This window comes from Melioribacteraceae bacterium (genome assembly GCA_019638015.1).
Classification (GTDB): Bacteria; Bacteroidota; Ignavibacteria; order Ignavibacteriales; family Melioribacteraceae; genus JAHBUP01.
Genome location: JAHBUP010000001.1, coordinates 2,479,874 through 2,537,544, shown reverse-complemented (window position 1 = coordinate 2,537,544; position 57,671 = coordinate 2,479,874). Strand labels below are relative to the sequence as shown.

48 protein-coding genes, 5 tRNA genes and 1 pseudogene (2 of these 54 running past the window's edge) are annotated in these 57,671 nt (G+C 34.9%); 28 read left to right on the top strand and 26 right to left on the bottom strand.

Features of this window, described 5'->3' with window-relative positions; genetic code table 11:
- Positions 1-587, bottom strand: the 5' portion of a protein-coding gene (locus tag KF816_10840) for a hypothetical protein (protein ID MBX3008507.1). Its footprint begins 316 nt before the window's first position; only the first 587 of its 903 coding nucleotides appear in the window; the start codon lies at positions 585-587; the stop codon falls past the left edge of the window.
- 7 nt (positions 588-594) lie between these two features.
- On the bottom strand, positions 595-1,038 hold the full coding sequence (locus KF816_10835) for a PspC domain-containing protein (GenBank protein MBX3008506.1): 444 nt from the start codon (positions 1,036-1,038) through the stop codon (positions 595-597).
- Positions 1,039-1,191: 153 nt separating this feature from the next.
- Between KF816_10835 and KF816_10830 the strand changes: the two genes are divergently transcribed.
- From KF816_10830 to KF816_10805, 6 genes are all read left to right on the top strand, one after another.
- Positions 1,192-2,832 carry an NAD+ synthase gene (locus tag KF816_10830; protein ID MBX3008505.1) on the top strand — a complete coding sequence of 547 codons (1,641 nt, stop codon included), beginning with the start codon at positions 1,192-1,194 and terminating at the stop codon, positions 2,830-2,832.
- 126 nt (positions 2,833-2,958) lie between these two features.
- Complete coding sequence (gene dsbD / locus KF816_10825; protein ID MBX3008504.1) at positions 2,959-4,713, top strand: protein-disulfide reductase DsbD; 1,755 nt, start codon at positions 2,959-2,961, stop codon at positions 4,711-4,713.
- 78 nt (positions 4,714-4,791) lie between these two features.
- Positions 4,792-6,633, top strand: coding sequence for a 2-oxoacid:acceptor oxidoreductase subunit alpha (locus tag KF816_10820; protein ID MBX3008503.1), 1,842 nt, complete (start codon positions 4,792-4,794; stop codon positions 6,631-6,633).
- On the top strand, positions 6,623-7,663 hold the full coding sequence (locus KF816_10815) for a 2-oxoacid:ferredoxin oxidoreductase subunit beta (protein ID MBX3008502.1): 1,041 nt from the start codon (positions 6,623-6,625) through the stop codon (positions 7,661-7,663). Before KF816_10820 ends, KF816_10815 begins: the two co-directional genes overlap by 11 nt.
- A 73-nt stretch (positions 7,664-7,736) precedes the next feature.
- Positions 7,737-8,726 carry a bifunctional oligoribonuclease/PAP phosphatase NrnA gene (locus KF816_10810; protein ID MBX3008501.1) on the top strand — a complete coding sequence of 330 codons (990 nt, stop codon included), beginning with the start codon at positions 7,737-7,739 and terminating at the stop codon, positions 8,724-8,726.
- A gap of 9 nt (positions 8,727-8,735) precedes the next feature.
- Entirely contained in the window at positions 8,736-10,229 is a 1,494-nt protein-coding gene (locus tag KF816_10805) for a leucyl aminopeptidase (GenBank protein ID MBX3008500.1), read from the top strand.
- 60 nt (positions 10,230-10,289) lie between these two features.
- On the opposite strand, the gene KF816_10800 is transcribed toward KF816_10805, so the two are convergent.
- The 5 genes from KF816_10800 to KF816_10780 all read right to left on the bottom strand — a co-directional run bounded on the left by KF816_10800 (position 10,290) and on the right by KF816_10780 (position 14,479).
- Entirely contained in the window at positions 10,290-10,649 is a 360-nt protein-coding gene (locus KF816_10800; protein MBX3008499.1) for a GIY-YIG nuclease family protein, read from the bottom strand.
- A 4-nt stretch (positions 10,650-10,653) separates the two neighbouring features.
- Positions 10,654-11,211 carry a metalloregulator ArsR/SmtB family transcription factor gene (locus tag KF816_10795; GenBank protein MBX3008498.1) on the bottom strand — a complete coding sequence of 186 codons (558 nt, stop codon included), beginning with the start codon at positions 11,209-11,211 and terminating at the stop codon, positions 10,654-10,656.
- 137 nt (positions 11,212-11,348) lie between these two features.
- Positions 11,349-12,044 carry an ABC transporter ATP-binding protein gene (locus KF816_10790; GenBank protein MBX3008497.1) on the bottom strand — a complete coding sequence of 232 codons (696 nt, stop codon included), beginning with the start codon at positions 12,042-12,044 and terminating at the stop codon, positions 11,349-11,351.
- Positions 12,037-13,260, bottom strand: a complete 1,224-nt coding sequence (locus tag KF816_10785) for an ABC transporter permease (GenBank protein ID MBX3008496.1) — start codon at positions 13,258-13,260, stop codon at positions 12,037-12,039. Before KF816_10785 ends, KF816_10790 begins: the two co-directional genes overlap by 8 nt.
- Position 13,261: 1 nt before the next feature.
- The gene (locus KF816_10780) at positions 13,262-14,479 is read right to left on the bottom strand and encodes an ABC transporter permease (protein MBX3008495.1); all 1,218 of its coding nucleotides are present in this window, start codon (positions 14,477-14,479) and stop codon (positions 13,262-13,264) included.
- Positions 14,480-14,634: 155 nt separating this feature from the next.
- Between KF816_10780 and KF816_10775 the strand changes: the two genes are divergently transcribed.
- The 5 genes from KF816_10775 (at position 14,635) to KF816_10755 (ending at position 15,228) form a co-directional block, all read left to right on the top strand.
- Positions 14,635-14,709, top strand: a tRNA-Pro gene (locus KF816_10775).
- A gap of 34 nt (positions 14,710-14,743) precedes the next feature.
- Positions 14,744-14,820 (top strand) — tRNA-Arg (locus KF816_10770).
- A gap of 120 nt (positions 14,821-14,940) precedes the next feature.
- A tRNA-His gene (locus KF816_10765) sits at positions 14,941-15,015 on the top strand.
- Between the two features lie 45 nt (positions 15,016-15,060).
- Positions 15,061-15,132, top strand: a tRNA-Glu gene (locus tag KF816_10760).
- Positions 15,133-15,156: 24 nt separating this feature from the next.
- Positions 15,157-15,228: transfer RNA gene (locus tag KF816_10755), tRNA-Glu, on the top strand.
- Between the two features lie 155 nt (positions 15,229-15,383).
- Here KF816_10755 and KF816_10750 read toward each other — a convergent pair.
- Both KF816_10750 and KF816_10745 read right to left on the bottom strand, forming a co-directional pair.
- Complete coding sequence (locus tag KF816_10750; GenBank protein ID MBX3008494.1) at positions 15,384-16,208, bottom strand: substrate-binding domain-containing protein; 825 nt, start codon at positions 16,206-16,208, stop codon at positions 15,384-15,386.
- Positions 16,205-17,848, bottom strand: coding sequence for a M28 family peptidase (locus KF816_10745; GenBank protein ID MBX3008493.1), 1,644 nt, complete (start codon positions 17,846-17,848; stop codon positions 16,205-16,207). Before KF816_10745 ends, KF816_10750 begins: the two co-directional genes overlap by 4 nt.
- A gap of 136 nt (positions 17,849-17,984) precedes the next feature.
- Between KF816_10745 and KF816_10740 the strand changes: the two genes are divergently transcribed.
- The 3 genes from KF816_10740 (at position 17,985) to KF816_10730 (ending at position 23,330) form a co-directional block, all read left to right on the top strand.
- Positions 17,985-18,794: a 1-acyl-sn-glycerol-3-phosphate acyltransferase gene (locus tag KF816_10740; protein ID MBX3008492.1), complete on the top strand. Its 810-nt coding sequence runs from the start codon at positions 17,985-17,987 to the stop codon at positions 18,792-18,794.
- Positions 18,795-18,916: 122 nt separating this feature from the next.
- Positions 18,917-21,715 carry a TonB-dependent receptor gene (locus KF816_10735; GenBank protein MBX3008491.1) on the top strand — a complete coding sequence of 933 codons (2,799 nt, stop codon included), beginning with the start codon at positions 18,917-18,919 and terminating at the stop codon, positions 21,713-21,715.
- 19 nt (positions 21,716-21,734) lie between these two features.
- Positions 21,735-23,330: a T9SS type A sorting domain-containing protein gene (locus KF816_10730; protein MBX3008490.1), complete on the top strand. Its 1,596-nt coding sequence runs from the start codon at positions 21,735-21,737 to the stop codon at positions 23,328-23,330.
- 106 nt (positions 23,331-23,436) lie between these two features.
- Here the strand turns inward: KF816_10730 and KF816_10725 are convergent.
- Positions 23,437-24,608 (bottom strand): annotated as a pseudogene (locus tag KF816_10725) (hypothetical protein).
- Between the two features lie 8 nt (positions 24,609-24,616).
- Positions 24,617-25,954, bottom strand: coding sequence for a hypothetical protein (locus tag KF816_10720; protein MBX3008489.1), 1,338 nt, complete (start codon positions 25,952-25,954; stop codon positions 24,617-24,619).
- A 197-nt stretch (positions 25,955-26,151) separates the two neighbouring features.
- Here KF816_10720 and KF816_10715 point away from each other — a divergent pair, with 197 nt between their 5' ends.
- On the top strand, positions 26,152-27,261 hold the full coding sequence (locus KF816_10715; protein MBX3008488.1) for a TonB family protein: 1,110 nt from the start codon (positions 26,152-26,154) through the stop codon (positions 27,259-27,261).
- Here KF816_10715 and KF816_10710 read toward each other — a convergent pair.
- Positions 27,253-27,855, bottom strand: coding sequence for a thioredoxin family protein (locus tag KF816_10710; protein MBX3008487.1), 603 nt, complete (start codon positions 27,853-27,855; stop codon positions 27,253-27,255). The genes KF816_10715 and KF816_10710 overlap by 9 nt on opposite strands.
- A gap of 181 nt (positions 27,856-28,036) precedes the next feature.
- On the opposite strand from KF816_10710, the gene KF816_10705 reads away from it, so the two are divergent.
- Entirely contained in the window at positions 28,037-29,317 is a 1,281-nt protein-coding gene (locus KF816_10705; protein MBX3008486.1) for a hypothetical protein, read from the top strand.
- Positions 29,318-29,391: 74 nt separating this feature from the next.
- On the opposite strand, the gene KF816_10700 is transcribed toward KF816_10705, so the two are convergent.
- The gene (locus KF816_10700) at positions 29,392-29,817 is read right to left on the bottom strand and encodes a hypothetical protein (GenBank protein ID MBX3008485.1); all 426 of its coding nucleotides are present in this window, start codon (positions 29,815-29,817) and stop codon (positions 29,392-29,394) included.
- Positions 29,818-29,895: 78 nt separating this feature from the next.
- Here KF816_10700 and KF816_10695 point away from each other — a divergent pair, with 78 nt between their 5' ends.
- A complete protein-coding gene (locus KF816_10695; protein ID MBX3008484.1) occupies positions 29,896-31,455 on the top strand; it encodes an aldehyde dehydrogenase family protein in 1,560 nt (519 codons plus the stop codon).
- A gap of 112 nt (positions 31,456-31,567) precedes the next feature.
- Here the strand turns inward: KF816_10695 and KF816_10690 are convergent, their stop codons facing one another.
- Positions 31,568-31,777 (bottom strand): PGPGW domain-containing protein, encoded by a 210-nt coding sequence (locus tag KF816_10690; GenBank protein MBX3008483.1) that lies wholly within the window; start codon positions 31,775-31,777, stop codon positions 31,568-31,570.
- 164 nt (positions 31,778-31,941) lie between these two features.
- Positions 31,942-34,056, bottom strand: coding sequence for a S9 family peptidase (locus KF816_10685; GenBank protein MBX3008482.1), 2,115 nt, complete (start codon positions 34,054-34,056; stop codon positions 31,942-31,944).
- A gap of 405 nt (positions 34,057-34,461) precedes the next feature.
- Here KF816_10685 and KF816_10680 point away from each other — a divergent pair, with 405 nt between their 5' ends.
- From KF816_10680 to KF816_10635, 10 genes are all read left to right on the top strand, one after another.
- Positions 34,462-35,748 carry a Glu/Leu/Phe/Val dehydrogenase gene (locus tag KF816_10680; protein ID MBX3008481.1) on the top strand — a complete coding sequence of 429 codons (1,287 nt, stop codon included), beginning with the start codon at positions 34,462-34,464 and terminating at the stop codon, positions 35,746-35,748.
- Positions 35,749-36,032: 284 nt separating this feature from the next.
- Positions 36,033-39,218, top strand: a complete 3,186-nt coding sequence (locus KF816_10675; protein MBX3008480.1) for a nucleotidyltransferase domain-containing protein — start codon at positions 36,033-36,035, stop codon at positions 39,216-39,218.
- Between the two features lie 200 nt (positions 39,219-39,418).
- Entirely contained in the window at positions 39,419-40,288 is an 870-nt protein-coding gene (locus tag KF816_10670; GenBank protein MBX3008479.1) for an ATP phosphoribosyltransferase, read from the top strand.
- Positions 40,285-41,565, top strand: a complete 1,281-nt coding sequence (gene hisD, locus KF816_10665; protein MBX3008478.1) for a histidinol dehydrogenase — start codon at positions 40,285-40,287, stop codon at positions 41,563-41,565. The genes KF816_10670 and hisD overlap by 4 nt, the downstream gene beginning before the upstream one ends.
- Positions 41,565-42,617 carry a histidinol-phosphate transaminase gene (gene hisC, locus KF816_10660; protein MBX3008477.1) on the top strand — a complete coding sequence of 351 codons (1,053 nt, stop codon included), beginning with the start codon at positions 41,565-41,567 and terminating at the stop codon, positions 42,615-42,617. Before hisD ends, hisC begins: the two co-directional genes overlap by 1 nt.
- 140 nt (positions 42,618-42,757) lie before the next feature.
- A complete protein-coding gene (hisB, locus tag KF816_10655; GenBank protein MBX3008476.1) occupies positions 42,758-43,498 on the top strand; it encodes an imidazoleglycerol-phosphate dehydratase HisB in 741 nt (246 codons plus the stop codon).
- Positions 43,495-44,082 carry an imidazole glycerol phosphate synthase subunit HisH gene (gene hisH, locus KF816_10650; protein MBX3008475.1) on the top strand — a complete coding sequence of 196 codons (588 nt, stop codon included), beginning with the start codon at positions 43,495-43,497 and terminating at the stop codon, positions 44,080-44,082. The genes hisB and hisH overlap by 4 nt, the downstream gene beginning before the upstream one ends.
- Positions 44,076-44,795, top strand: a complete 720-nt coding sequence (gene hisA, locus KF816_10645; GenBank protein ID MBX3008474.1) for a 1-(5-phosphoribosyl)-5-[(5-phosphoribosylamino)methylideneamino]imidazole-4-carboxamide isomerase — start codon at positions 44,076-44,078, stop codon at positions 44,793-44,795. The genes hisH and hisA overlap by 7 nt, the downstream gene beginning before the upstream one ends.
- A complete protein-coding gene (gene hisF, locus KF816_10640) occupies positions 44,785-45,540 on the top strand; it encodes an imidazole glycerol phosphate synthase subunit HisF (protein ID MBX3008473.1) in 756 nt (251 codons plus the stop codon). The genes hisA and hisF overlap by 11 nt, the downstream gene beginning before the upstream one ends.
- The gene (locus KF816_10635; GenBank protein MBX3008472.1) at positions 45,537-46,157 is read left to right on the top strand and encodes a bifunctional phosphoribosyl-AMP cyclohydrolase/phosphoribosyl-ATP diphosphatase HisIE; all 621 of its coding nucleotides are present in this window, start codon (positions 45,537-45,539) and stop codon (positions 46,155-46,157) included. Before hisF ends, KF816_10635 begins: the two co-directional genes overlap by 4 nt.
- Here KF816_10635 and trpA read toward each other — a convergent pair.
- The 11 genes from trpA to KF816_10580 form a co-directional block, all read right to left on the bottom strand.
- Complete coding sequence (trpA, locus tag KF816_10630; protein MBX3008471.1) at positions 46,154-46,939, bottom strand: tryptophan synthase subunit alpha; 786 nt, start codon at positions 46,937-46,939, stop codon at positions 46,154-46,156. The genes KF816_10635 and trpA overlap by 4 nt on opposite strands.
- Positions 46,936-48,144, bottom strand: coding sequence for a tryptophan synthase subunit beta (gene trpB / locus KF816_10625; GenBank protein ID MBX3008470.1), 1,209 nt, complete (start codon positions 48,142-48,144; stop codon positions 46,936-46,938). The genes trpA and trpB overlap by 4 nt, the downstream gene beginning before the upstream one ends.
- Positions 48,141-49,157, bottom strand: coding sequence for a 3-deoxy-7-phosphoheptulonate synthase (gene aroF / locus KF816_10620; protein MBX3008469.1), 1,017 nt, complete (start codon positions 49,155-49,157; stop codon positions 48,141-48,143). The genes trpB and aroF overlap by 4 nt, the downstream gene beginning before the upstream one ends.
- Positions 49,135-49,770 carry a phosphoribosylanthranilate isomerase gene (locus tag KF816_10615; protein MBX3008468.1) on the bottom strand — a complete coding sequence of 212 codons (636 nt, stop codon included), beginning with the start codon at positions 49,768-49,770 and terminating at the stop codon, positions 49,135-49,137. The genes aroF and KF816_10615 overlap by 23 nt, the downstream gene beginning before the upstream one ends.
- A complete protein-coding gene (gene trpC, locus KF816_10610; protein ID MBX3008467.1) occupies positions 49,760-50,554 on the bottom strand; it encodes an indole-3-glycerol phosphate synthase TrpC in 795 nt (264 codons plus the stop codon). Before trpC ends, KF816_10615 begins: the two co-directional genes overlap by 11 nt.
- Complete coding sequence (gene trpD / locus KF816_10605) at positions 50,551-51,573, bottom strand: anthranilate phosphoribosyltransferase (GenBank protein ID MBX3008466.1); 1,023 nt, start codon at positions 51,571-51,573, stop codon at positions 50,551-50,553. Before trpD ends, trpC begins: the two co-directional genes overlap by 4 nt.
- Positions 51,570-52,136 carry an aminodeoxychorismate/anthranilate synthase component II gene (locus KF816_10600; GenBank protein MBX3008465.1) on the bottom strand — a complete coding sequence of 189 codons (567 nt, stop codon included), beginning with the start codon at positions 52,134-52,136 and terminating at the stop codon, positions 51,570-51,572. The genes trpD and KF816_10600 overlap by 4 nt, the downstream gene beginning before the upstream one ends.
- Positions 52,114-53,586: an anthranilate synthase component I gene (trpE, locus tag KF816_10595; GenBank protein ID MBX3008464.1), complete on the bottom strand. Its 1,473-nt coding sequence runs from the start codon at positions 53,584-53,586 to the stop codon at positions 52,114-52,116. The genes KF816_10600 and trpE overlap by 23 nt, the downstream gene beginning before the upstream one ends.
- 207 nt (positions 53,587-53,793) lie before the next feature.
- Positions 53,794-55,260, bottom strand: coding sequence for an aminotransferase class V-fold PLP-dependent enzyme (locus KF816_10590; GenBank protein MBX3008463.1), 1,467 nt, complete (start codon positions 55,258-55,260; stop codon positions 53,794-53,796).
- A gap of 85 nt (positions 55,261-55,345) precedes the next feature.
- Positions 55,346-56,206, bottom strand: coding sequence for a sigma-70 family RNA polymerase sigma factor (locus KF816_10585; GenBank protein MBX3008462.1), 861 nt, complete (start codon positions 56,204-56,206; stop codon positions 55,346-55,348).
- A gap of 300 nt (positions 56,207-56,506) precedes the next feature.
- Positions 56,507-57,148, bottom strand: coding sequence for a sigma-70 family RNA polymerase sigma factor (locus KF816_10580; GenBank protein ID MBX3008461.1), 642 nt, complete (start codon positions 57,146-57,148; stop codon positions 56,507-56,509).
- Between the two features lie 141 nt (positions 57,149-57,289).
- On the opposite strand from KF816_10580, the gene KF816_10575 reads away from it, so the two are divergent.
- On the top strand, positions 57,290-57,671 hold the 5' portion of the coding sequence (locus tag KF816_10575; GenBank protein MBX3008460.1) for a tetratricopeptide repeat protein. Its footprint extends 233 nt past the window's final position; 382 of the gene's 615 nt are visible here — the first part of the coding sequence; its start codon is at positions 57,290-57,292; the stop codon falls past the right edge of the window.

Genomic DNA, 57,671 nt, shown 5'->3' with positions numbered 1-57,671 from the left:
TTTGATCTAGCCGCACCTAAATTCAATTCTATATCCCAAACCGGATTTTCATTCAAATTTAACATCAAATTATTTCTCAATTTCCTGCCAAACCATTTCCCTTGCTCTTCAAGAGAAAAATATACATCGGCAATACTATCGAATTTTTCAACTTTAAAATCGTAGTTAGCTAAACTTCCTTTTCCATAACCTTCAATCAATTTATCGGTACTGTTATTAATCACAAAAGAGCCAACTCCAGAGTTTATAGTTAATGTCGCTTTTTTGATACTTGGATCCCAATCTTCCAAATAATTTTCATTTAATGCTAAATCCTTATCGAAATCAAAGTCGCTGTTAATATTCCAAAATGTATTATAAGGAATTCCAAACACCATTAACCCTATGAAAATACCGAGAATAGAACTCAATATTGGTTTGCCCCAAGTGTCCTTAACAATTACCGCAACGCCCCAAAAAACAAAAATTAAGGGCCACATATCCCATACAAAATCAAAATTGATTTCGAGAGAAGTGTACTTCGTCACCAAAAATAGAGTGCCGAGTGTTAATAAAAAGAATCCCCAAAATAATCTTCCACTTTTCATATCAATCTCACTTTTTCAACGAATTAATTAATAATGAAGCACCAATTATAATTAATACTATCGGAAAAATATCAGAAAAATCGAAGATGAAGAAATACCGTTCTACCATAAACAGCAATCCTATAGCAATCAGCACAATCCCAAATATGAGTCGACCCGAACTACTTCTCTTCTCAACTTGGTATAAATCATTCAAATTATTGGTTGAATTATTAGGTTGATCCGGATTGTTCGGGGGATCAGGATTAAATGGGTAAGCTAATTCGAACGGTTCTTCCGGTACTACAATCCACAGAATGATATATAACAATAAACCAATTCCATGAGTAATTGCCAAAACCACAAAAATAACTCGCACTAATATTGGATCGATATTAAAATAACTCGCCAATCCGCCGCACACGCCCCCAAATACTTTTACTCTTCTCGAACGCATCAATTTCTTTTCCATATCCTTACCCTTTAGTTGTTCTGGTCTTAAGACGATCAATGTTAGGAAAGGTTCTCACTATTTTGATCCCTCCTCGGTTTCAAACTTATTGGCCACCATAATTTGAAATGAAGCATCTTCTTGCTAATTTTCATTAAAAGAAAAAATTCATTAATGAAAATAGCTGTCTGCCAATTTAATCCAATCATCGGCGATATTAAGGGTAACTCCGAGAAAATACTTGCTTTATACGATAGGGCAATTAAAGAAAAAGCTGATATTGCCGTACTACCTGAACTTTCTATTTGTGGTTATCCTCCACTAGATCTGGTAGAAAAAAGTGAATTCAGAAATGCTGTTCATAATGCCACAGGCGAGTTAGCCTCTAAAACAGGAGAGACCGCTCTTCTTTTTGGAACAATTACTGAAGATTTTGAAGATGAAATTGGAACAGGTGTCTATAATTCTGCCGCCCTATGTTATGATGGAAAAATTCAATTTATTCAGTGTAAAACCCTTCTGCCAAACTACGATGTTTTCGATGAAGTAAGATACTTTGAATCGGCAAAAGATGTTTGCATCCATGAGTTTAAGGGGGAAAAGTTAGGTATCTCTATTTGTGAAGATATTTGGAATGATGCCGATTATTGGAAGCACCGCAGATATACAAAAGATCCAATTAAAAAATTGATAAAGCAAAAAGCCTCATTATTAATAAATATTTCCGCTAGCCCTTATGCGTTTGGTAAAAGAATTCAGCGGTATGAAATGCTTTCAACTCTAACCAGAACCGAAGGAATACCCCTTGCTTATGTATGCTGTGTTGGTGCTCAAACCGAATTAATTTTTGATGGCGCGAGTATGTGCCTTGATAATAATGGCAAATTAGTTAAACTTGGCAACTGTTTTGACGAAGACTTTTTTATTTTTGATACAAATAAGAAATATGAACCGATTGGAAATATTGAAGATGAATTTGAACCTGAAGTTCTAAAAGCCTTAATTACCGGACTTAAAGATTATGGAGTGAAAACTGGTTTTAACAAAGCTTTGGTTGGTTTAAGTGGTGGAATCGATTCGGCGATTGTAACATATATTGCGGTTGAAGCTTTTGGTAAAGAAAATGTTCACGTTGTAATGATGCCCTCAAAATATTCAAGCGAGGGGAGTGTAATCGATTCAGAGAACCTAATTAAGAATCTGGGCATCTCATCGAATAAAATTTCAATTCAACCTATGGTTGATACAGCATTAGAAATGCTCACTCCGGCATTCTTAAATAAAAAAGAAGATGTGACAGAGGAGAATCTGCAGTCCCGCGTGCGCGGATTATATTTGATGGCACTGGCAAATAAACATGGATATCTTCTCTGTACAACTGGCAATAAATCTGAAATTGCAACCGGCTACGCAACATTATATGGCGATATGTGTGGTGCATTAGCTGTAATTGGTGATGTTTATAAAACCCAGGTTTATCGTATTGCCGAGTATATAAATAAAAATAATGAAATAATTCCACGAGAGATAATTGATAAAGCTCCTTCTGCGGAATTGCGCCACGATCAAAAAGATCAGGATACTTTACCTCCTTATGAGTTATTGGATGAAATATTGAGGATGTATCTTGAAGAGCAAAAAGAATCTTATGAAATTTCTTCCGCAGTTGGCGATGAGGATACAGTAAATAAAGTATTAAAAATGATTGACAAAAATGAATTTAAAAGAAGGCAAGCCGCTCCGGTTCTTAGAGTCTCAACCAAAGCTTTTGGTTATGGGAGGAGATTCCCCATAGTTCAGAACTGGAGAAAATAGATTCGAATATGATCAAAGAATAATTCTGATAATTTTGCAATTGCGCAAATCATAAAGAATACAGCTAACTTAATTTTATAAAGAAAATTAAATCAATAAAATAAATACAAGTTTTAAGAGGAACAGATGAAAAAACGGCTTATTATTATTTACCTATTGATGGTTAATATAATATTGTTTGGGCAGTTTGGTGGAAATGCAAATAAAGTTTCAGTTCAATTAATTCCCGTGCAAGATATTGCAGTTCAAGGATCGCAATTTAATGTAATAATAAAAGCAAATATTGAAGATACTTGGCATATAAACTCACATACACCAAATGATGATTTTTTAATTGCTAGTACTATAGTTTCAGATGATCCTCGCTTTCCTTTTGCCAAGGTAATATTTCCAACTCCAAAGGATTTAGATTTTGAATTTTCCGATAATCCAGTCTCGGTATTCGAAGGAACAATCAGAATCGGTATTTCAATAAATATAGATGAAAATATGCCGGTTGGTAATTATAAAATTCCGATTACACTTCGCTACCAGGCTTGCAACGATCAAACTTGTTTACCGCCGACTAATATTACCGATACTCTTAATTTAAATATCAATGAAAAATCGGCATCAGCAAAAAGTATTAATGAGGAAGAAGCCGAAGGAATCGATTTCTCCTCTATTTCAGTTGATAAAACTGAAGATGGTGTCGCTTCAATGCTTGAATCAAGCGGGTTGCTTCTTGGATTAATCTTCGTATTTCTTGGTGGATTGGCTTTAAATCTTACTCCCTGCGTTTACCCTTTAATACCAATTACAATTGGTTATTTTGGAGGACAGAGCGAGGGGAGAACAAGCCGTTTATTTGTTTTGGGGATTCTTTATGTACTTGGAATGGCGTTAACCTATTCTATAATTGGTGTTATTACCGCATTAAGCGGAGCAATTTTTGGAGCGCTTCTTCAAAATCCATTTGTAATCGTCGGTATTGCCTTACTATTTATAATTTTAGCCTTAAGCCAATTTGGAGTTTACGAATTCAAATTACCTGATTCGTGGGTGATGAAGGCCGGTGGTGCTAAAAGTGGAATCTTTGGCGCATTCTTTATGGGTCTTACAATGGGCGTGGTTGCGGCCCCATGTATTGGTCCTTTTGTATTAGGACTTGTAACATACGTTGCCGCAAAAGGGGATCCACTATTCGGTTTTCTTATGTTCTTCACAATGGCTTTAGGGCTTGGGTTACCATATTTAATATTGGCGCTGTTCTCAGGGAAAATTAAAAATCTCCCGAGAGCCGGATTGTGGATGGAAGGGGTAAAACATATCTTCGGATTTTTGCTAATAGGAATGGCTATATATTTTATTGCTCCAATTATGCCAAAAGTATTCGCGGAATACTCTCTTCCAGTATTCGGGATTATTGCCGCCTTAATTCTTTTATTTTATGATAAAAAAGGAAATAATATTACCAGCTTTAAAATTTTCAAGATAATCTTTTCGGTGATTGTGATTATTATTTCAATTTGGTCTATCATTCCTCAAGAAAAAGTTTCTCCCGATTGGAAGGAATTTAGTTACGAGAAATATCAATCATCAATTAATGCTAATGAAAGAATGATAATTGACTTTTATGCAGATTGGTGCATTCCTTGTAAAGAACTTGACGCATTGACATTTTCTGATTTATCGGTCGTTGAAGAATCCAAAAGATTCACAGCATATAAAGTTGATATGACACAGACATTATCTGACGAAACTGAGGAATTGAGGAATAAATTCAACATTATTGGGATGCCTACAGTTTTAATAATTGATTCTGAGGGGAATGAAATTCACAGATTAACGGGTTTTGTGAATGCGGAGGAATTTTTAAAGTTATTAAAAGAAATAAAATAGGATAAGATTTCTTTTAATTTACTAATCTATTTCATTATTTTTTCAAACAATAAAGAATGTTATTAGTGAGAGAGTAAAATGGCAAAATCAATTCAAACTATCGAAGATGTAACCGTAAGATTTGCAGGGGATTCCGGTGACGGAATGCAATTAACCGGATCGCAATTCACAGATACAGCAGCAGCTTTAGGTAATGATTTAAGCACGCTTCCCGATTTCCCGGCTGAAATTAGAGCCCCCGCCGGTTCAATTTCTGGTGTGAGCGGATTTCAACTTCATTTCGGAAGCAGTGATATACAAACTCCCGGCGATTCTCCCGATGTTCTTGTAGCTATGAATCCAGCGGCGTTAAAAGTAAATGTAGGCGATCTCAAACAGAACGCGACCATAATTGTTAACTCTAATAGTTTTGATACAAAAAACTTAAAATTAGCCGATTATAAAACTAATCCGCTGGAAGATGGTTCTCTTGCCGCATTTAATGTAATTACAGTTCCGCTTACTCAATTAACAATGAGTGCTACAGAAGAATTAAATCTTTCCTTAAAAGAGAGAGAAAAGTGCAAAAACTTTTTTGCGCTTGGTTTAATGTATTGGATCTATAACAGACCGTTTGAGGGGACACTCGATTGGTTAACAAAAAAATTCGCCAAGAAACCGGATATCCTTGAAGCTAACCAGCGCGCATTAAAAGCAGGGTATTATTATGGTGAAACTACCGAAACATTCACCACAAGATTTGATGTAAAACCCGCAAAACTTCCTAAAGGAATATATCGAAACATTGCAGGTAACGAAGCGGTTGCTCTCGGATTTGTAACCGCAGCTCTTAAAAGCGGATTAAAATTATTTTTGGGCTCTTACCCAATTACACCTGCCTCAGAAATTTTGCAAGAATTAAGTAAGTACAAAGAATTTGGTGTAATTACATTTCAGGCTGAAGATGAGATTGCGGGTATTGCTTCTGCAATAGGAGCCTCCTTCGCGGGTAATCTTGGAATTACGACTACTTCAGGTCCAGGATTCTCACTCAAAATTGAAGCGATGGGTTTAGCAGTAATTACAGAACTTCCACTTGTGATAGTTAATGTTCAACGTGGTGGTCCGAGTACCGGTCTCCCAACCAAAACGGAACAAGCCGATTTACTGCAAGCATTATATGGTCGTCATGGTGAAGCTCCTCTAGTTGTTATTGCTGCACAAAGCCCGGTAGATTGTTTCTTCTCTGCTATCGAAGCATCAAAAATAGCATTAGAGCATATGACTCCGGTTGTATTGTTAACTGATGGATATCTTGCATTTGGTTCTGAACCGTTGAATATTCCAAAGTTTGAAGATATAATTCCAATTAATGTTAAACAGAGAACAGATGCTGAGGGATTTTACCCATACCAACGTGATGAAAATTTCGTGCGTCCATGGGCAGTACCTGGAACCCCCGGTCTTGAACATAGAATTGGCGGTCTGGAAAAGAAAGATGTTTATGGTAGTATTAGTTATGAACCAATGAATCATGAAATAATGATTAAAAACCGTGCAAAAAAGATTGAGAACATCGCAAACTTTATACCTGACGCAGAAGTGGACGGAGACAGCTCCGGCGAATTATTAGTAGTTAGCTGGGGAAGTACATATGGATCAATTAAAGAAGGAATAAGGAATTTGCGTGCTGATGGGAAAAAGATTTCACATCTTCACCTTCGCCATTTAAATCCATTCCCGAAAAATTTGGGTGCAATACTTAATAATTTTGAAAAAATTGTGGTGCCGGAACTTAACTGCGGACAATTGTCAACAGTACTCAAAAGTACATTTCTGAAGGATGTAATTTCCTATAATAAAGTTCAGGGAAGACCATTTAAGGTGGCCGAGATTGAGAATAAATTATTAGAGGTGTTAGGAGGCAATAATGGAAAATAATATAAATAGCACTACTGTTGAAAAAAAATATACCGCAAAAGATTTCTCATCAGGCATCGATGTTAAATGGTGCCCGGGTTGCGGCGATTATTCAATCCTTGCTCAAGTTCAGAGAACCGCGCCCGATTTTGGGGAGAATCTTGAGAACATTGTTTGGGTTTCAGGTATTGGATGCTCAAGCCGTTTCCCATATTATATGAGTACTTATGGCTTTCACAGCATTCATGGTAGAGCCGCGGCAGTTGCTACCGGTGTTAAATTAGCTAACCCGAAATTACAAGTCTGGGTTGCCACCGGTGATGGTGATATGCTTAGTATTGGTGGTAATCACTTCATTCATGCTTGCAGAAGAAATATTGATCTTAAAGTTCTCATGTTTAACAATAGAATTTACGGTTTAACTAAGGGACAATTTTCTCCAACTTCTGAAAAAGGAAAAGTTACAAAATCGTCCCCCTACGGAACTGTAGATTTTCCCTTTAATTCATTGAGACTTGCGGCAGGCTCCGGTGCAACATTTATTGCAAGATCGTTGGATCGCGATACCAAACATCTTCAAGAGATGATTAGCAGAGCATCAAAACATAAAGGATTTGCGTTTATTGAGATTTATCAGAACTGCCCAATTTTTAATGATGGCGCGTATTTCCCGCTTACCGAAAAAGAAACTAAGCAGGACAATGTCATTTTCCTTGAGCATGATAAACCAATGGTTTTTGGCGCCAATAGAGATAAAGGGATAAAGCTTGATGGATTAAATGCCGTAATTGTTGATCTGAATGATGGTAAGCATTCTATAAATGATTTGTTGGTTCATGATGAATTTGATCCGAATCCAACTAGAGAATTTATTTTAGCCAGATTCTCCGATATGCCCGATTTTCCAGTCCCGATTGGAGTATTCCGTCAATTTACTAAACCTACTTTTAACCAGGAATATGAAAATCAAATTAAGAATGTGATCGCCAAAAAGAAACCTGGTACTTATGAATCTTTGATGTTTACCGAAAACACCTGGGAAGTTAGTTAATTCTAAAAATAAAAATCTAGTAATGAAAGGCGAGGGTTCTTCGCCTTTCGTTCATTTAAACCAAAAATATTTTATGTACTCAAAAAATTTTACTCTGCTCAAAGATTTATTAGTTAGTCACAATTCTTTCTTAATTACCTCACACATTAATCCTGATGCCGATGCATTGGGTTCAGAGATAGCTTTATATTTTATTCTGAAAAAATTAGGTAAGCAGGCATTTGTAGTTAATCATAGTGAAACCCCTTATAATCTTCAATTTCTCGACGAAGAAAATATTATTCAAAGATATGATGAACAAGAAGCCGATAAATATTTTAATTCGGAAGTTTTAATAGTATTGGATTTGAATCATCCAAACCGTACGAAAAGTATGGAAAAAAGGATAAATGATTTTAAGGGAATAAAAATTTGTATAGATCATCATCAAAATCCCGCTGAATTTTTCAACTATATTTTTGGTGGAACAGAGTATAGTTCTACCGGGGAAATTATTTATGAATTAATTGAAAAAACTTCTCTCGTTGAAGTGGATCAAAAAATTGCGTTTCAGATTTATGCCGCAATTATGACCGATACCGGATCATTCCGATTTGAAAGAACTAGTTCACGAATTCATAACATAATTGCTGAATTATTAGACAAGGGGGTAAATCCCACTCAAGTTTATGATCAGATATTTAATCGATTCAAATTTGGGCGTATTAAACTATTGGGGAAAGCTTTAACCTCAGTCACAATTGATGAGACCGGAAAAATTGCTTGGATGGTGATTAATCAAAATGATTTAATAGAGACACAAACCGAAGAAGCTGATGTTGAAGGATTCGTAAATTTTTGTTTGACGATTGATGGCGTGCAGATCGCGATTCTACTTTATGAATTAAATGATGGGGTAAAAATAAGCTTTCGCTCAAAAGGGAGTATCCCGGTAAATAAATTGGCAGAAAGTTTTAACGGCGGAGGGCATTTCAATGCTTCGGGCGCTCGTTTGTTCGATGTTGAGATTCATAAGCTAATTGAAAAAGTAATTAAAGAAGCAAAAAAATATTTAATAAGTTAAGAGGCTATAATGTTTTTTAAGATAAAGTTGCTCCCCAAAAATGATCACTTAAAAATTAAAGATGGATCGGCAATTGTAAAATTCTTATTTGATGATGAGAATTTGGAGAAAAACTTCGATTCATTTTTCTCCCTCTTTAACGAAAATTTGACAAAGAAACAAAAGTCTATCTTCCTCAAAAAAGATGAAACTGAATTATTAAAGTATTCGAGTAGTAATCACGAATATCTATACTTCGTCAAAAAAATAAAATTTGGTGAAGAATTCTCGATCGACTTTTTCCGAAATTATTTTGCCGGATTGACCCAATCATTAAATAATAAAGATATTGAAGATGTCCACATTATTGTACCCGCATTCAATAAATTTGAAAAATATTTCAGAGATGAAGAATATTTTATTCAAAGTATGGGGGAGGGGATTCTTTTAGGCAATTACAATTTTGATGAATATAAAAGTGATAAAAAGAAAACTAATTTGTTAAATGTTCACTTTCATTACAATAATCAAAAAGTATTAAAAGTAGGAATTAATAGAGCAGAGAAAATTGTTGATGCAGTTTTCTTCAGCAGAGATTTAACAAATGAGCCAGCGGTGACATTAACCCCAGATGAATTTGCTAAACGCGCAAAAGGAGAGTTAACGAAGCATGGAGTAAAAGTTACAATATGGGATAAAAAGGAACTCCAAAAAAGAAAGATGAAGGCTATTCTATCAGTCGGTTCAGCCAGCAATAATGAGCCGAAGATGATTATCCTTAATTATAAATCAAAAAGAAAAGTCGTAAAAAAAATAGCTCTGGTAGGGAAAGGAGTATGTTATGATTCGGGAGGTTTATCAATTAAACCTACAGCCGGAATGCTGGAAATGAAAGCTGATATGGCGGGAGGAGCACTTGTTGTTGGCGTGGTTAAAGCGGCGGCTTTGCTTAATTTACCAATTGAAATTGTTGGAGTAATTCCCGCGGTAGAAAATATGATTAGTGGCAATAGTTACAAACCGGGTGATGTAATTGGATCTGCTTCCGGTAAAACGATTGAAGTTAAAGATACTGACGCAGAAGGTAGAATTATACTTGCAGATGCTCTCCATTACGCATCACAACAGAAACCTGATGAGATAATTGATTTTGCTACATTAACCGGAGCAATTGCTGTAGCGCTTGGATTATTTACAGCCGGACTTTTTTCAAAGAATGATCAGATCGCTGAAAAATTAATTTCATCTTCAAAAATTACACACGAAAAAATATGGCGCATGCCATTCGATGATGAATTTAAAACACAGCTTAAAAGTGATATTGCTGATGTGAGTAATTTAGGTGCAAGGTGGGGCGGTGCTATTACTGCCGGGAAGTTCCTTGAATACTTTGTCGATCCAAAAATACCTTGGGCTCATCTTGATATTGCGGGCCCCGCATTGAAACATGAATTCACAAATTATACTAAAAATTGGGATACCGGTTTTGGCGTAAGACTGATTGTTAATTATTTAATGCAATAATAATTATATGATTGAGATCAGTCCCAACTTTTAATAATTAAAAGTGAACCCGGGTACATTTCAACTCAACTTTTTTGTGTGATATCCTTTATCATCAAATGGCTGAATTTTTTCAATCCATAATTCTAATAATGTTTCCAGATCTTTGGTGTAATCATAACCCAAATCTTCGACCGGTTTGAGGTGATCTAAAATCTCAAACGCGAATGATTCTTCTCCAAAATTATTATAGTCAGACTGCAGAAGAGAGTTCATGAACGTTCCTTGCTTCAACTGGAACCTGTAACTATTAAATTTTGCCTTGAGGTTTTTACTGCTTCCAAGAAAGACTTTACCGTTCACCAAATTTCGAATTTGGTAAATCCCCATCGGTTGGATTGTCTCTTTGTATTGTCTTTTAATTTCTTTTTTGTCAATCATAATATTAAACCTTATCTATTATCCAATATTTATTCCCATCTCTTCTCATATACTTTTCTTCGATTAGTAGACGACGTATTAAACAATGATCATCATAAATTGTATGAATTATCTCATCAACTTCTTTCTCAACATATTGTTTATTCTTTTTGAAAAGTTTTAAGAATTCCTCGAGAATAATTAATTTTTTTTTATGCTGTACCGGTAACTTTGTTAATCTGCCTTTCTTCATAAAAACTTTTATCACTTTATCACGATATTTCTTTACTCTCTCTTCCTCACTAAATAATTCAATATTCTCGAACGAAGTTAATTCCCGCAATGATTTATTAAACAGTCCCTCATTTAGAGAGTAAATAACATAGTACTGCTCCTTTTGTTTATTAATCAGTCCTGCTTTTTCGAGTTTTTTTAGGTGGAAGGAGACAGTTGAAACGGCCAAATTCATTCTGTTTGCTAATTCCTCTACATATTGAGGTTTTATCATTAAAGAATTTAAGACTCGAAGCCGGGAAGTATCGGCTAATGATTTTATTATTTCTATACTTTTTTCAATTTCCATTTCACGCTGCATATAATTCGATAAATATCGAAACAAAAATATAAAAAGTGAAAATGTTTGTCAATGTGATTCTATGATTATCGAAATAAAAATGGTAGGAAATTATATCACTTGGCTAACTGGGAAAGATGAATCGGTTAGTTCCGGGTAGAGATTAACCCGTCTTTCATTTCATAAACTATGTCTCCAATCTCAATTAGACTTGGATTGTGGCTGACCATTAAAAATGTAATTCCTAGTTTATCCCGCAAATCCAAGAATAAATTATGAATTGCCTCTCCATTAATAGAATCGAGATTGCCGGTAGGTTCATCTGCAAAAATTATTTTAGGACTCATTGCTAAAGCTCTAGCAATGGCAACCCGCTGCTGTTCACCACCCGAAAGCTCGGAAGGTTTATGTGTCAACCTTTCCCCCAATCCTACTAAATGCAATAATTCAACTGCTCTTGTTTTAGCCTGGTTGAAATCCATACCCGAAATAAAAAGTGGCATCGCGCTATTTTCTACAGCGTTAAATTCTGGAAGTAGATGATGGAATTGAAATACAAACCCAATTGTTGAATTTCTGAATTTAGACAATTTATCATCATTTAATTTTGTTATTTCATTATTAAATATGGTTACAGAACCGCTGTCTGGTTTATCCAACCCGCTGAGTATATGAAGCAATGTACTTTTACCGGCACCGGAAGCACCAACTATTACACTTAATTTACCTTCTTCAATTTCGAGGGTTATATTTTTTAATACTTCCAAACGCTGATCATCAATTCGCTTAAAGGATTTGTAAATATTATTTGCCTGTAAGATTATTTTTTTTTCATTACTCATATTTTATCGACTCCAGAATTTGTGTTTTGGCAGCGCGTTTAGCTGGATAAATAGCCGCAGTGAAGGATAAAACTAAACTGACTGATGCTATAGCAATAATATCTACAAATCTAAGTTCAACAGGCAGCGCGGATATAATATATTTTGATGGATCTAGGGGATAAAAATTATAGTAAATCTGAAGTAAGCATACCCCGATTCCGATAATTAATCCAAAAGTAGTCCCAAGTACTCCTGTTAATATACCTTCTAAGGTAAAAATTTTCACAATTGATTTATTATTCATTCCTAAAGTTTTCAAGATACCAATATCTCTCTTTTTCTCCATCACGGTCATTGTAAGCGATGCGAAAATATTAAATGCGGCAACGGCAATAATTAAACTCAATAGCAGATAGGCAATCCATCTTTCGAGAAGCATAATATCATACAAATCTTTATGTAAATCGTACCATGAGAGTACAGAAACTTCTTGATTAAAAAGCTGATTACTTATTTGCGTTTTAACTTGCTCAGCTTGGTCAAAATTACTTAATCTAACCTCATAACCATCAAGATTATTTCCAAATAATTTTTTACCTGAATTTAATGAGGTAAAAATGTAGGATAAATCATAGTCTCTATTATTAGATTCAAATATCCCGGTAATAATAAAGCGAACTGATCGGGGGATAGACATTCTTGTAATTGCAGATTCAATGTGCTTGGCTGAAGTAATTGTGAGCGTATCTCCGATTCTTACAGAAAGTCTAAGCGCAAGAGGTAATCCTAATACTATCTTATTATTTATTGAATCGCTGTAGATATCAAAACTGCCACTTATAATTTTGGTTGCAACCCCCCAATCATTAATTCCTTTACCAGCGCCAATTCCCTTAAGGTTTGCAATCTCATAATTCCTTTTACCAATCAGAATTGTCTTGCCCTCAACAAATGGATAAAATGTATCTATTGATTTGTTGGCTGCTAATTTATTTTCAATAAATTTAATATTGCTTTCTGTTCGCTGTTCTTGAAGTCCAATTCTTAAATGTGGATCGAAGCTTACTAGTATTGATGTTACCACCGATCCAAATCCATTAAAAACTGCAAGCACAATTACTAATGCGGCAACTCCAATCGTTATTCCAAGTGTTGATAAAAGAGAGATTACCGTAATAAAATTTAATTTGTGCCTTACCCGTAAATATCTTTTTGCAATAAAAAATTCTAACATATCAATCAAATTTTATAGCGGTTAAATGGTTTATTTTAGATGCGGCAAAACTGGGCAACAGAGAAGCCAAAAAAGAAATAATGAGAGTTACTACCGTAACAATTAAATAGTTTTCCAAATTTATTGCTATTGGTACTTTAGTTACAAAATAAACTGATCCTGGAAGTGAGATAATTCCATAATTAATTTGTAATAAACTAAATAACAGTGCAACTATTGACCCGATAGCTATCCCGATCACAGAAAGATAAAGTCCATGAAACAGAAAAATTTTCACAATAAGTTTTTTATTGGCACCTAAAGAACGCAATATTCCAATTGCTCCGGTTCTCTCAAGCACAATCATTAACAATGTACTTATTACATTAAAAACGGCGACAAAAATTATCAATCCGAGAATAATTGGAATTGGCTTTTTCTGAAGTTCGAGCCACGTAAAAATATTTTGATGGATCTGAAAAATTGTACGTACATAGTATGGATATCCAAACATGTCCTGAATATTTTGGGCAATTTTATCAATGTTTGCCAATGATTTTAATTTGATATTATAACCTGAAACTTCATTTTCCATCCCAAATATATTCTGGGCAGTTTTAATATCAATGTAGGCATTTAAATCATCATACTCGGCCATACCACTCTCAAAAATGCCTCCAACTATAAATTGATCTATTGACGGGGGATTTTCGGGTGAGGGGATTTGATCACCATGCAGAGTAAAAATAGTAACTCTTTCACCTTTAGCTAATATTAATTTTTCGGCTAATTTTTTGCCAACAAAAATGTAATTACCTGGTTGGGTAAAATTTTCGCTTTCGACTAGAAATGGCAAAATTTCATTTCTAAATTGATCGTTAGTTATACCTTGAAGTGTAATACCTTCACTATTCTTTTTCGATTTTATGATTGAAAGCTTTGCGCAGTATGGGTTCAATCTGGTAATAGTATTTGAAAAAACTTTATTCAACAGCTCAATATCTTTCTCAGGAGAATCGATATTTCGATTACTAAAAGCACTGATTTTAATGTGAGTATTAAAGTCTACTATTTTTTGGGTTACTACCTTTTCGTATCCGTCAAGTATTGATAGTGCGACAAGGACAACAACAACGCCTACAATTATTCCAATAATGGTAATTAAAGACACAGCCGAAATGAAGCGGGAATCTTTTTTCGATTTTAAGTAACGATTTAGTATAAAAAAGGGAAGAATCATATGATTGAGTTAAATTTATGCAAAGATATATATAATTGAACAGTTCCGCTTTAGAAAATCTGTTTTTCGAAATACTTATATAATTAACCTACTTTAATTGACATTTCAAGTTCAAAAACATATTTTTGAAATCCTATTTTATAATTTAGTGATTACGGGGAGTAGCTCAGCCCGGTTAGAGCGCTTGGTTTGGGACCAAGAAGTCGCAGGTTCGAATCCTGTTTCCCCGACTTGCAAATCGTTTTTTATGTAATGTTTGAGCATGCGCCCATAGCTCAATCGGATAGAGCATCAGCCTTCTAAGCTGAGGGTTAGTGGTTCGAGTCCACTTGGGCGTACCATTCAGTACTTCTTTTTACTCGTTTTGAATTGAAATTTTGTTAAACCTGCCAAAATATTGGTAGTTCTTTATTTGGATGACTGATATTTCTTCAAATCCAGATGAAAAAGAGATCTAAATGGTGATCATAGCTCAGTTTGGTTAGAGCATCTGGTTGTGGCCCAGAAGGTCATGGGTTCAAGTCCCATTGGTCACCCTGCTTTTTATTTATTGTTCTTTTCGCATTGAATTTTAATATAATGGCCCCATCGTCTAATGGTCAGGACACCGCCCTTTCACGGCGGTAATATGGGTTCGAATCCCGTTGGGGTCACTATAACTTAAAAAATTGCATTATGGCCCCATCGTCTAATGGTTAGGACACCGCCCTTTCACGGCGGTAATATGGGTTCGAATCCCGTTGGGGTCACAATTCTCTTCTAATTCCAATTCAATTAATATCATACAATATTTGCATACTTTTATTTGGATTTCACTTCTTATTCCACTTAATTGGTTTGGAAATCAAATATTGGTATTTAATTAAAATTGTCTGCTTTAATTTCTTTCAATAAATAAAATTTCTCAATGTGTAGTATTAAATAATGCCCCATACCCCAATTCATCAATAATTTTTTGCCCCTTGCCACTTAAAACCCAGTCAATAAATATTTTAGAATTACCTTGAGGTTCAGTGGGAGTTAAAAAGTTTAAGTAAAACTCAAGTGGATAACGCCGGTTTCTAATTTCACTCTCTCCGGGAAAAACTCCATTTACGGCAATCGATTTTACCCTCACATCATTGATAAACCCAGTGATACCCACTGCGTTTTCATCCTTTAAAACTATCTCAATTATTTTATTGGCATCATTTAAAATATTTATTGTTTTACAGAGACTCTGATTTCTTAAGAATAATCTTTTAACAGGGGACTCGTTTTCAGTTAATTCGGAAAGTAGAGAAATATTGATATCAGCTTCATTATCTGTTAAAAAATCCCATCTGTTATTTGAACACGCAAGAATAGAAAGCAAATCTTGTGTACTAATGTTTTTAAGAGGATTATTATTATTTACTAGTACTTTTATTATATCCCGTGCAAAGATTGTTGTAACACCAATACTCTGAAATTTCTTGGCAATCAATTTTGTTTCCTCAACCGAAAAAACTCTTGTTGAAAAAACTATGTCCACCTCATTATCAATCAAACCCTCTATTGCATCAGAATTATTTCTAAATGTTATATAAGTATTTACTGCTGGGTAATCTTCTCTAAAACCTTCATTTAATTTTAGAATTAATTCTTTCATTGATTCGGGTCCGCTTAACCGAACCGAATTTTTTTCAATAAATGAGCTTGAGCAAGCAGTAAAAATTGTAATTAGTAGAATAATAATTAATGATCTCATCTTCTCTCAGCTTTGGATCGTAACCGAGCATTCTTAAATACAACACCATCATTCCATTCAGGTTCATTCTCACTATTAGCTAAGTGTAGCACTATGCCTAAAAGCAATTCTACATGTTGAGTAACAGCGTCAAAATTAATTGGTAGGGTAAGATCATCTTTCGGAGTGTGATAAATATTTTGGATATAATTAATCATCAATTCAATACCATCCTCCTGTGATATGTTTTCATAATCCATTCCTTCATAAATTAAAATAGAAGGGACTCCAGCTTTGGCAAAGGAGATTTGATCCGACTGTGAAAACGCGTCTGTAATTGAAAAGATTAATGGAATATTAGTAACCGTTAGATTTCTCTCTTGAGCAATTTTGCTAATATCATTTTTTAGTGAAGAAAACTCTGCACCAATTCCTACTATGCTTTTGAAGTTATCGAAACATGCAATTCCATCAATATTAAGATTTGCGATTGTTTTGTAAAGTGGGACAACCGGATTTTGTATATAGTACTCTGATCCCAACAATCCAAATTCCTCAGCTGTGGTTAAAATAAATATAATTGACCTTTTTGAGACTAAATTATATTCAGAAATAACTCTAGCCATTTCCAAAAGCGCCGAAGTTCCAATTGCGTTATCAAAAACCCCATTATAAATTGAGTCACCCTGAACCGACTTTCCAATTCCTAAGTGATCGTAATGAGCAGAAACAATAATATAGCTTTCTCTCAGTACTGGGTCATTTCCATTTATAATTCCAATAATATTAGGACTTAAAAAGGATTCTTCTTTAAAAAATCCGGCAAAACTAACTCTAACATTTAAAGGGAAAGCATCCATTTTATGTTTATTGTGCATCTCTATTATATTTTCAATTGTTTTTGAAGTACCGGTAAATAGTAGATCAGCGATTTCAGGATTGATCAAAATATCGAAGCTTTTGTTTACCGATGCCGCAAATGAAATAATTGGGAATGAAAAATCGATAATCTTTTTCTCCCAATTAAAATTTTGATCTTGCGATAAGTTTGGAATTAAAATAGTTCCAAGCGCTCCCCTGGAGAGTGCAATTCTTTGTTTTGCTTCAGGTAAACTATAAATGGTGGGATAATCACCATCAAAATATGTTGAATCGAGAGAGATAGGCTCCCCCTCAACAAACACAACAATTTTATTATTTACGTCAAAATTTTGATAATCATTGTAATCAAATTCGGGTGCTACTATTCCATAGCCAACAAAAATTAATTCCACTGAATCGGGTATATAAAATTGTGATCCGGTTCCATAGATTAAAAAATCTTCATATAAACTGCATGTAATAATTTCATCATCCAAATGAAGTTTTAATTTAGATGATCGAACTGGCTGTTTACTTTGAAGCGGAATATTTTGATAGAATGTTCCATCATTTCCTTTGGGAGTTAGTTTGAATTTGTCAAATTCGAGAGCAAGATATTTAGCTGTGAGATTTCCACCCAAGGTGCCTGGGGCTCTTCCCTCAAATAAATCGCTTCCCAAAAAGTTTAAATGACGTATTAGTTGATCCTTGCTAATTAATGATCTTAAATCAACCGTATCGGTCTGGGTATATATTAGCGAAGTCGTGGCCAGTATTAAAGTGAAAATTAATTTATTCATTAAATTCTATTGGTTAATTAATTTGAAATCCATTAAAAAAATAGGAAATTTATAACAACAAAATAAAAATTAATTGCTGAATAAAAATAACCAGCAAATTTCTCCTTAAATTTTGGAAAACAATTTGGACACAATTATGGCAAACAATAGTTTATTCTCCAAATATTCTCAAAACTCATCATATAGAACTGACAATTCGGATATAAATAAAAATAGTTTTCCATCACTCTCTTTCTTTTCGAGATTGTTAATGATTGTTATAAGAAGTAACCGATTAGCCCGAAGAGGTATTTATGATGATTACCGCTGGGTTGGCTCATCAATTGACGTAATAAATGCCCTCGAATATTCAGGTGTAGAGATGAATTTTGAAGGACTCGAAAATTTATACACAGTTGACGGCCCCGTTTTGTTTATTGGAAATCATATGAGCACACTCGAAACAATGGCACTGCCAAGTTTAATACATCCAATTAAGAAAGTTGTATATGTTATAAAGGAAGAATTGAGCAAGTATCCATTGTTTGGTCCGATAGCTTTAGCGCGTGATCCAATTTTGGTTGGAAGAGAGAATCCACGTGAAGATTTAAAAATAGTAATGGAAGAAGGTTCAAAAAAAATTCAAGCCGGTAAATCGATTATTATATTTCCGCAGAAGACTCGATCACAATTTTTTGATTCTTCTCTATTTAATTCATTAGGGGTAAAACTCGCAAAAAGAAACAATATTCCAATAATTCCCTTAGCTTTATTGACTGATGCATGGGGAAATGGAAAAATAATAAAAGAAGTTGGTAAAATTGATCCATCCAAAAAAGTTCACATCTCATTTGGTGAGCCAATTACAGTCTCAGGTAATGGCAGCGCGGAACATGAACAGGTGATACAATTCATTTCTGGCAAACTTTCCGAGTGGGGAAGGGGGGAGCTTATAGTTAAAACTTAATGGATTAAAATTCTTCGTCCCTATCTTTAAACTTAATAGTAAGTTCACATCGACTTAACATTGAGTTAATATTACAAACCTAACTTTCGCCCATCAAAATTTTTCAATAGAGAGAGAGAAAAATGAAACTAATTAACAAAATAGTTATGCCAGGATTTATGCCCCAAATTAAACTCATATTATTTTTCCTATTACTCGCAATTGCGGGTACTGATTCTTTTGCCCAGTCAAAAGGATCGGTTAGTGGAAAAGTAATTGATAAATCAAACAATGAATCATTGATTGGCGCTAATGTAATTTTACTCGGGACTAATTTTGGAAGCTCCACTGATTTAGATGGTGTTTTTTCAATTAAAGCTGTGCCTAGTGGAACATATGATTTAAAGGTGTCCTTCGTTTCCTATAACCCCGTTACAATACAGAATGTTATTGTTGGCGATGGAAAAGAGACCATCATTAACGTAACGCTTGAACCAACATCAACAAATTTAGCCGAAGTTGTAATTACAGCGGATATGATTAAGAGCTCGGAGGGCGCAGTTCTTAATATTCAAAAAAACTCGTTAAATATTGTTGATGGTCTCAGCGCTGAATTAATCAGTAAGAATAATAGTTCTGATGGAACAGATGTTCTAAAAAGAATGACTGGGGTTACCATTACTGATGGCAAATACGCTTTTGTGAGAGGTGTTGGAGATCGATATAATAATACAATGCTAAATGGTTCCAACCTGCCAAGTACCGATCCTGAGAAAAAAAGTTTTTCATATGATTTATTCCCGGCAAGTTTAATTGAGAATATTTTAACTTCAAAAACATTTACTCCCGATAAACCAGCAGACTTTACCGGAGGTTTAGTAGAGATTAATACAATTGAATTTCCATCGAAATTTATTTTTGATTTTAGCGCATCTACAGCTTACAACACAACAACCACAAATAAAGAATTTTTTGGATATGCCGGTGGAGCTAAAGATTGGCTGGGGTTTGATGATGGAACTAGGTCATTGCCATCGCTAATCCCAGATCGACGTTTAGATAGGACAAGTTTTACAAAGGATGAATTACAAAGTATTGGAAGATCATTCGCGAATAACTGGAATACAAAAACTTCTAAAGCCCCGGTGGGTGGAAGTTTAAAAATAAATCTTGGCAACAAACATGAATTTGGTGAAAATGTTTTTGGGTATATAGCTTCATTAAGTTATTCAAACTCTGATGAAATTAAACAGCTTGAAAGAAATAATTATGCTGATGATGGCCCCCGCTATTTATTTAATGGTGCCAATTATAACAACTCAGTTTCGTGGGGAGCTTTATTAAATACAAGCTTAAAAATAGGAAGCAACAATAAAATCAGCTTCAAAAATATTTATAACCAAAGCGCCGACAGTGAGACCATCCTATTTGAAGGGGATTATTTATTAAGTCCTGATTATAGAAAAGTCTCTTCACTTCGATATGTATCACGTTCACTTTCCTCATCCCAGTTGATAGGAGAACATCATTTAAAATTATTTAGTGGAGTAAGTTTTGATTGGAATATGAATTATGCGCGATCAAGACGAGAAGAACCTGATGCAAGAAGATACGTCTATGTTGGCGATCCCGAATATGATACACCTTTTATGTTTCTATTGGATCAGGCAGTTTCAACTAGATTTTTCAGCGATCTTGTAGATTTTAACAGAGGCGCGAGTTTTAATATAAAATTACAATTATTTGATAATCCTTCTCTTCCTACTTTCAAATTTGGTTTCGCTCATGATTATAAGAATCGTGATTTCGACGCAAGAGTATTTGGATTCCTAAATATTCCCGGCGGTAATTTTTCCGAAGAACAAAAAACATTATTCAAACCGATTGAAGAAATTTTTGATCCATCAAATATAAATCATCAGTTTATCGAAATTACTGAGATCACAAAACCATCTGATAGCTATTTATCAAATCAAGCGGTTACAGCCGCATATTTCATGACTGATTTTGAATTGATCTCTAAACTAAAGTTTGTAATAGGCGCCCGTTATGAAAGATCAGAATTAAACTTGATCTCTCAAACATTGACGGGAGAATCGGTTGAGGTTAAACCCAGATATAACGACCTGCTTCCATCACTTAATGTTACCTGGCAAATTAATGAAACGATGAATTTGAGAGGGGCATTCACAAAAACTTTAGCTCGACCTGAATTTAGAGAACTTGCTCCATTTACTTATTTCGATTTTCTTTTATATGAATTGGTTGAAGGAAATACAAATCTACAAAGAGCACTTATAAATAATTATGATTTACGTTATGAAATTTACCCTGCTCCAGGAGAACTGCTTGCCGTTAGCGTATTCTACAAAAGATTTCTTAATCCAATTGAGCAAGTACTTGTAGCATCTGCCGGATTCGCTCCATTCAGAACATTCGCGAATGCGGATAAAGCTAATAATTACGGTGTGGAATTTGAGCTCAGAAAAAATTTAGGATTCATTTCAAGCGCGCTTAAAAATTTATCATTTGTTGGTAATCTATCTTTGATCAACTCCTCTATCGATTTGGGTGGAAGCAGTAATGGTTTTCAAGTTAGAGAAAGAGCAATGCAGGGACAAGCAGATTATATCTCAAATTTAGGTTTGTACTACGAAAATTTTGAAAGTGGCACTTCAGCCTCAATTATTCATAACCGTGTTGGAGAAAGAATTTCTAGGGTAGGTTTTGCAAATTTAGGGGATATTGTTGAACTACCAAGAGATCAAGTTGACCTTTCTTTTTCACAAAACATAATGGACTTATTCTCAATTAAAGTTGCATTCAAAGATATTCTCGCGCAAGATCACAAATTTATTCAAAGAACTACAGAAGGCGATAAAATAGCAGAACGCTATAAAAGAGGGAGAACGATTTCTTTCGGACTCTCATACAAAATTTAATTTATAACTATTTGGAGGAATGATGAAAAAAGTACTATTGTTATTGTTTTTTGTTTTGTTTACTAATTTAACGTTTGGTCAAGATGTTGTTATCGAAGGTGATATTACCGGTACAGTAAATCTCACCACAGGTAAAACATACTTATTAAGAGGATTAGTGAGAGTTCAATCCGGCGGTGTATTAAATATCGAACCTGGTACCATTATCTTTGGTGAGAATGCAACACAGGGTTCGTTAATTGTAAAACCTGGCGGAAAGATATTTGCGAATGGCGCTGAAACAAACCCAATAGTATTTACCTCCGAATTTACAAAAGCAGGCTCAAGCCGAGCGCCATCATATGGCGATTGGGGCGGAATAATAATTTTAGGAAAAGCTCCAATAAATGTTGCCGGTGGAACCGCAAAGATAGAAGGACCATCGGACGAATATGGCGGTAATGATCCGGAAGATAACAGCGGGATAATAAGATATGTAAGAATAGAGTATCCGGGAATAGCTTATTCGCCAAATAATGAAATAAATGGATTAACACTTGGTGGAGTAGGCAGAGGAACAAAATTAGAATATATTCAAGTAAGTTATTGCGGCGATGATTCATTTGAATGGTTTGGCGGCACAGTAAACGCAAAATACTTGATAGCCTACAGAGGCTGGGATGATGATTTTGACACAGACTTCGGATATAATGGAAAATTACAATATTTGTTATCAGTTAGAGATCCACAGATAGCAGATCAATCACAATCGAATGGATTTGAATCAGATAATGATGGAACAGGTTCAACCAACAATCCAAGAACAAGTCCTACCTGGTACAACGTAACATTAATAGGACCGGCAGCGACAAAGAGCACACAGTACAATGCATTGTATAGAAGAGGGATGCATTTAAGAAGATCATCACAGAACAAGATAAACAATGCTTTAGTGATGGGATGGCCAGATGGCATATTGGTAGATGGTACAAATACAGTAGCCGATGCTAAAAGTGGTGGTATGTATATTAAGAACAGTATAGTAGCTGGCTCAGTATTAAATAATTTCAGATCAACAGACGCAACATTTCAAACAGAAATGAGCACTTGGTTTACAAATAATGGCGGTAGAGCTTTTGGTGAAAATAATGACATAAAATTGATTGATCCTTTTAATATCGCAAATCCAAATCCAATGCCTCAGGCCGGTTCACCAGTATTTACAGGTGGAGCAACTCCTCCGAATGATGGTTTCTTTGATCCCACAGCTACATTTGTTGGAGCATTCGGTACAAAGAACTGGACAGAAGGCTGGAGTAGTTTCAAAATTTTCACAACTGATATTAAAGAAGATTTTAATAATTCAATTCCAGCTTCGTTTGAATTAGCTCAGAACTATCCAAATCCTTTCAACCCAACAACTAATATTAAATTTGCACTGCCTAAAGAGGGGAATATAAAATTAGTAGTTTATAATATGCTGGGGCAGGAAGTAGCAGAATTAGTTAATGGATTCAAATCAGCAGGTAGTTATTCGGTTGAATGGAACGCGAATAATTTATCGACCGGTGTTTATGTTTATAGGCTTGAAGCTAACGGTTCAGTAATGACTAAAAAAATGATGTTAATAAAATAAATCTGTAAAATCTTCTCTCTCTCTGGGCGTACCCGTAAGGGGCGCCCTTTTTTTATTAGTGAGGGCAATGATCAATTGCCCTCTTGTTACCAATTAAATATTTTTTTTAGAAAGCAGAAATTACTCCAACTGAAAACTGTCCAAATTTTCTTTCAGTATCATAGGTATATTCACCGATCAATCTTATGTTGCGTCTCAGCATATACCCTAAACTCAGAGTTCCTGTACTGTACTTTAGCGATTTATCATCCGAATCAGTCCAATTATAAAGCGCAACCGCATACCATTTGCTTTCATCACCTTTAGGCATATAGATAAGTTCTCCAAATCCGCCGCTTGTTTTTAAGTCATTTAAGAATAGATCAGGTTTTTTATCTGTTCTCTGCAGATATTGAAAATTGAGTTCTAATTTATCTGAAGGGATAATTGAAAAATCGGGACCCCAAACAGAAACGGTATTTGTAAATTTCATATTAAGAGAATTCTCCAAATTCTCTTTGCCATACAATCCAAATCCACCAATTCTAAACCATTCATTGATTTCTTGAGAAATTCTTCCTACAAATATTTTATTTTTATCATTATCGAATACACGCAAATTACTGGCATGCCCAATTCCATTTCCATTAGTGATCTGAAATGTAAAGTCGTACCGCTGGGCAAACCATAGGTTAGCATAATTCCTCTGTCATAACTCAAATCAGCTTTGGCATATCCAGTTTTGACTTTATAGATATTATAATCCTCTAAAGTCAATCTTAATTCTCTCTTGAAAAGGGGATCGCTAACCTGAAATTGTCCAACAATTAAATCAACTTCTGTATCAAATAAATTATTAAACATTATGAACGCGTCTTCTATACCTGCAACCTCACCCCGCTCGCTGAAAAAGAAATAAAAGTAGTAAGCAACATTATCAGTTAGGGCTCCACCTGAAAGTATCTTTAGAATATTTGGTGCTGTAAAATCAATCTGTTTTGATTGTCGGTTATTATAAGTTACATAACCTTCAAGACGCAGAGCCAGTGGGATATCACGAATCAAAGATAGTTGATCATCTCCGGTTGGCATATAATAACGGGGCGCATCTTTATCGGCTAATACAAATCCGTTACCCGCGAATTCCTCGCCATAGGCTTTTAATTTTGGAAATGGTGCGTGGCATGTTTGACAGCTCATCTGATATTTTCTTCCGAATGCAGGTATTGCATCTATAACTGATGATGTTATAAAAATTATAAACAACACAATACTTATTTTACTTGTAATGTTTTTCATGATTTCACCTATGGAAGAATTGTAATTTCAGTTGAATGTTCATTTACTTTCACTATTGCAGATTCTGATTCCGGAACTCCTAAAAAATCAGCTACCGGCTTCACTAAAAGTTGATAATTTAATACAGCCCTCACAATTAATTTACCGGGGGGTAATGTATCGGGTAGATTAAAAGTGCAAGTTTCAATTTTCGTCTCTCTAGGACCAATTCTATAATCTACACCAAGCGAGGAAGTATTCCATTGTTGAATTGTCATCCTACCTTGTGGATCGAAATAGGGCATTCTAAAAATTCTATCACCAATTGGTATCCCATCTCTCTGAACTCCCTTAAAATCCGGCTGATCTAAAGCAATTCCCATATCCTGATAAGCCAGAACATCACTGCCAATTGTATATTCTTCTCCTGTAAATCCTTTTTTATCAACCGGAAGATGATACACATTACCTTTTTCATCTACTGCTTCAACATGCATCCATACAATTCTATCTTCAACCGAACCGCTAGGAAATTTATGACCGGTTTTTTGATTGAATAGCGCAATAGTAAACTTGACCGTCTCACCCGGCTCCGCTTCTCTAATATCGGGATGAACTCTCAATTCAACTACTCCTGCAATTTTCCCCGGATCATGAGCGCCATGGAATAAGTGAAGCTTTGCATCGGGATACTTTCCTCCCATCGATGCAGTCTTAAATTCTGCTTTTGTCATATGACAATCCTGACAATGCACCCCCTCTTTTGAGTACGGACCTTCTTTCCATTCGAGGTGTGTAGATTTTACCCAAACATCAAAGGGACTTTTTTCGTTATGACAAATACCGCAGAAGTCACCGGTTTTCATTAATGGATTTGATTCAATAATATGAGCAGGTGATTCTATACCGCTTAGTCTTGTTGAATATTTATTCCTACCCGGTTTCATTATGTAATTAAAATTATATGGAATATCTCCGCTAAATCCTGTAATGCTGTGGCAAACCTCGCATGAAACAGATTCATTTGCTCGCGAATTTTTTGAGGGAAGTGGTGGGGGAACATCTCCGCTTACATAAGAAATTGGTGCGTGGCATCCGTTGCAGCCGGCTTTTACTTCAGCAACTTTCTCATCTTTTTCGGCATGGGGCACGGCTAGCTTAAAATATTCTATTTCATCCCACTCATGAGTATATGCTTGAGACATCATTGACTGTCTCCATTGCTGGTAAAAATCGGTATGGCAAGCGGATCCACAAAATTCTGGGGTTTTAAAATCTTCGTAACGTAAAACTCCCAACCCAGTTTGAGAATAGATCGGAATACCAATCATGTTCAATAGTATCAACATGAGTAATTTATTTTTCATAATTGTACTCCTTAATAGTTTGAAAAACTGATTTAACTTATTTGAATAAAAACAGATTATCAAGTCCATCTTATCTTATTTTTTATGGAAGGGAGAATTATTGGGAAAATAGTATCAATAAATTGAATAAATTTGCCTACAAAAAAAACGGTTTTATGAAGTTATATCTATTTGTATTCTGTGTAATGGCGAGCCAAATGTTTTTTGCTCAGACTGGTATTATCAAATCATTCTACCCCGATGGAATGCTTCGTTCAGAGATATCATACGTGAATGATATTTTGGATGGAACAGCATTGCTATATCATCCCAATGGAAATCTTTCGCAAGAGAAAACTTTTAGTAAAGGTATTATTCATGGTTGGGTAAGGGAATATTACGACAGCGGATTACTGAAAGAAGAATTTTATATTGACCGTGGTATTAAAGATGGAACTCATAAAATTTATTTTGAAAATGGAGGGCTTAAATCAATTGAAGTCTTTGAAGCCGGGAAATTGGTGAGTAGAAATCAATTTAAATATGATCCACTCTATAAACCTTCAATTGAAGCATTTCAAGAGGGGAATAGACAAGTGGAAGTGTTAAGAAGAAAAAGGAGTAACCTCATTTGTGAAATCGATGTTTGCCCTCTTCCAATTGGAGGAATGAAATCTATTCAAGATATTCTAGTTTATCCTGAGCATGCCCTTCTTTATGGAATAGAAGGTACTGTGCTAATAATTGCTATAATTTCAGAAACCGGTGATGTTAAGGAAACAAAAATTTTGAAGGGTTTGGGATTAGGATGCGATGAAGCGGCTGACGCTGCGGTAAAACAAACTAAATTTCTTCCCGGTCAAGAGAAAGGTAAAGTGGTTGAAGCTAGTGTAACATTAAATATCGAATTTAAAATTTTAGATAGATCCTTAATAAAAAATGATTCAAAAGAGGAATTAAAATTGGTTATTTCCAATTCCGCTAAAAACACTCAGAATGAATTTGATAGAAGAAATTTCCGCATTGAATGTAAAGAACAATTTTGTCCGGTTGTAATTGGTGGATATGAATTAGTTTATAAAAATCTTGAAGTACTCTCAATAGCAAGGCGATTGAAACTAAAGGGGATCTTTGAAATTGAGGGGGAGATTGATGCAAATGGATTTATGACCGACGCGAGAGTTTTGAAAGGATTAGGATACGGGATGGATGAAGCGGCAGTCTCTGCTTTAATGAAATCTAAATATATACCGGCTAAAAAGGAGGGCAATGATGTACCTTCCAAGGTTTTAATTTATATGCCCTTCAATTATGAGGAACTAAATTAATTTTTGAAGAATTTCATGAAATTCAGATTCTAAATTTTTACCTCTATTTTTTCCATACCAGAGGTGTAAAGCCTCAAGAAATTCTGATTTGGTTTTGCCTTCATTTTTTAGTTGTGTTACTAATGCCTGTGCTTCTATTGGTCGTGCACCCCATTGAAATAATTCATTCCCCTGATCATCGAAAGCGATCAACTTTGGAATGGATCTCGCCCCATTCGTTAGATATTTATCCATTAAATCCAAATTTTGATCACGAGATACAATTCTTAATTCAATTTTTGGCGAGTACTCTGCAATTTTTGCAATATAAGGTACATTTTGAGCTGAATCCCCGCACCAATCTTCAGTTATTAGAATCCAATTCTGTTTTATCTCTAATTTATCCATAACATTTTTTAAGCTTTCAGAAATATTATAAGTTCTTGTAATTCGAGAACTTCTCTGGAAGTTTAATTTGAGCTGGTTTCTCTTTTCTTCTTCTACAGTGCTCAAGTTTCCTATAGTCTGTGAATTCAATTTCAACTCAAACTGTTTCCAGTAATCAGAGTATGATAAACCATCATCAAATTTTTCTAATAATAATATGTCTTTCATTTTAATCCGTTTTTAATGTTTGATGACAAAATTAGAAAAAAGATTCCTGTTCATTTTAAAATAATTGTGTATAGATATGTGAACAGCAATGGTTTTTGAGTGGCAAAAAACTTAAAAAATGGACTATTTTTAGTGGCATCAAGATTGAGTGGTAAAGAGTAAACTTTTCTCGAGGTGTGAAATGAAAAACAAGATAGCATTAATAATCGTAATCAGTCTGATGTCTGCATTTTCTACTAAAGCATCACCATCACGATTCGATATGTCCGTAAACATGTTCTATTCCTCGCTTCACCCTTATGGAACTTGGTTGGAAATCGATAATGGATTGATAGTTTGGCAGCCATCTCATGTGAATAGAAGATGGAAGCCATACACTAATGGAAGATGGTCGTGGACACAACATGGTTGGTATTGGGATTCATACGAACCATATGGATGGGCAGTATATCATTACGGCAGATGGTTTTATGATGATTATTATGGATGGATTTGGATTCCAGATAATGTTTGGGGCCCATCGTGGGTTGAGTGGAGATATGATGACGACTATATTGGATGGGCACCTCTACCTCCATATGCAAGTTTCCACTTTAGTTTTGGAATAAGATTTACAACTGGATGGAGGTCTCATTACTCATATTGGAATTTTGTCTCATACAGAAGATTTTGTGACCCAAGAATTAATTATTATATAATTGATTCAAGAAGAAGTTCAAGGATATTTGAGAATACTAAATATCGCACAAATTATTACTCTGATAGAGAGAGAATCGTTAATGGCGGAGTTGATAGAGATTTCGTTGAAAGAAGAGGCGGTTATAGAGTAGCAGAACGTGATATCAAGACCGTTGATAATGTTAGTGAATTTGAAAGAAGCAGAGAATCTCGTAATAAAAGTATCTATACATACAGACCAAATGAAAGAGAAGTAATTAGTGAAAGAAATATAAATAGGGCCGAAATTACCAGGGGTGAGAGAAAAACTGCTCTTGAAACAGATAAGTTCGCAATTGAATCAAAGAGAGAAATTGATAGGAGTGGAGTAAGAGATTCTGAAAATTCTGAATTCAAAACCCGTGAGAGAGAAAATTCTAGTTTTGAATTAAATACCGGACGAGAAAAAAATGAACTACGTAAAAAAGAGAATGAGAGGAGACTTGAACCAGAATCTGAGCGCACTTATAATAGGAGAGAGAACAACAAGAATGAAATGAGGAATCCTCCTACTGAGCGTAGAGAACCAAGGACTGAAAGAGTTGAGCCGAAAAGAGAATCAAATGAGAGACCTCTCCCACGGATAGAGAGTAAAACAGAAAGTAGAAATTCAACTCCATCAAGAAGTTTTGAAGCGCCTCAAAATAGATCGAATGATAATGGTAGAGTACGTGAATCATCTCCAAATAGAGAAAGCGGTCGTTCTTCTGGAAGTGATAGGAGTGGATCAGAAAGAAGAAGATAACAGATTTTACATTGTAGAATCTAAATTAAAAATAAAAGCCTTCGGAGAAATTTCTTCGAAGGTTTTTATTTGAATTATGTCTCAACCTTGCTTTGAGTCAAAAATTCTTCAACAAAAAATTTTTTTACGGATTTTTTTTCTTCTCCCTTACTTTTTTCATATTGCTCAAAACCCCAGCTGCTGCTTATACCATTAATATCTGCAATCGATTTTAACCAATTGAGTTCGAAGAGGTGCAATTCTTTATCTGCCACCGCCAATCGTATCCCATCCAACAGAAATGCTTCAGCAATTTTTTTATCTGAAAATTTTGGCGGGTCTTGGACTAAATATTCATTCTCAAAATATTCGTTCATTGCAGTATCACAGAATTCTTTATCAAAGCCAAGAATATTAGCCAGTTTAACTAGATTTTCTCTCTCCTGCCTTACGATTTTTTTATCTTTGCCAACCAGAATTAATAAAGCTTTTAAGTAGTTGCCTCTATCCTGTGGAGTCATGTTTTGCTCTTTATTTGTGCCTAAATTAGTAAATATTTAATTAATTTATTCAATATCTAAAATAAAATATTATACAAAATGAACAGAACACAATGTATCAATCCGGCTAATGGTGAAATATTAGGAAGCGTAGCAGTGGACAGTCCTTCACAATTGAGCGAAATAATAGCAAATGCCAGGAATGCTCAGCGGAAGTGGAGCTCACTTCATCTTTCGGAGAAAATCAAAAAACTAAAGAAAATTAGAGATTATATTGTAAACAATGCTGAATCAATAGCGGAAATTATTTCAGCGGATAATGGAAAGACTAAGATTGATGCACTTGCCACAGAAGTAATTCCGGCGGCAATGTCTATCACATACTATTGTAAAAGAGCTAAAAGTTTTCTTAAAGAGACCAATTTATCTGCAGGCAATATTCTTCTTATAAATAAAAGAAGTAGGATTGTTCGAGTTCCGTACGGAGTAGTTGGAATTATTTCTCCTTGGAACTATCCATTCTCCATTCCTTTTGGAGAGATAATTAAAGCGCTGCTGGCTGGTAATGCCGTACTTCTTAAAACCGCTACTGAAACACAGATGGTAGGGATGCAGATTAAGAAAGCAATTGAATCAGCACAACTACCCGAAAATATTTTTTCATACTTAAATATTTCCGGCAAAGAAGCGGGGGATGCTTTCCTTGAATCTGGGGTAGATAAATTATTCTTTACGGGATCAGTAGAAGTTGGTAAATATCTAATGAAAAAATCAGCAGAGACTCTAACTCCAATCAATTTGGAATTAGGGGGTAATGATGCTATGATAGTTTGTGACGATGCTGATCTAGAGAGGGCATCTAATGGAGCATTATGGGCAGGATTCAGCAACGCTGGTCAATCATGCGGTGGTGTTGAACGTATTTATGTTCATTCAAAAGTCTATGATGATTTTTTATTATTGTTAAAACAAAAAATTGAAAATCTGAGACTCGGAATTGGAAATGATTATAATTCGGATATGGGATGTTTAACTACCCAAAAACAATATAATTTGGTACTTGAGCATATTGAGGAAGCAAAATCGAAAGGGGCAATTGTATATGCAGAGTCAAAACTTCCGACTGATAAAGAACTAAAAAATTTTTTACCTGCTTCAGTTTTAACAAATGTAAACCATGATATGAGGTTAATGCGCGAGGAAACTTTCGGTCCAATAGTTGGGGTTATGAAATTCAATAGTTATGAAGAAGCAATTAATCTGGCTAATGATTCAAATTTGGGGTTAACCGGTTCGGTTTGGACCAAATCGTCCAAACTTGGAAATGAAATTGCACAAAGAATTAATGCCGGTGTAATAACCATCAATGATCACTTAATGAGTCACGGTTTAACGGAAACACCATGGGGCGGCATAAAAGAATCGGGAATTGGGCGCACTCATGGTAAAATTGGTTTTGATGAAATGACTTATCCTAAAGTTATTGTGAAAGACATTCTTCCTTTTGTAAAAAGAAATCTTTGGTGGCATCCTTATAACTTTAATGTTTTTGCCGGATTAAATGGGATGTTAAATTTTTTATATTCAAAATCATTCTCATTAAAAGTAACTGGATTAATCAAACTTGTTAAGTTATTCCCAAGAATGTTCAGGAAATAATGAGCAGTGAGTTAGCCAGATTTAATCCAAAAAAAATAATAAGTATTGGATTCTCAGAGGAGAGGAATTACAATAGATTTTTAATTAAAGAAGTGAGCTTAATTTATTTTGGTCAACTTTTTTTTCGAAAATTTTGAAGCTTATCTTTAAATTTATGAATCATATTTCTTGCCCATAAAAATTCTGTTGCAAGTATTGAAAGTCCAATTGGAATTACAATAAACGCTGGTCCCGGTAAAACAATTAAAATTATTCCAATAATCAAAATTGTTCCGCCGATTATTCCTACTATTAATCTTTTAATTTGTTTTAGTGTTTTCATAATATTATTAAATTCTTTCTGCTCTATTTAGATTTGATATCGTCAGTAATGCAGTAGCATTTCATTTGATAATTATTTAATCCAGTACACTTCCTTGTTTTATGTAAAAAACAGCCGGATTTTCACTTTACTTATTTAAAAATCCGGCATATAATTTTGAAATTTTAGAACTTAGGATTAATCCCTAAGTTATGATACATAAACGAATACATATCGGTAAGAAGTTCAATAGTTTTAGAAGTGCTTGTACCAGCGCCATGCCCAACTTTTGTCTCAATTCTTACAAGGGCAGGATTTTTTGAAGATACTTTCTCCTGAAGTGCCGCAGTATATTTAAATGAATGAGCAGGGAATACTCTGTCATCATGATCGGCAGTTGTTACCATGGTTGCCGGATATATCACATCCTTTTTTATATTATGAAGAGGGGAGTATTTAATTAAATAGCTAAATTGTTCCGGGTTATCGCTTGAGCCATACTCGGGAACCCATGCCCATCCAATAGTAAATTTATGAAATCGAAGCATATCCATCACACCAACTTGTGGAAATGCTACTTTATATAGTTCCGGTCTTTGATTTATAACCGCTCCAACCAGCAATCCGCCATTCGATCCTCCCTGTATCGCTAACTTTTGTGAATTGGTGTATTTATTATTTATCAAATATTCAGCGGCATAAATAAAATCGTCGAATACATTTTGTTTTTTATGGAGCATCCCGGCTTTGTGCCACTCTTCACCATATTCGCCGCCGCCACGCAGGCAAGCCATGGCATAAACAAATCCATTATCAAGCAATGGAATTCTTGCAACAGAAAACCCGGGCTGCATAGATATATTAAACCCGCCGTAAGCGTATAACAAAGTTGGATTATTTCCATCCAGTTTTAATCCTTTTTTGTGCACAATAAATAGAGGGATTTTAGTGCCATCTTTGCTTTCGTAAAATATTTGTTTTGTTTCATAATTCTCCGGGATAAATTTTACATCCGATTTACGAAACAACTCAGATTTATTTTCCTTCACGTTATACTTAAAAATAGTTGGTGGATACGTGAATGAAGTAAAGGTAAAGAAAGTTTCTGAATCCTCTTTCTTCCCACCAAATCCACTAACTGTACCAATTGAGGGCAGTTCTACATTGTATAAAAATTTTCCTTCTAAATTGAAAACGCTAACCACATTTGTAGCGTCTTTAAGATATCGCACAAATAATTTATTATCGAGCAATGAAACGGCTTGAATAACATCTTTTGATTCGGGTATAATTACTTTCCAATTATTTTTATTGGGATTTTTAGAATCAACTAATACCACCTTATTATTTGGCGCGCCCAAATTTGTAGTTATATAAAATAGATATCCCATATTTTCAACAAAATCATAAGATGCATCTGGTGTCTCGGAAATTTTAATAATATCTGAATTTTCTTCAAGATTTTTATACCATAACATATTTTTGGATGATGAACCTTCCCAAACTGAAATGATTAAAAACTTTTCATCATCTGTTACACTAGCTCCCCAGCCTCTCTTCGGGTTTTCCTTATCATGGATTATCAATTTATCATCTGACTGCGCGGTACCAAGTTTATGGTAGTATAATTTCTGAAATTCGTTTTTTTGTTTTAATTCTTCTCCCGCTTTTGGTTCATCATATCTGCTGTAAAAAAATCCATCTTTATACCAGGCGAGTCCGGTAAATTTTGCCCACTTAATAATATCGCCGGTAAGTTGTTTTGTCTCAACACTCATCACATAAAATTCTCTCCAATCGGAACCTCCTTTTGAAATTCCGTAACCGGCGTATTTATAATCCTTTGAAAAAGTTAAACCAGCAAGACTCACAGATCCATCAGTTGATAGTTTATTTGGATCAAGAAAGACTTCGGGCTTACCATCTAATCCTTTTTGAATATAAACTATACTTTGTTCTTGTAGTCCATCATTTTTTGAGAAAACATAATGAGCCCCAATTTTTGAAGAGGCAGAATATTTTTCATAATTCCAAATCTCTGTTAATTGAGTTTTAATTTTATCTCGGTATGGTATTTTTGATAAATAGCTTTCTGTCAAATTATTTTGATTCTCAACCCATTGCTTAGTTAAATCCGAATTCAGATCCTCGAGCCAACGGTATTCATCATTTATTTTGACGCTATTATAATCATCTATATGCTCAATTTTAGGAGAAGTGGGATAAACCAAACTTTGAGCAAACACAAAATAGTTTGCGGTCAATAACAATATTAATATGTATTGAAAAACCTTACGCATTGTCACTCCGTTAATTTATTGTTTCTGTTAGCTAAAATATGCTGGATTATATAAAAATGAAAATAAATTCGATACCAAAATATTTTAGAAAAATAGGAAGTTATACTTAATAAAATAAAGTATTTATGCCAAATCAGGATATTTCCTTTAATACTTAATGAGAAATCGAAGATTAATAAACAAAATTAAGTTAAATGCGAATCACAAAATAATCTTTACTAACCGATTCTTTTTGCTAAAGAATTTTAAGCTCTCTATTTTATACGTAAGTGATTTAAGATGATTTGCAGAAAGAATTGAGGAATGCATTGTACATAATAGAATCAAATACTTTCTTTAAACATCCAGAAACTATATTTATTTCAACAAATTTTTCAAACCAAAAACTTTCATTCGAGGTTAACAATGGCTAGTAAAGCTTTTAATCCTTTCGAAATGGCGCAAGCGCAATTTGATAAGGTAGCAGAAATTTTAAATCTTGATCAGGGGACAAGAGAAATATTAAGAAACCCTCTCCGCGAATATCATTTCAGTATTCCTGTTAGAATGGATGACGGATCATTCAAAGTATTCCGGGGATTTAGAGTACAGCATAATGATGCGCGTGGACCAAATAAAGGTGGAATTCGTTTCCATCCTCATGAAACAAGCGATACAGTTAGGGCTCTAGCTATGTGGATGACCTGGAAATGCGCCGTAGTTAATATTCCGTTAGGTGGCGGCAAAGGAGGAGTAATCTGCGATCCACATAACTTAAGTATGAGAGAGCAGGAACAAATATGCAGAGGGTGGGCACGCCAAATGGCGAAAAATGTTGGACCGATAAATGATGTTCCCGCGCCTGATGTTATGACAAACTCACAACACATGCTTTGGATGTTGGATGAATTTGAGACAATTACAGGTGGTAAGTATCCAGGATTTATAACCGGTAAACCTGTTGGAATGGGAGGTTCATTAGGCAGAACTGAAGCTACAGGTTATGGAGTAATTTTTACAGTTCGTGAGGCATTAAAGGAATTGGGTCTCAAACCGGAAGAAACAACCGCTAGCGTTCAAGGTTTTGGTAATGTTGCACAGTACGCAATTGATTTGTACACTAAACTGGGTGGAAAAGTAATTTGTGTTTCTTGCTGGGACCAAAAAGATCAATGCTCATATTCTTTTAGAAGAACCAGTGGAATTGACTTGCAAGAATTATTGAAAATTACCGATAAATTTGGTGGAATTGATAAGGCAAAGGCAAAACAAATTGGTTATGAAATTTTAGATGGTGACGCATGGATTGAGCAAGATGTTGAATTATTACTCCCTTGCGCACTAGAAAATCAAATAAGAGAAGATAATGCAGGTAAAATTTCCTCAAAAGTTAAAATGATTGCTGAAGGAGCCAATGGACCTACTACTCCTGAAGCCGATAAAATAATAGAGGAGAAAGGAATTTTTGTAATACCAGATTTCCTTGCCAATGCCGGTGGAGTAACCTGCTCATACTTTGAGCAAGTGCAATGCAATATGAATTATTATTGGGAAAGAGATGAAGTGTTAAGTAAGTTGGATACAAAAATGACAGCGGCATATTTAGCTGTTAGTGAATTAGCACGTAAACGAAAATTATATATGCGCGACGCAGCTTATGTAATTTCGATTAATAGAGTAGCTCAGGCATGCAAAGACAGAGGCTGGGTATAAGCCTGGCGTTTTTCAAGTAGGAGAGGCCATTAGCCTCTCCTTTTTTTATCGCATAAACAAAACATTTTTCTATTCTTTTCCCACACTAGTTCACACTATTTATATAATCTTAATTGTTTTAAGAGGATTTATTTTTCTATAAATTATCGTAGCAAGTTCAAAATTGAAGGGTAATATCTGAACAAACTCAGTATAGTTAAAGAATTTTAGTTTGTAAATGCATGATTTTCAAAAAGCATTTTTTATCTAAGTTGATGACAGAACCGGTAAAGGAGTAATCAAATATGACAGAAGAAAATAAATCGATTGATCAAATTATTCTTCAGTTAAAAGAGAGGGCTAAGGAATTAAGTTGTATTTATACAATTGAAGATACTCTAAACAAATCCGATATAACTTTAAGGCAGGCATTTCATGCTGTTATCGATTCATTAACAGAGGCGTTTCAATACCCCCTTATCTGTAAAGTTAGAGTGTTCTACGGAGATGTGATTTATCAATCAAATAGTTTTCAAGAGTCAGAATGGTCAGTAGCATCAGATATTCTAGTGAAGGGAAATAAAGTTGGGACAATTATAGTCTATTATACCGAAAAGATGCCCGAACTTGATTTTGGTCCTTTTCAAAATGAGGAAGTAAAATTACTTAAAGCCGTTTCTGATAGACTGGGATATTTTATACTTCATCAAAAATTGAAAAGTGTTTTTGACGAATTAAAAATTTCTCATGGAACCATTGATGGGAACAGGCAAGTTGAATGGAGAATAATTTTGGATATGCTTAGAAAAACTGATCCAAATTTGTTTATGAGCATTCTGAGAAAACTCCTTCATTTATTATGCTGGACTGGTGTTGACGAGGCACAAGATTTAATGAGAACTACAAACTTTTCGAGGAGAAGCGGTTCGGAAGAGGAACAGCATTACGATGATAATAAGCCTTTAAAAGTTAACAAGATTGCGAATTACGATATCTATATCGAAACAATATTAAGAATCGCATCAGAAAATTTGAGCGATGATGTTATTTTTTCAAAAATCCAAAAATGGATTCAAGAAGATAAATCGAGTGCTCTTGTTAAAGTTGTTGAAAGCCAGGATACCTCCCTCACAGATATTGCTGATGCAATAAGAAAATACTATCATCTGGCCCCGGAAAAATTTGAGTTATCCCCCTCAACTATAAAAGGGTTAAGAGTTTCATTATTAAGAAGATTTTTTACAGACCGTCTTGAGTTTATTGGCGTTGCGAAAGAATATGTAAAACTCACCGATTTTTATAGAATGATCGATAAAATGATATTCCCTCCGGCAAGTCATGGTAAACTGGGAGGTAAAAGTGCAGGTCTATTTTTAGCATATCATATTCTACAGAAGGAAGCTGAGCTGAATCCATTCCTTCGCGATATTAAAATTCCCAAAACCTGGTACTTAACTTCGGATGGCATCCATCATTTTATGCAGTATAATAATTTGGAAGAGGTTCTCGAACAAAAATATAAAGAGATAGAAGAAATTAGAATTGAGTATCCGCATCTAGTACAATTATTTAAAAATTCTGAATTCCCCCCCGATATTGTTAAAGGACTCTCGGTAGCACTCGATGATTTGGGTGAGCGCCCTTTAGTTGTTAGAAGTTCTAGTTTATTGGAAGATCAGGTTGGTGCCGCCTTTTCTGGTAAATACAAAAGTCTGTTTTTAGCAAATCAAGGATCCAAGCAGCAAAGACTTTCCGCGCTAATGGATGCAATTGCGGAGGTGTATGCTTCTACTTTTAGTCCCGATCCTATCGAATATCGAGCTGAGAGGGGATTATTGGATATTCATGAAGAAATGGGAATTATGATTCAAGAAGTAGTAGGGGATAGAGTTGGCAAATATTATTTCCCTGCTTTTGCCGGAGTTGCTTTTAGCAATAATGAGTTTAGGTGGTCTCCCCGTATCCGCAGAGAAGATGGTTTAATCAGAATCGTACCGGGTTTGGGAACAAGAGCAGTCGATCGATTGAGCGATGATTATCCAATATTAATATCTCCCGGACAGCCAAAATTAAAGATCAATATTACACCTGAAGAGTTGCGCCGATATTCTCCTCATAAAATTGATGTTATAAATCTTGAGACCAACGAGTTTGAAACAATTTCTCTTGATGAATTACTTTTTGAATATGGAAATTATTATCCAATGTTTGGTCAAATATTTTCGGTGCTTGAAGGTTCAATGCTTAGAATGCCAAATTTCATGGATATTGATAATGAGAACAAAGAATTGATAGCCACATTTGATGGGCTGGCTCAAAAAAGTAATTTTCTTCAGAGAATTGAAACTATTCTAAAAACTCTTCAAAATAAAATTAAATCTCCTGTTGATGTTGAATTTGCGTGTGACGGAAAGGACTTTTATCTCCTCCAGTGCAGACCTCAAAGTTTTATGGGTGAATCTTCATCTGACCCGATTCCGAAGGATATTCCTGAGGAAAGAGTTGTATTTACAGCTAATAGGTTTGTATCAAACGGTAAAGTCCCAGAAATTACTTATATAGTTTACGTTGACCCTCTTAAGTACACAGAGTTGAGCGATAAAAATAAAATGCTAATGGTTGGTCGTGCTGTAGGAAGATTAAATAAACTTTTGCCGAAAAGAAAATTTATTTTAATGGGTCCGGGTAGATGGGGAAGCAGAGGCGATATTAAATTAGGTGTAAATGTTACTTATTCGGATATTAATAATAGTGCTATGTTAATAGAGATAGCGAAGAAAAAAGGTAATTATGTACCTGATCTTTCATTCGGAACCCACTTTTTCCAGGATTTAGTAGAAGCAAAAATTAGATATCTTCCTTTATATCCGGATGACCCCGGAATATTTTTTAATGAGAAATATCTACTTAGTTCAAAGAACAATCTCCCAGAACTTTTATCAGAATTCGCCTATTTAGAAGATGTTATCAAAGTAATTGATGTTCCCCAATCCAGCAAAGGCTCGGTACTAAAAATATTTATGAATTCAGATTTTGATACTGCGGTTGGTGCACTAATTATTCCTTCGGGAGAAACCACACATGAATTTGAAGCACGAGAAATGACTGAAATCAATATGGCTGATTACTGGGTGTGGAGATTTAAAATGGCTGAAAAAATAGCGTCCGAAGTCGATTCCGAACGTTTTGGTGTTAAAGGAATTTACCTTTTTGGCAGCACTAAAAATTCAACCAGCGGACCAGGAAGCGATATAGATTTAATTGTTCATATCGACACAGAAAAGTGTAACAAAATCGTACTTAATCATTGGTTTGAAGGATGGGGACTAGCCTTAAGTGAGATGAACTATCTCAAGACCGGTTACAGAGCTGATAACCTTTTAGATATACACTACATCACTGATGAAGATGTGAGAAATAAATCCGATTACGCCCAAAAAATATTTTCGAGCACAGATAATGCCCGGCAATTAAAAATGAAAGAAAAGTAGGTAAGAAAATCCTTTTTTTTTGAAATGGTTTTATTACATTTGCACAAGTAAAAATCAGAATTATATGAATAAACTCAACAGCGCTTTTTTAGTTATCCATCACCACCATTATTTCTCTTCCTAGAGCGCCGGTTTAGTTTAAATAAAATATTGTTTATCAGAACCCCGGCAACACCGGGGTTTTTTATTTTGGAGTATTTATGTTAAATGGAAACTTAAGATTAGCTATCCAGAAAAAGGGTAGATTATCAGAAAAATCTCTTCAATTGCTTAAAAATTGTGGACTCGACATCGAAGACTATAATGAAAGATTGTTGATTAGCGCGAGAAATTTTAAGCTTGATATTCTTTTTTTAAGGGATGATGATATCCCGGAATATGTACAGGATGGAGTTGCCGATTTCGGAATTGTTGGTGAGGATGTATTGTATGAACGCAATGCCGATACAATAGTTGTCAGAAAACTTGGATTTGGTAAATGTCAGCTTTCTCTTGCCCTGCCGGAGAATAAGGAAATCAATTCGATACGCGATTTACAAGGACAACGAATCGCTACTTCCTACCCAAATCTTCTGAAAAAGTATTTACTTGAGCATAGCATCGACGCTACCGTTGTTGAAATTAGTGGCTCAGTTGAAATTGCGCCTTCTCTCGGAGTTGCAGATTTTATTTGTGATCTAGTTTCAACCGGTAATACCCTTAAACTTAATAAGCTTAAAAAATCATTTGATGTTTTTTCATCCGAGGCTGTACTAATCACAAATAAATTTCTTGATTCAGATCCTGAGAAAAAAAATCTGCTCGATAATCTCCTAATCAGAATTGATTCGGCACTGCAGGCAAAACGCTCTAAATATCTTATGATGAATCTGCCTAAATCATCGCTGGGGAAAATTAGCGATATAATTCCCTCACTCAAAAGTCCAACTATTGTTCCTTTAGCCGATGACTCTCTAATTGCGGTGCATGCTGTTATTCCGGCAGATAAGTTTTGGGATATTTATAAAGAGTTAAAAGATGCGGGCGCGTCGGGAATTTTATTATTACCAATTGAGAATATAATTTTATGAGAATTATCGACTTGAATAAAATATCAGAGCGGAAACTTAACTTACTTTTTACTCGTCCTGCTCAACACAATAACAAAATTTATACTCAGGTGAAATCTATTTTGGAAGATGTTAAGAAGTATGGAGATAAATCTGTAATAAATTATGCAAAAAAGTTTGATAATTATTCGGGCAATAAATTAAAAGTTTCCAAAACAGAAATAGAAGCGGCTGCGAAAAATGTAACTCCTCAATTAAAGAGAGCAATTAAAACTGCTTATGGCAATATTAAAAAGTTTCATGAATATCAGTTTCCAACGGGTTGCGCAGTAGAAACTCAAAAGGGAGTATTGTGCGGTAGAAAATTTGTACCAATAGAAAACGTTGGAATTTATATTCCCGGCGGAAGTGCGGTACTTATTTCAACAATCTTAATGTTGGCCATACCGGCTAAACTTGCGGGATGCAAGAGAATTATTTTATGTTCACCCTGCGGTGGCGATAAACTTAATCCGGCAGTTTTATACACAGCTAAATTATGCGGTATAAGTGAAATATTTAAGGTGGGTGGAGCACAAGCTATCGGAATGCTGGCATACGGTACGAAGACTATTGATAAAGTGGATAAAATATTTGGGCCCGGGAATCAGTATGTTACCTCTGCAAAAACGCAAGTTAGTATCGATCCACTTGGCTGCGCAATTGACATGCCCGCTGGTCCTAGCGAGGTGCTTGTAATAGCTGATAAATTTGCAAATCCGATTTTTGTCGCATCCGATTTACTCTCTCAGGCTGAGCATGGAGCCGATTCACAAGTAATATTAATTACTGACAACGAGGGTACTGCGCGAAAAGTTAAAGTAGAAATAGAGGTACAGTTAAAGAAATTACCGAGGAGAAAAATAGCGGAAGCCGCTCTTAAGGAATCATTTATTTTAGTAGTTCCTAATCTTGATTTAGCATTCAAACTAAGTAATGAATACGCGCCCGAACACCTAATCCTAAATATTAAAAATGCTGAAAAACTTTTTAGCAAAATTAAAAATGCCGGTTCTGTATTTATTGGGCAATATTCACCTGAGAGTGCTGGAGATTATTCTTCGGGGACAAATCATTCCCTGCCAACTTACGGGTATGCAAAATCATATGGTGGAGTTTCAGTTGAAATGTTTATGAAGAGTATCACATTTCAAAAATTAACCAAAGAAGGTTTACAAAATATTTCTGATTCTGTTATCACATTGGCTGAAACGGAGAAATTGGAAGCACACGCTAATGCAGTAAAAGTGAGGTTATGATGAATATTAAAGAACTAGTTAGAAAAAATATTCTTTCACTAAAGCCATATGTTGCCGCTCGTCATTCCCATACCTCGGGAATACTTTTAGATGCTAATGAAAACTCCCTTGGTTCAACTTATGAGGACTCACATAATCTAAAATTAAATAGGTATCCCGATCCATATCAAAAGGAATTGAGAGTAGCGCTTAGCGAATTGATCAGCATCCCGACTGAAAATTTATTCTTTGGTGTCGGCTCCGATGAAATCATAGATCTTTTAATTAGAATATTTTGTGAGCCGGAAAAAGATAGTATTATTATCTGCGAACCTACATATGGAATGTACAGAGTTTGTGCTGATATAAATAACATTCAAGTTATTAATGTACCTTTGAATAATGAATTTAATATTGAAAAAGATGAGCTACTTGCTGCCGTGAACGAAAATAGCAAGTTAATGTTTTTATGCTCGCCAAATAATCCCACCGCTAATATGCTGAGTAGAGAAAAAATATTAAGTGTCGCCAGTAGTGTGAATTGTGTAATTGTGGTGGATGAAGCATACATTGATTTTGCCGATGAATCTGGCTTTCATCAAGAAGCTGCGGAGTTAGACAATCTGGTTGTGATAAGAACATTTTCAAAAGCATGGGGATTAGCCGGAGTTAGGTGCGGTTATTCTGTAGCTTCCAAATTTATAACTGAATTACTCTTTAGAGTAAAAGCTCCTTACAATATGAATACCCTAACATCCAACGCAGTGGTTAATGCCATTAAAAATAAATCTCAGCGTGATTATTTTGTTAAGCTCATTAAAAAAGAGAAGGATAGAGTAGCAGATATTTTAAAGAGCAACCAAAAAATATTGTCTATAGCTAAATCAGATTCTAATTTTATTTCATTCAAAGTTAATCAGCCCAAAGAAGTATTTACTTATTTAGAAAAGAATGGAATTGTGATTAGAGATAGGAGCAATCAGCTAAATTTTTCGGGATATTTGAGGGTGACGATCGGAACCAAAGAAGAAAATGATCTCTTCCTTCTAAAATTAAGTGAGATATTAAAATGAAGATACTTATCGATTACAATTTGTTTGATATTAAAAAGAAATATTCTAGAGGAATAATATGTTCCATTCTAATGTTGTCAAAAAACAAACATGAAATATTTATTGATGATATTGATAGCATTGATATATGTTTATTACAGATGCTAAAAAATGAAAACGTGAGACTTCAGAAGAATAATAAAACAGAATTCGATATTACTTTCTATTTGAAGGGAAATAAAGTATTGGTTGAATCCCATCAAGAAGCACAAAAATATTATCCATCTATCAGCGATGCAGTTCAAACTTTGCTTTACAAAAATCGAATAGCTGTTGTTACTCGAAACACAAAGGAAACCCAGATTAGCGTAAAAATAAATTTAGATGGAAAGGGTAAATCTAAAATATCTACTGGCATTGGTTTTTTTGATCATATGATTGAACAAATATCAAGGCATGGAAATATTGATTTGGATTTAAAAGTGAAAGGGGATTTGCATGTAGATGAGCATCACACAGTTGAAGATACCGGGATTGCTATAGGAGAAGCAATTAGGAAAGCGCTCGGTGATAAAATTGGAATTAAGCGTTACGGATTTATGCTGCCGATGGATGAATCATTTGCGAAATGCGCTATTGATCTTGGCGGTAGAGTTTATCTCAATTTTAAATGTAAATTTGATAGAGAAAAAGTTGGTGAGTTCCCCACAGAACTATGCAGAGAATTCTTCAAGGGAATGAGTATGGGTTTAAACGCTAACATATTAGTGGAAGCAAAAGGGGAAAATGATCATCATAAAATTGAAGCAATGTTTAAGGCTTTCGCAAAATCTTTAAATGAGGCGTGCAGATTTGATGAGAGAGCTGCCGGAACATTGCCAACAACGAAGGGAATAATATGATATCGGTAATTGATTATGGCGCAGGTAATACTCAATCAGTACTCAATGCGCTTGACGATTTGAATGTAAAATATAAAATAACGAATTTCGAAAGAGACATCTGCGATTCGGATAAAGTTATTTTCCCGGGAGTTGGAGAAGCTTCTTTCGCGGTTAAAAGATTGCATATGTCGAACATGTTTAATCTTCTTCGAGTTATTAAAAAACCGATTTTGGGTATTTGTCTTGGGATGCAACTATTTACTGAAAAATCTGTCGAGGGAAATGTTGCGTGTCTTGGTGTTTTACCGACAGTAACTGAGCGGTTTAATTCTTCAACAGTAAAAGTACCGCACATGGGATGGAACAAAGTAGCGTTTCAAAAAGACTCAAAATTATTTGATGGAATACCGGATAATTCATTTTTTTATTTCGCTCACTCATACTATGTGCCAATTAATGAATTTAGTATTGGAGTGACAGTTCACGATGTTGAATTTACCGCGATTTGTGAAAAAGAAAATTATTATGGCGTTCAGTTTCATCCGGAAAAATCGGGGGAACATGGAATTAAATTGTTAAAAAACTTTATTGAATTATGTTAATTATACCTGCAATTGATATATACAACCAAAAAGTAGTGCGACTGAAAAAGGGGAGCTTTGATGATGTAACCTACTATGATTTTACTCCGCTCCAAATTTCAAATGAGTTTGAGAAAAATGGATTCAAGTGGGTACATATTGTTGATTTAGAAGCTTCGAAAACCGGCAGATTTACAGTTGAGAATATTATAAAAGAAATACAAACGAATACTACAGTAAATATTGAATTTGGCGGGGGAATAAGAACAGCCGAGAATGTGAGCCAACTTTTTGATATAGGTATAAATAGAGTCATAATTGGTTCGATGTCGGTTGACCACAAAACTGAATTTGAAAAAATACTATCGCAGACAGATCCATCAAAAATTGTTGTTGCCGCAGATGCTGAGAATGAAATAATACGAACTAGTGGCTGGACAAAAGAGAGCGGTATTACAATCTTCGATCACATTGACTATTGCATGAATAAAGGAGTAACCACTTTTTTATGTACTGATATTAAAAAAGATGGAATGCTTGCCGGACCAAGTATTGAATTGTATGATAAATTGATTGCACGGTTTCCGGATATAAATTTAATTGCTTCGGGCGGCATCAGTAATTTAAACGATATTAAAGAATTAGCTGATCGATCAATTTATGCTGTGGTTGTTGGTAAAGCTATTTATGAAAAGAGAATAACATTGGAGGAATTAGCATCAATTGGTGACTAAACGAATTATACCGTGTCTTGACGTAAAAGATGGAAGAGTAGTAAAAGGTACCAACTTTGTAAATTTAAGGGATGCCGGTTCTGCGGTGGAACTTTCGGAAAGATATTACAACGAGGGCGCGGATGAACTTGTTTTTCTTGATATTACAGCTACACTCGAGAAGAGAAAAACATTAACGGAGCTGGTAAAAGATGTTGCGAAGGTTTTGAGAATTCCATTCACGGTTGGAGGAGGTATTTCAACTCTCGATGATATTGATGCACTTTTAAAAGCCGGTGCCGATAAAGTATCTCTTAATAGCGCGATTGTTAAAAATCCTGGTCTTATCACAGATGCCGCAAAAAGATTTGGAAGTCAAGCGGTTGTAGCCGCAATCGATGTGAAAGTAGTGAATGGTCAACAAAAAATATTTGTAAAAGGGGGCAAGGAAGAGACTTCACTTGATGGATTTGAATGGTGTAAGTTAGTTGGCGAACTTGGTGCCGGAGAAATCCTATTAACCTCAATGGATAAAGATGGAACAAAAGATGGGTATGATTTAGATTTTCTTAAAAAAGTAGTTGATGAAGTTTCCATCCCGGTAATCGCGAGTGGGGGCGCTGGAACAAAAGAACACTTCCTCGAAGCTTTCACTTTCACGGATGTTGACGCATGCCTCGCTGCAAGTCTTTTCCATTTTCAAGAACTGAATATAACCGATCTAAAAAAATATTTGCAAGCAAATAAAGTATTGGTGAGATTGTGATTGACATATCAAAAATAAATTTCGCAAAATTAAACGGCTTAGTGCCCGCAATAGTTATTGATAAGAACACTAATCAAGTATTAATGTTAGGTTTTATGAATGAAGAAGCGCTTCATAAAACACTTGAATTGAAAAGAGTTACATTTTTCAGCCGCTCACAAAATAAATTATGGACAAAGGGAGAAACTTCCGGCAACTACCTTGAGCTTTATTCCATAAAGATTGATTGCGACAATGATACATTACTGATTGAAGCTTTACCTTCTGGGAATACTTGCCATACCGGAGAATACTCATGCTTTAACCTTCCTAAAAATAATGTACACTTTCTATCAAAATTATTTGAGCTCGTTGAAAAACGAAAAATGGAGTTGCCTGAAAAGTCATATACTACAAAATTGTTTAAAGAAGGTGCTGATAGAATAATCCAAAAGGTGGGGGAGGAAAGCATTGAAACAATTATTGCCGCTAAAAACCGGAATAAAGAAGAAGTTGTGAATGAAACTGCCGATTTATTATTCCATCTTTTTGTTATGCTTTCTGAACAGGGAATTCAATTAAATTCTGTAATCGATAAATTAATTGAGAGACATACAGAAAAAGAGAAAAAATCTTAGAATAAGCACGCCTCAGATAATTCTGTTATCAGTTTTTCTGTTGATGAAAAATTCTCTCCTTCATTTATACTATTAATAATGGCGCTTCCCACAATAACACCATCGCAATAAGGAATAACTTGTTTTACATCCTTTGCTTTAGAAATACCAAAACCAATCAGCATTTTATTATTTATTATATGTTCTCTGGTTCTCTGAATACTTTTTAGATTTGCCTCCGAAAAACTGTCCTTTACTCCGGTGGTTCCGGTAACACTCACACAATAAACAAAACCTCTACTTATCTCATCAATATTTTTTATTCGCTCATTCGAAGAAGTTGGTGTAGTTAATAATATAATATCCAGTTTAGTTTCTATCTGTGTAAAGAATGACTCATATTCTTCCAATGGAATATCGGGAACAATCAATCCGTCAACTCCTGCATTAACCGCATCAGTCAAAAAGGAATAATAACCATACTTTAAAATTGGATTGAAATAGCCCATTAGTATAATTGGAATATTGGTGAATGATTTAATTTGCTCGCAAAAATTTAGAACTGTACTAAGTTTTACCCCATTATCCAAAGCTTTTTGTGATGATCTCTGAATTGTTGGTCCATCGGCAAGTGGATCGCTAAATGGGATGCCAAGTTCAAGCATATCTGCACCGGAACCAACTACAGTTTTTACTAAATCAATAAAATTATTTAACTCAGGATATCCTGCTGTTAAAAAGATCGATAATACTTTTTTACCTGAGTCATTCTTTTTGCTGATATAATTTTTAATATCACTCATAATAAATCCACGTCAATTTTTGAAATTAGTGTTGCTAAATCTTTATCACCTCGACCACTTATATTAACTACAACAATATCATCTTTATTAGTTTCAGGCATAAGTTTATTTAAGTAGGCAACTGCATGTGCTGTTTCTAGCGCGGGAATTATCCCTTCCATCTTTGTTAGTAGAGAAACGGCTTCTATCGCTTCATCATCAGTTATTGATTTATACTCTACTCGTTTCAAATCTTTTAAATGAGAGTGCTCGGGGCCAACTCCAGGATAATCAAGTCCTGCAGATATAGAATGCACTTCAGAAACTTGTCCATCGCTATCCTGTAATAAATAAGTTTTCATTCCCTGAAAAATTCCCGGTTCGCCAAGTGTAAGTGTGGCGCAATGTTTATTTGTATCAATTCCAAATCCGCCAGCTTCAATTCCAATCAAATTAACTTGATCATTAATGAAAGGATAAAAAATACCAATTGCGTTTGAGCCGCCACCAACACAGGCAAGAATATAGTTAGGTAATCTATTCTCTGTTTTCAATATTTGCTCTTTAGTTTCTCTCCCAATAATTGATTGAAAATCTCGTACAATCATTGGATAAGGATGAGGACCAACAACTGAACCAATAATGTAGTGTGTGTTCTCAACATTAGTAACCCAATCGCGTATAGCTTCGTTAGTCGCGTCTTTTAACGTTTTGCTACCGGAACTGACTGGTCTAACCTTTGCGCCCAAAAGCTGCATTCGGAATACATTAGGCTTCTGCCTTTCAATATCGGTTTCACCCATATAAACCACGCACTCCATCCCAAATTTAGCGCAAACAGTCGCGGTTGCAACTCCATGCTGACCCGCACCGGTTTCGGCGATAATTCTTTTTTTGCCAAGAATTTTAGCGAGTAAAATTTGTCCAAGCGCATTATTAAGTTTATGCGCCCCGGTATGACATAAATCTTCACGTTTTAAATAAATTTTACCTTTACCAAAATAATCGGTTAGTCTTTTCGCAAATGTTAATGGTGTTGGTCTTCCATTATATTCATTTTGTAAATCGTTCAACTCAGCAATGAATTGCGGATCATTCTTTTTTTCTAAATAAGTTTTTTCGAGCTCATGAATGGCGCTTATTAAAGTTTCGGGGACAAACTTGCCACCGTAATTTCCATATTTCCCGGAATGGTCGGGGAATAAATACTCAACTAAGTTATTCATTTTAATTCCTTATCAACTATTGGAGCCAATTGTTTTATTTTATTCAGAAGTTGTTTAAAGGCAGCCGGATTCATGGATTGATATCCATCCGAAAGAGCTTCTTCTGGTTTCTGATGCACTTCCAAGATCAACCCATCTGCGCCACACGCAACCGAGGCCATAGCCATAGCCGGAACTTTTTCACCTATTCCAATTCCATGTGATGGATCAACTATTATTGGTAGATGAGAATGTTTTTTTATTACGGGTACCGCATTCAAATCAAGTGTATTTCTTGTGGCTGTTTCAAATGTTCGAATTCCACGTTCACAAAGGATTACATTAAAATTATTTTGCGATACTATATACTCGGCGCTCAGCAATAATTCTTCGATAGTCGCGGACAATCCTCTCTTCAATAATATAGGTTTCTGAGTTTTACCAACTTCAGCCAATAGGGAGTAATTTTGCATATTGCGAGCGCCAATTTGAATTATATCGGCAACCTCCGCAACTTCATTAATAGTAGATTGATTCAGCAATTCAGTTACAATACTCATCCCCAATTCCTTTTTCACATCTGCCAGATATTCCAATCCCTTCTCTTTTAATCCTTGAAAAGCATAAGGACTTGAGCGAGGTTTATAAGCGCCGGCTCGTAATAAATTAATACCCATTTCTTTGAGCATTCCGGCAATTTCAAAAAGTTGATCGCGCGATTCAACCGAGCATGGTCCCGCAATTATCATTAATTCTTTACCACCAATCGTATTCCCATTTACATTAATAATAGTATCCTCATTCTTCATCATTCGGCTTACAAGTTTATACTTCTTCGTTACTTTAATCACATCTTCAACCGAATTAAGCAGTTGGAAATCTTCAACTTTTAAATGTTCACTCGGCCCGGTAATACCAATAGCAAGTTTAAGAGCGCCCGGAATTTCATGCGCGGTGCAGTTAAATGAGTTGATTCTATTTTTTACTTTCTCAATATCCGCGCGAGGGGCGTCAAGATTCATGATAATTAACATTTTTTCCCTTTAATTTTTTTATGATCGCAAAAAAGTCTTTTAGTTTTACCGGATCTTTTTTACCAGGTGATATTTCGAGTGAAGAGGATAAATCAACTCCAAGTGGGTAAATATTATCAAAAACATATTCTATATTTTCTACTGATATTCCGCCGGCTAAAATTATTTTATCCCTCAAATCTTCTGGAATTATATCCCAGTGAAATGTTTTACCGGTACCGCCATAATTGTTCGCATCACTTGAATCCAATAAAATTTGATATTTCTTAAATATTTCTATTTGGGCAAAATCGAAGTTATTGCTTACTCTGAAAGCTTTTATAACATCTGCTTTAATTTTATGAATGACTGAGGTAGTTTCATCACCATGAAGTTGGACTACATCAATTTTTGTTTGCTCAACTATTCTATTAATAACTTCATATGAGTCGTTAACAAATACGCCCACTTTTTTAATACCCGTTGGAACTTCAGCGATAATATCTTTACATTTTTCTGGTGAAATGTATCTTTTGCTTTGCGGGTAAAAAATGAATCCCAGCATATCGGCACCCAGTTCTGCCGAAAGGATTGCATCTTCAATATTGGTAATTCCACAAATTTTAACTTTCAAATTTGCTCCACGAAATAAACTGTTTAACCGATTCTTCCAAGTTCGAGGATCTCATAAAATGTTCACCAACAAGCACGGCATTAAATCCATTGTCATAAAGTCTTTTTAGCTGATCATTATTATGTATTCCGCTTTCCGAAACTTTTATAACATCCTTTGGTAACTCTTTTGATATTAAGAATGATGAATTAAGATCAACAGAGAAATCTTCCAAATTGCGATTATTAATCCCAATAATATTGTTCAAGGAAAAATCAATTTTGTTTAGTTCTGTTATTGAATGAAGTTCTAACAAAACATCCAGTCCAAGTTCTTTGGCGCAGAATGTTAATTCTTTTATTTGTGCAGAGGAGAGAATTTCAGAAATCAACAAAATTGCTGATGCACCATTTGCTTTGGCTTCCCATATCTGGTGCTCATCAATTATGAAATCTTTTCTGAGCAGCGGGATGCTGGAAAAAAGACTTATATCCTTTAAAAAGGTTATATCTCCCGTAAAAAATTCTTTGTCAGTTAAAATGGAAATTGCGTTTACACCGGATTTAATATATGACTCTCCAATATTTCGGTGATTAAAATTATCGCACAATATTCCTTTAGAAGGGGAGGCTTGTTTAATTTCCGCGATAACAGAAATGCGATTGTTTATTACTAATGAATTTGAGAAGGAAACTGTGGGTTTGGCAAAGTGAGGATAATTCTTCAAAAATGAAATTGGGGAACTCTCTTTAAGTAACTCAATCTCTTTTTTCTTGACCTCAATAATTTTTGCAAGAATGCTCATGCATTAGCTCCGCTAAAATTGATCAGTGCAATTAATTTTTCATAAGCCCTGCCCGAGTCTATTGATTCTTCCGCCAATGCCACACACTCTTTTAATTCATTAGAAACCCCCGCTGTGCACAATGCCAGAGAAGCATTAGCCGCAACTACATAATAAGCGTCATTTCTAATTTTGTCTCTGAGCACCGAATTGATAATATCTGAATTATGTTTTGGAGAATTGCCCATTATGTTTTTTAGTTTAATCTTTTCGTACCCAAAATCCAAATGGTTCAACCGGTAGTTGTTTAATATGCCGGAGGAATTGTATTCTAAAATTTCTGAATCTCCGGTCAATGAAATTTCATCAAATTTATCATCGGTATTAACAAAACAAATCTTTTCCATTCCAAGATATGAAGCCGCTTTGGACATCAAATCTGCGGTCTTCCGTGAATAAGTTCCGATAAGTTGTTTCTTAGTATTTGCCGGATTGGTTAATGGTCCAAGTAAATTAAATATGGTTTTAACACCAAGTTCAGTGCGAACCGGAGCGGCGAATTTCATCGCCGGGTGGTATAATGGGGCAAATAAAAATGTAATGCCGAATTTATTTAGAGCCTCTGTTGCCGATTCTCTACTCAAGTTTATATTAACGCCGAGTTCTGAAAGTACATCAGAGCTTCCGCTTTTACTTGAAATTGAGCGGTTCCCATGTTTTGCAATCTTAACTCCCGCTCCCGCAACAACAAATGAAGCTGCCGTAGAAATATTAAATGTTCCACTCGAATCACCACCGGTTCCGCAAACGTCTATTACATTCTCATAATCATGATCAATCTTTATACTTTTTTCACGCATTGCTCTTGCAAATCCGGCAATTTCTTCCGGCGTTTCACCTTTTACTTTTAAGCCGATGAGCAATCCCGATATTTGAACATTAGATAATTCTCCAGTCATAATCATTGTTGCAATGCTGGTTGCTTCATCAATTGTCAAATCGACTTTATCTGCAATTTTTTCAATTATCTCTTTGATCATAGATCTACCCAATTTTTAATTAACTCTTTTCCAACTTTTGTCAATATTGATTCGGGATGGAATTGAATACCTTCAATGGGATGAAGTTTATGACGGACTCCCATAATTATTCCATCTTCTGTCTCAGCACTAATTTCGAGCACATCTGGAAAAGTAGTTTTGTCAATAGCTAATGAATGATATCTACCTGCGTCGAATTTTTGAGGAATATCTTTATAAATTGTTTTTCCATCATGAATTATTTGTGATGATTTACCATGCATTAAATATGGTGCATTTGTTACAATACCGCCGAATGCGATTCCAATACCTTGATGACCTAAACAAACACCGAGAAGGGGAATATGTTGACCCAGATTTTTTATGATCTCTAAAGATATATTGGAATCTTCAGGACGACCTGGGCCCGGCGAAATAAGAATTTTATCCGGAGCTAATTCTGAAATTTCATCAATTGTAATTTTGTCATTTCGTTTGATGATTAAATCGTGAGTATATTCACCAACAATCTGTACAAGATTAAAAGTGAATGAGTCGTAATTATCTATTATCAATATCTTCATCAATAACCTCCGCGTATTTTAACGCGCTAATTAATACAGAACTTTTATTATTGATTTCCTTCAACTCCAGTTCAGGTATGCTGTCAGCAACAATTCCGGCGCCAGCTTGCCAATAAATTTTATTGTCCTTCGCAAAGAGTGTTCGTATTGCTATGCATAAATCGAGATTGCCGCTAAAATCAATATACCCAATTGCTCCCGCATAAACATTTCGTGAAATGTTCTCATATTCGTTTATTAGCTGGATTGCTCTAATTTTTGGTGCTCCCGTTACTGTACCAGCCGGAAAAGAATTTGTTAATGCGTCAATGCAATCCTTATCATCATCAAGTATTCCTTCAACTCTCGAAACAATATGCATAACATGTGAGAAACGGTTTATTTTCATCTTCTCCGAAATTTTAACAGTGCCATATTTACAAACTCTACCGAGATCGTTGCGGGCTAAATCAACAAGCATCGTGTGTTCAGCAATTTCTTTTGGATCATCGAGCAAGTTTTTCTCAAGCGCTAAATCTTCTTCTTCTGTTTTACCTCTACGACGAGTTCCGGCGATTGGCAAAATTTCAGCTTTTCTATTTTTAACTTTTAAGAGATCTTCGGGGGAGGTTCCGATAATAGAAAAGTTATTATCAAATTCCATGAAGTACATATAAGGAGAAGGATTTATAATTCTGAGAGCTCTATAAACATTAATTAAATCCCCCTCAAAATCTGCATCGAATCTTTTTGATAGTACAATTTGAAAAACATCGCCATCGTAAATATTTTCTTTAGCTCTTTCAACAAGTTTTGGAAAATCAGATTCTGCTTCATTTTTCAAATTAACTTTGAAAGCGGAAATCGATTCTTTACTAGTTGTTAATTCTCTTCGTAATTTTTTCAACTCCTCCTTTGCTGCAGAGTACTGTTCTTCCAGAGCTGAATTATTATCAATGAACACATTATTTATCAAAATTATTTGATGTTTGAAATGATCGAAAGCAATTATAGAGGAGAACAGCCCCAGCTCGGAATCGGGGATTTCTAATTTATCCTCATTTTTAAATTTGATTACATCTTCAATCAGAGCAATAGTTTCAAAACCGAAGTAGCCGACAATACCGCCGGCAAAGTCGGGCAGTTCATCAACCTTAGCATATTTATAATTTTTAATGGTTTCTTTGAGATATTCGAAAATACTACCGGTGTGAGCAACTTCTCCGTTACTATTACAAACCTTTAGTGAATTATTAACATTAGTAATTATGCTCTTGGGATTTTTTGCGATGAACGAATAGCGTGCTAATCGTCCAATTCCTTCAACAGATTCAAGTAGAAAAGATGTAACACCTTTTTCCCTTATCCTTAGGTAGGCAAGAACCGGGGTTAGTGTATCAGCGGTCATTTTTTCATAAACCGGAATTATGTTGAAATTTTTTGCTTTCTCTTTGAATTCTACAAAATTCATAATCATCCTTTAATTGCTATAAAACAAAAAACCCTTCTCAGTGATTTCTAAGAAGGGTTTCTATTAAAATTAATATGGCTTCAATAATCACTGAGATGAATTAATATAATTCCACCACCATGCTAGTTGATTGTTGAGGCCGTATGTTAAGTTTGTTTTCATTGGGTGCGAAGATAATTAAACAACACTAATGATGTCAAGTTATATTTATTTTATTTTAAACCAATCAGCAACATCTATTGAATACTGCTTCTCAGAGCTATGCTTAAATTCATTTGTCTTTGAGGAATAAGAATACTCTTTACTCCATAAATCAATGTTGGTTATTATTTCTTCAATCGCATCAATAATTATTATTAATTCGTTATCTGTCATAGTAGGGTGAAGAGAAAAACGAACCCAACCCGGTTTTTCTGAAAGATCGCCCTCATTTATTTTATCTGTAATTCTTTTTGATCTTGTCGGATCAACATGCAGTAAATAGTGCCCATAAGTTCCGGCGCAAGAGCATCCGCCCCGCATCTGAATGCCATAGCGGTCGTTAAGTATTTTCACCATTAAATTGTAGTGGATATCCTCAACATAAAATGAAATAATCCCAAGTCTATTCTTTGATTCCTGAGCAAGAATATGTAATGTGGGAATTTTTGTTAAACGGGCAAATGCTGTTTTCAACAATTCATGTTCTCTGGAAAGAATATTTAGAACACCCATCTCTTCTTTTAGTTTTATGGAAAGAGCAGCTCTTATTGCCTGAATAAAACCGGGTGTTCCTCCATCTTCACGAAGCTCGATATCTTTAATGTACATATGTCCGCCCCATGGATTTGTCCAATCCACAGTACCTCCACCAGGATGATCGGGCACTCGAATTTTGTAAAGATTTGAGTCGAATATTAAAACTCCCGCTGTACCCGGTCCCCCTAAAAATTTATGAGGTGAAAAGAAAATCGCGTCAAGTTTTTCATCCGGATCGTTGGGGTGCATATTAATATTTACGTATGGAGCCGCGGCGGCAAAATCAACGAAACACAATCCGCCATAGTTATGCATCATCTTTGCTAAAGTATGATAGGGAGTTTCAATACCGGTTACATTTGAGGCAGCGGTGAATGAGCCTATTTTTAATTTTCGGTTTTTATATTGTTCAAGTAATTCAGTAAAATGATCAATATTTATTAATCCATTTTCATCCGGTTCAATTACAACTACGTCGCAAATTGTTTCAAGCCATGATGTATGATTGGAATGATGTTCCATATGAGTTAAAAATACAACCGGTTTTTCATCAGTGGGCACATTGGTATATTTTTGAAGTTGCTCACAGATTTTCAAACCTAATAATCGTTGAAATTTATTAATAGCTGAGGTCATCCCGGATCCCGCAAAAATCAATACATCTGAGTTTGATGCATTCACATGATTCTTAATTATGGATCTTGCTTCATGGTATGCGGCGGTCATTGTAGTTCCGGTTGCCGATGATTCCGAATGAGTATTTCCTACAAACGGGTAAAACTTTTCCTCAATAATTTTTTCGATCGGATTATATAATCTTCCGCTGGCAATCCAGTCGGCATATATAATTTTTTTCAATCCATAAGGTGTGCTAAAGGTTTGATCTATACCAATAATATTATTTCTATAGTGTTCAAAATACTTTTCGAGATTCATCTTTTTTCTTTAACGTTTTTAACAAATATAAATCATTATTTGAAGGCTTTAAAATAAAAAAGCCGTCAAAAAGACGGCTTAAAAATTAACCTAAATAAGCTTTGAGGTTTTTACTTCTTGTAGAGTGTCGTAATCTGATTAAAGCTTTCTCCTTAATTTGCCGTACTCTCTCACGGGTAAGATTCAGTTTCTCACCAATTTCTTCCAAGGTTAAGGAGTGTTCTTTTCCTAAACCAAAATAAAGACGAATAACTTCCGCTTCACGTTCTGTTAATGTGGAGAGTGATCTCTCGATTTCTGCTTTTAAAGATTCCTTCATCAGTGTATGATCGGGAGTAGGTTGATCTTCGTTTGGCATAATATCTAATAGACTATTATTATTATCATCACTATGAGCGAATGGAGCGTCCATTGATACGTGTCTTCCAGCAATTTGCATCGCATATGTCACATCGGATACATCCATATCTAATTGTTCAGCAATTTCTTCAGGACTTGGTCTTCTCTCATACTCTTGTTCAAGCTGGCTTAAGGCTTTACCCATTTTATTGAGAGCACCGACTCTGTTAAGAGGGAGGCGGACCATACGAGATTGTTCCGCTATTGCCTGCATAATTGATTGACGAATCCACCAAACGGCATAAGAAATAAATTTAAAACCTCTGGTTTCATCAAATCTTTTACCCGCTTTGATCAAACCCAAATTACCTTCGTTAATTAAATCACCGAGAGGCAACCCTTGATTTTGATACTGTTTAGCAACACTAACCACAAATCTAAGATTTGCTTTGGTAAGGCGGTCTAGCGCAAATTGATCCCCTTTTTTTATTCTTATCGCTAAGTCAATTTCATCATCAGGCGTTAAAAGATCTACTTTACCGATTTCTTGAAGGTACTGATCGAGAGATTTACTTTCCCGATTGGTAAATTGTTTTGTGATCTTCAATTCCTAAGTTCTCCTAATTATTATTTTATTTTATTACTTATAGTCGTATTTTTTTGACAGTTATTAACCAAAAATGCAAAAAAAAGTTCCTCGAGCGAAAATTATTCACCCAGAATTATTTTTCTCTTTGTACTTAGTTTTGATATCTCTCGATAAAAGAGCTGAACTTAATGTCTGTAAAGACAATTTGAAGAGAATTTTCATTTTTCACGGAGCAAATATACTACACACAGAAATAAAAACCTAAGAAAAAATTAGTTATCTTGTTTTATAACAATAGGTTAGAGTATAATGGAGAAATTAAGCAACCTCCTCTTGTAATTTTTTAAGAAGATATTTTGATTTTTTTTCTTTATGCTTAGAAGTATATCCATTTGAATGAGCATATTCATATAGCAGGGCATACATCATTTTTCGAGCTCTGTGCAGCCTAGATCTAACGGTTCCAATTGGACAATCCATGAAATCGGCTATCTCCTCGTAAGTGTACCCCTCGATATCAGATAAGAAAACAATAGTTCTGAAATCATCAGGGAGTATTGATAAAGCATTAACTATCTCATCATCAAGTACATCACTAAACGCATCATTTTCTGAATGCTGAATTTTGACTTCATCAGCTTTTATGTTTTCATAAAAGTTTTGTACATCGTCAAAATCAACTTTATTTGGCTGCTTCGAGGATTTACGGTAATTATTAATAAAGGTATTTTTCATAATCTGGAAAAGCCAAGCTTTTGCATTAGTGCCTTTTTCGAATTTATCAAAAAATCTAAAAGCTTTTAATAATGTATCCTGCAGTAAATCCTCTGCATCCTCAATATCATTAGTCATTTTTAGTGCAAAACTTTTTAATGCATCTTTAAAAGGCATAATTTCAGAATCAAATTCAGAATACTTTTTCTGGGTATTTTGGTCGATCGGTTTCGCTGTGATGTTCATTCTATCCTCAAATTAAGATGTTATGTCTGTATTAACTATCCAATTACATTTATAGTTCCAAAATTGTGACCAAAATCTTAAATCAATTTCTAAAAGATTAACGAAATTATTCTTATGTTTTCACTCAAAATTTGAGGAATTATGAGATTCAAACCCGTTTATATCTATTTGCTACTTTTTGTTGTTGTAATTGCTGCATTAGTATTTTTTTCTGATACTACAAAAAAAGGGACAAGCACAAATTCTAATAACCAGATGCCTAATGATGAGATCCATAGCAACATTGATGCTGAGGGAGATGTACCTTCAAAGGATAACGTTATGGCTGAAGTTGGGAGAAGATTAGATAGCCTTACTACAGAAGTTAAAAAAAATCCAAATGATACATTAAAAGTTCGAGAACTTGCGGATTTATTGACGATGGCACATCGCCCAGATGAAGCCGTTGCTTATTATGAGTCAATTCTAAAAAGAGATCCGAGAAGAATTGATATTCTGCTCCAGTTAACATTTGTTCATTATC

Bases quoted from the DNA above. Each gene is read 5' to 3' on its own strand.
- KF816_10705 (MBX3008486.1), top strand. From the start codon at position 28,037: ATGAAAAACAAGATAGCATTAATAATCGTAATCAGTCTGATGTCTGCA.
- KF816_10695 (MBX3008484.1), top strand. From the start codon at position 29,896: ATGAACAGAACACAATGTATCAATCCGGCTAATGGTGAAATATTAGGA.
- KF816_10805 (MBX3008500.1), top strand. From the start codon at position 8,736: ATGTTTTTTAAGATAAAGTTGCTCCCCAAAAATGATCACTTAAAAATT.
- KF816_10730 (MBX3008490.1), top strand. From the start codon at position 21,735: ATGATGAAAAAAGTACTATTGTTATTGTTTTTTGTTTTGTTTACTAAT.
- KF816_10720 (MBX3008489.1), bottom strand. From the start codon at position 25,954: ATGAAAAATAAATTACTCATGTTGATACTATTGAACATGATTGGTATT.
- hisD (MBX3008478.1), top strand. From the start codon at position 40,285: ATGAGAATTATCGACTTGAATAAAATATCAGAGCGGAAACTTAACTTA.
- aroF (MBX3008469.1), bottom strand. From the start codon at position 49,157: ATGTTAATTATCATGAATCTTGACGCCCCTCGCGCGGATATTGAGAAA.
- KF816_10700 (MBX3008485.1), bottom strand. From the start codon at position 29,817: ATGACTCCACAGGATAGAGGCAACTACTTAAAAGCTTTATTAATTCTG.
- hisC (MBX3008477.1), top strand. From the start codon at position 41,565: ATGAATATTAAAGAACTAGTTAGAAAAAATATTCTTTCACTAAAGCCA.
- KF816_10790 (MBX3008497.1), bottom strand. From the start codon at position 12,044: ATGAGTAATGAAAAAAAAATAATCTTACAGGCAAATAATATTTACAAA.
- KF816_10580 (MBX3008461.1), bottom strand. From the start codon at position 57,148: ATGAACATCACAGCGAAACCGATCGACCAAAATACCCAGAAAAAGTAT.
- KF816_10750 (MBX3008494.1), bottom strand. From the start codon at position 16,208: ATGAGATCATTAATTATTATTCTACTAATTACAATTTTTACTGCTTGC.
- trpB (MBX3008470.1), bottom strand. From the start codon at position 48,144: ATGAATAACTTAGTTGAGTATTTATTCCCCGACCATTCCGGGAAATAT.
- KF816_10715 (MBX3008488.1), top strand. From the start codon at position 26,152: ATGTTTTTTGCTCAGACTGGTATTATCAAATCATTCTACCCCGATGGA.
- KF816_10815 (MBX3008502.1), top strand. From the start codon at position 6,623: ATGGAAAATAATATAAATAGCACTACTGTTGAAAAAAAATATACCGCA.
- KF816_10710 (MBX3008487.1), bottom strand. From the start codon at position 27,855: ATGAAAGACATATTATTATTAGAAAAATTTGATGATGGTTTATCATAC.
- trpE (MBX3008464.1), bottom strand. From the start codon at position 53,586: ATGAATTTTGTAGAATTCAAAGAGAAAGCAAAAAATTTCAACATAATT.
- KF816_10735 (MBX3008491.1), top strand. From the start codon at position 18,917: ATGAAACTAATTAACAAAATAGTTATGCCAGGATTTATGCCCCAAATT.
- KF816_10740 (MBX3008492.1), top strand. From the start codon at position 17,985: ATGGCAAACAATAGTTTATTCTCCAAATATTCTCAAAACTCATCATAT.
- KF816_10680 (MBX3008481.1), top strand. From the start codon at position 34,462: ATGGCTAGTAAAGCTTTTAATCCTTTCGAAATGGCGCAAGCGCAATTT.
- KF816_10675 (MBX3008480.1), top strand. From the start codon at position 36,033: ATGACAGAAGAAAATAAATCGATTGATCAAATTATTCTTCAGTTAAAA.
- KF816_10600 (MBX3008465.1), bottom strand. From the start codon at position 52,136: ATGAAGATATTGATAATAGATAATTACGACTCATTCACTTTTAATCTT.
- dsbD (MBX3008504.1), top strand. From the start codon at position 2,959: ATGAAAAAACGGCTTATTATTATTTACCTATTGATGGTTAATATAATA.
- KF816_10795 (MBX3008498.1), bottom strand. From the start codon at position 11,211: ATGGAAATTGAAAAAAGTATAGAAATAATAAAATCATTAGCCGATACT.
- KF816_10835 (MBX3008506.1), bottom strand. From the start codon at position 1,038: ATGGAAAAGAAATTGATGCGTTCGAGAAGAGTAAAAGTATTTGGGGGC.
- KF816_10685 (MBX3008482.1), bottom strand. From the start codon at position 34,056: ATGCGTAAGGTTTTTCAATACATATTAATATTGTTATTGACCGCAAAC.
- KF816_10820 (MBX3008503.1), top strand. From the start codon at position 4,792: ATGGCAAAATCAATTCAAACTATCGAAGATGTAACCGTAAGATTTGCA.
- KF816_10810 (MBX3008501.1), top strand. From the start codon at position 7,737: ATGTACTCAAAAAATTTTACTCTGCTCAAAGATTTATTAGTTAGTCAC.
- KF816_10590 (MBX3008463.1), bottom strand. From the start codon at position 55,260: ATGAATCTCGAAAAGTATTTTGAACACTATAGAAATAATATTATTGGT.
- KF816_10690 (MBX3008483.1), bottom strand. From the start codon at position 31,777: ATGAAAACACTAAAACAAATTAAAAGATTAATAGTAGGAATAATCGGC.
- hisA (MBX3008474.1), top strand. From the start codon at position 44,076: ATGTTAATTATACCTGCAATTGATATATACAACCAAAAAGTAGTGCGA.
- KF816_10800 (MBX3008499.1), bottom strand. From the start codon at position 10,649: ATGATTGACAAAAAAGAAATTAAAAGACAATACAAAGAGACAATCCAA.
- hisB (MBX3008476.1), top strand. From the start codon at position 42,758: ATGCTAAAAAATGAAAACGTGAGACTTCAGAAGAATAATAAAACAGAA.
- KF816_10745 (MBX3008493.1), bottom strand. From the start codon at position 17,848: ATGAATAAATTAATTTTCACTTTAATACTGGCCACGACTTCGCTAATA.
- KF816_10830 (MBX3008505.1), top strand. From the start codon at position 1,192: ATGAAAATAGCTGTCTGCCAATTTAATCCAATCATCGGCGATATTAAG.
- trpA (MBX3008471.1), bottom strand. From the start codon at position 46,939: ATGAGTGATATTAAAAATTATATCAGCAAAAAGAATGACTCAGGTAAA.
- KF816_10785 (MBX3008496.1), bottom strand. From the start codon at position 13,260: ATGTTAGAATTTTTTATTGCAAAAAGATATTTACGGGTAAGGCACAAA.
- KF816_10780 (MBX3008495.1), bottom strand. From the start codon at position 14,479: ATGATTCTTCCCTTTTTTATACTAAATCGTTACTTAAAATCGAAAAAA.
- trpD (MBX3008466.1), bottom strand. From the start codon at position 51,573: ATGATCAAAGAGATAATTGAAAAAATTGCAGATAAAGTCGATTTGACA.
- hisH (MBX3008475.1), top strand. From the start codon at position 43,495: ATGATATCGGTAATTGATTATGGCGCAGGTAATACTCAATCAGTACTC.
- KF816_10670 (MBX3008479.1), top strand. From the start codon at position 39,419: ATGTTAAATGGAAACTTAAGATTAGCTATCCAGAAAAAGGGTAGATTA.
- trpC (MBX3008467.1), bottom strand. From the start codon at position 50,554: ATGAGCATTCTTGCAAAAATTATTGAGGTCAAGAAAAAAGAGATTGAG.